Here is a 45,031-nt window from a genome sequence, read left to right as displayed (position 1 = left end):
GGGTAGCTATGTACGGAGGGGATAAGCGCTGAAAGCATCTAAGCGCGAAGCCCCCCTCAAGATGAGATTTCCCAGTATGTAAGACCCCTTGTAGACGACGAGGTTGATAGGTTCGAGGTGGAAGTGCGGCAACGTATGCAGCTGACGAATACTAATCGGTCGAGGGCTTAACCAAAATTCCTAAGAGTATTACTTTACGTTGAAGTTTCGTATCTAGTTTTCAAGGCGCAAACAAACGCTTTGACTGTTTGGTGATGATGGCGGAGGGGACCCACGCGTTCCCATCTCGAACACGACCGTTAAGCCCTCCAGCGTCGATGGTACTTGAACCGCAGGGTTCTGGGAGAGTAGAACGTTGCCAAGCAGTTACCTTATGTAGAGGTCTTTCGACGTAGTCAAAAGTCTCTCTTATACGGGTACTTAAATCTATGACGCGGGGTGGAGCAGCCCGGTAGCTCGTCGGGCTCATAACCCGAAGGCCGCAGGTTCAAATCCTGCCCCCGCAACCAATGATGCGAGTCATTAGCTCAGTTGGTAGAGCACCTGACTTTTAATCAGGGTGTCGTAGGTTCGAATCCTACATGACTCACCATTTGCCTTATTTAACAGCATGCGCGTATGGCGGAATTGGCAGACGCACTAGACTTAGGATCTAGCGGGTGACCGTGGGGGTTCAAGTCCCTCTACGCGCATCAAACATCCCCAAGTCGTAACTTACGGCTTGGGGATCCCTATGCGGAAGTGGCTCAGCGGTAGAGCATCGCCTTGCCAAGGCGAGGGTCGCGGGTTCGATCCCCGTCTTCCGCTCCATTTTAGTAAGCGCCCTTAGCTCAGCTGGATAGAGTATTTGACTACGAATCAAAAGGTCGGGAGTTCGAATCTCTCAGGGCGCGCCATTTTTTATCACAATTGTTTCGGGATGTAGCTCAGCTTGGTAGAGCACCTGCTTTGGGAGCAGGGGGTCGCATGTTCAAATCGTGTCATCCCGATCAAGTAAGAAAGCATAGATTGTCAGCTTCATGCTGATAGATTCTATGCTTTTTTCGTTTGTCTACATTTACGATGAACTGGGCTTCAAGTTTCCATTGGTGTATAGTAGACAGGGAGGAGGGTTACAACATGGAATTACGCTGGAGAAGGAATCTATTTATATTATGGATTGGGGCATTCTTTTGCGCGATGGCGTATACACTCTCGATCCCGTTTATCCCAATATTTTTACAAGAAGACTTGGGCATACATAGTGGTTTGGAGGCTTGGTCGGGGATCACGTTTTCTGTGAGCTTTCTGGCGAGCGCGTTAATCGCACCTTACTGGGGTTCTCTAGCTGACAAATATGGCAGAAAACCGATGCTGCTTCGCTCAGGGCTGAGCTTAAGTGCTGTTTATTTTCTTAACTATTTCGTGAATGATCCCTATACATTTATTGTTGTCCGTGTTCTGCAGGGACTTATGGCGGGCTATATCCCCGCATCGATGGCTTTAGTCAGTACGAATACACCAGAGAAGCACGTTGGTTATGCATTGAGTGTCATGTCAACGGCGACGGCAGCGGGAAGCATTTTAGGACCATTGTTTGGCGGTATGCTCAGTCATTGGGTAGGTACAAGAGAATGTTTCTTAGCCTCAGGTTTTGTTGTACTGATTTCTGCCGTAATTGCGGTAGTTGGTGTGAAGGAAGTTCATCAGAAGAAAGCTGGCAAGCGACCAAGTGTTTTGCAGGACATTAAGCAAGCAACAGCCAATAAGCGATTATTATCTATTTTTGGATTAACCGTATTGGTGGCGACCTCGGTGATGATTTTAGAGCCGCTGCTGACAATATATGTTGTTCAAATTGGCGGCAGCGCCAAGGGGGCATCACTGAGCTCAGGTATTATCTTCTCGGCTGTCGGTGTAGCGACCGTTATCATGGGCTCGAGATGGGGCATTATTGGGCAACGTATAGGATACGATAAAACGCTGTTAATTGGCTTAATTGGCGGCGGTATTGGGAATCTGCTGCAATTAACTACACACAATCTTATCGCTTTCGGTGTGCTTCGTTTCAGTTATGGGTTATTTTTTGCTGCGGTCTATCCGGCACTGAGTGCGCTTATTGTGAAAAGTTCAGATGCTGATTTTCGGGGCCGTGCCATGAGTTTAAATCAAACATCGAGTCAATTGGGGATGATGATCGGTCCTTTAATTGGCGGATTCCTAGGCGGCCTAGTTGGGATTCATTCTGTTTTTTTGCTAACGGGGTGCTCGCTGCTCCTTGCAGCTGTATGGTTGCAGGTCAATCTTAGGAAGCAAATGAAACAGATATCGGCAGACTGAGGTTTCAATGGGAATAGATTGGTCAATAAAGGAGAATACAATCTCGCATACAGAAGGAGCAAATCGAAGATGTTGAAGAGAACATTAGGCCGCTTGAATAAGGAAACCTCTGTTGTGATGTTTGGTGCAGCTAGCCTCGGTCAGGTAACACAGGAAGAGGCAGATGCTTCGATCGCCTTCGCGTTGGCACATGGGGTAGATCATTTCGATACAGCGGCGAGCTATGGAGACGCAGAGATACGGATGGGCCCAACGATTAGCCGGGTGCGGAATGATATCTTTTTAGCAACCAAAACAGGGCAAAGAACGAAAAAAGAAGCAAAGGAAGAGATATATCGCTCCTTGGAACGGATGAAGGTGGATTCAGTCGACCTACTCCAGCTGCATGCGGTGGGGTCGATGGCGGAATTAGATCGCTGCACAGCAAAGGGCGGTGCGTTGGAAGCGGCATTAGAAGCGCAAAGCGAAGGCATTGTGAAAGAGATCGGGATCACAGGTCATGGGCATGAGGCGCCTGCTGTACATTTGGAAGCCTTGCGCAGGTTCCCATTCGCTACGATCCTTTTTCCACTGAATTACTATATGTACGGATTGCCAGAATATCGAGAGGCCGTAGATGCCCTGATGGAGGAAGCGAACAAGCAGCAGACTGCGATTCGGGTGATCAAAGCCATTGCGAAGGCTCCTTGGATAGAAGGGGCAGAGCGTCCATATGCTACGTGGTATGAGCCTTTTGACCAGCAGGAGATTATCGATGCTTGTGTGCATTTCGTACTATCGTTCCCAAGTGTATGCGGATTCGCTAGCGCGGGCGATGTGCATTTATTCCCGAAAATCGTGGATGCCGTGGAGCGCTATGGCACGATGAACAAGGATGAAGTAGAGCGGATACTGAGCGGGATTAGCGGGTACACGAGTGTTTTTGGAGCTCCGACGTCGATCGCTTAATGTGAAAAGCCTTCACCCTATGAATTGTGGGTTGAAGGCTTTTTTGTGTCTTCTTGGACGTATACGACACTTATTGGAGGTGTCATACGAATAGCTATGAGGCATGGGTAGGAGGCATGGAACATGTTTAAGTTTAAGTTTAAGGCAATACCTCGGCGATTTTGGCAAGCTTGTGTTGGCGTAGTCCTAGTCGGAAGTGTAAGCATGGCATTTATGAGCTATTTTTACATAAAAGGACTTGATGTGTCGCTGTTGAATCAGCCGCTTCCAGAGGCATCCATCGTGCTCGATAAGAATGGCCAAGTAGCGTCCCAGCTGTCCGCGTCAAAGATCGATGCTGTGGCCTTTAAGGAAATTCCACAGGTGCTCGTAGATGCGATTGTCGCGGTGGAGGATAGACGGTTCTTTGAGCATAAGGGGGTAGACGTGAAGTCGATCTTCCGCGCTGTTGCCCGTGATGTGCTCAAAGGCAGCTATTCCGAGGGAGCCAGTACGATTACTCAGCAGTTAGCACGTAATCTCTTTCTTACTGCGGATAAAACGGTAGGTCGTAAATTACGCGAAGCTGCTTATGCCATCAAAATAGAGACCAATTACAGTAAGGATGACATTCTGGAAATGTATCTGAACAAGATTTATTTCGGAGAAGGCAGTTGGGGTGTGCAGGGGGCTGCGAAGACGTATTTTAATAAAAATGTGACAGACCTCACTCTGGCTGAAGCAGCGGTGTTAGCGGCCTTGCCTAAAGCACCAAGTCATTACTCTCCTTTTCAAAATGAAGATCAGGCGCTGGAGAGAAGGAATACGGTCCTAAAGCTGATGCAGAAGGAAGGTAAAATATCTGGGCAGGAATATGAGAAAGCAGCTGCTTCAGCACTTGGAGCCATGAAGTCGGTCAATATGAGTGAGGCAAAAGGGAGATATCGCGCGTATGTGGATGCCGTTATCGAGGAGGCGGTAACCCTCTACGGGTTTACAGAAGAACAATTGCTAACTGGCGGCTTGCGTATCACCACAGAGCTTGATCCTGCGGTTCAAAAAGCAGTCACAGATGTGTATAACACTGAAAGTCTGTTTCCAGCAAGTAAGCCAGATCAGCTTATTCAAAGCGGAGCTGCTGTTGTCGATCAGAAAACAGGCGGAGTTAGAGCGCTAGCCGGTGGACGCGGTGAAGGGGTATTTCGAGGCTTCAGCCGTGCGACCCAGTTAAAAAGACAGCCAGGATCAGCATTTAAACCTGTCGCTGTTTATGGACCTGCTCTGGAAATAGGCTACAAGCCTTCAACTATGCTGTTTGATGGACCGCTGAATATCGAAGGCTATCAGCCGCAGGATTGGGATCACCAGTCAAGGGGACAGGTATCGATGCAAGAGGCCATCACTTCATCCTGGAATATACCTGCGGTCTGGCTTTTACATGAGATTGGCATCGATAATGGCTTGAAGTTTGCGAAGTCACTGGGTATAGGCTTACCCGCACAAGATCGGCAGCTGGGTATCGCGCTTGGCGGGCTTTCAGAGGGGGTATCTCCGTTGCAGATGGCGCAAGCCTTTAGTGCTTTTGCAGCTAAGGGAGTCTTGAACCCAGCGCATCTGATCTCTAAGATCGAGACTAAAGACGGGCATCTTCTTGTTCAGACGAAAGGGAAGGGGCTGTCCGTAATGCGAGCTGATACGGCTAATGCCATGACAGCGATGCTTCAAACTGCAGTAGCACAAGGTACTGGGAAGAATGCGGCCATGAACCGCCCCGTAGCAGGGAAATCGGGCACAACGCAGCTGCCGGGGACGAAGGAATTTGAGGGAATTGGCAGCGGAAGTGCCAAGGATGCTTGGTTCGTCGGCTACACGCCGGAGTTGACGGCTGCGGTATGGGTCGGCTATGACCGAACGGATGCGAATCATTATTTAACAACCTCTGGCGGGGCAGTGCCCGCCGTATTATTCCGTGAAATACTGAGTCGTGCATTAGCTCAAACACCTGTTGTTCCTTTTGACATTCCGATGAGTGTATTAGAGAAGCCTCAAAAGGAAAGTACGACTGGTCAGTCTCATTCGGATGAATCATCTGAGAAGGCAGACAAGGAGCTTCGTAAGCAAGCGGAGCAAGGACATGGACATGGTAAAGGGAAGCAGAAATAAATAAGGAAGCCCTCGAAATCCGATAAGGATGACGAGGGCTTTGTTTTGCTTCTTGAATTAGTCGCGTCTGCTGTTTTCGTGCTTTTTCTCACTTTTATCATTGTCTTTATCATTATCTTTGTTTCTATTTTCGTTTTTATCCTTGCTTTTTTCTATATTTTTATCTCTGTCTTTATTGATCTCGCTGTTTTTATCTTTGTCTTGATCTTTGTCATTTTCTTTTTGAGGTTCTCTTCGATCATCTTTTTTATCTTCATCGTCGTCATGATCCTTTGAATGCATGTTTAGATGAACATTCAATTTAGCAGCATCGAGGTTGTACTGTTTTGCGAGCTGCTGACCAAGTAGTTTCTTAGCATCAGGGGAGCTTAAGTCAAGAGAACCGAGCAGGTTAGCGATCCAAGCCTGGGCTTGAGCTCCTGTTAGATGAATCGTGCCGGCATGAGGGGACTGGATTCTTAAATCAAACTCAGACCCTTGCGATCCCTTGGTCATCAGTTTGATATGCAGGTTAAAATGTTGCCCATCTACGCTTACATCCATATCCGCCAAGTCAGCTCGACCACCTGATAGGTTCGCTTCTGGCGCACTGTCCTTCATCTTCGTAGGAGAAGAGGTAGGCCCAACAGGTGAGCTAGGAGCTTCCTTGACAGGAACAGGTGAAGGCAACTCACTTGGAACGGGGGTCACAGACGGCTCTGCTCCTGAAGCGATTGGAGTTTCTGCGGAGCCTTTCACATAAGCTGCCTGTTTTTTGTTATTCAGAATGACTTCAATCTCATTCCCAATCCGTAAATCGCTCAACTGAGCCTTCTCGTCATTGAGGTAAACCCAGACGGATGAAGCTAAGGGAACGGTCTTATCACCAGCATCCGTATGTAAAGTAATCGTATCCGCCGTCATGGTTGTTAGTTTGCCATTGATGGTCGTTGACGTTGTTGCGCTGGATGACGTTGCAGCATAAGCTGTCCAACCACAGAGCATCAGTGTAGCTACTACAGTAGCAATAATTGTTATTTTCATGCGTTTTAACATGTTAAACACCTCCGCTAACAACTTTCGAGGGCAGGGGAGGTTTTGGGACGGTACACACAAAACTAGGAAGCAAATGGTGGGTCAGACTAGTCTGTATCGGATTGCAGGCGCTGCATGAATTCTTCAGCTGCACTATAGCCTTGCTGGCGCAGATACCAGCTGTTGGCGGCTGCTTCAATAAGACCAGCAACATCGCGTCCAGGCTGTAACTGGATTTCAATATGTGGAACAGGAATGTCCATATAGTCAGTGAATGTGGGTTCTAGCTCTAGATCGTTGTTAAGCGCATGCTCCTGCCACTTCGTCAGCTCGATATCGAGTACAATGCGTGTTTCGTCTTGAAAAGCCTTGCGGCCATAGAGCCGTGAGACATTAATCAGTCCGATGCTGCGCAGCGCGAGGAATTCCTTCGTTTTGCCATTGTGCGTGCCGAGCAGTGTTTCAGGGCTAATCTTCTTCAGCACGACAATATCATCGGCAACAAGGCGATGTCCTCTGCGAATCAGAGTGTGGGCTGTTTCGCTTTTGCCAACACCGGATTTCCCGCGGAGCAGGATGCCGATCCCCGAAACATTGACGCATACGCCATGGACGGCGATTTCTTGAGCAAGCGATTTACTTAAATATAAATCAACTAAATCCTGAAATTTACTCGTATGAGCACTGGTACGGAGAAGGGGGATTTTCTCTTCTTCGCAATATTTGGTTAAGTATTTCAAGCCTTCCTGGTTTCTCGTTACGACGAAACAAGGCGGGTGATATTTGACGATATTACCGATGTGCAAATTTCTTTCATTTTCGCTGAGCTTATGCAAATAGGTGATTTCTTTGCGACCTAACAGCTGCACGTGTGCTTGCGGGAAATATTCAAAATAGCCGACAAATTCTAGGCCGGGACGGTGTGCTTTGGTTTTGGTAATAGGGCGATGGAGCTCCGTATGGCCAGCGAGAATTTCGAGCGAAAAGCGTTCAACTAAGTCTTTCACAGTAACAGGCTTCAAACGGGAGATCCTCCTTCAAGTTGTATGTTAGTAAACCGAGTATCATAAGAATATGCGTTATGTTGTATTCAAATCTTTCTCTACTAGATTCTATTTCGCATAGGCACAATCCTTTAATGAAAGCGCTTGAGCACACTGTACATAGCATTTTATAGCATTTCATTGCTTTTGCACGTTAAGTTGGTATGATAATAGGAAAAGCAGTAAGGGGATTGAACATATATGGACGCTACGTACAAGAATTGTCAAAGTTGCGGGATGCCTCTCGCTCGGGATGAGCAAGGCGGCGGTACCGAGAAGTCGGGTATCAAGAGCAAGATGTATTGCAGTCATTGCTATCAGGACGGGAAATTTACATTACCGGATTTAACGGTTGAGCAGATGAAGGAGATAGTGAAATCGAAGATGGTGGAGTTTGGTTTTCCACGGTTTCTTACGGGTCTATTTACAAGAAATATTCCAAAACGGAAAAGGTGGTCTTCCCGTGAGTAGTAAGAATAATGTGCAATCATTCGCAGCGATGAAAGAATGGCTTGCGATTCCAGAAAATTTTCGCACGCGTCTGTTAACGAATGTTTATTGCGGGAAATGTGGGGATGTAACGACCGTCATCGACTATTCGGTGAATCTCGAGAAATCAGGTATTGTGTTGGAAGGGAAATGTAAGACGTGTCTTCATAAGGTTGCACGTGTTATAGAGAGAGAATAAATAAAAAAATAACGCTCTGCACCCCAAGGGTGTAGAGCGTTTTCTAATGTTTTCTTTACTGATCCACCTCTCTGTATGTAAAAGCAGCTATCTGTGAAAGCCGCATTTTTTGGCAAGTGTTGGCCATGTTGAGAGAAACATGCTTTCCCACCTGTCTTCAGGTAATACGAGGATCCATCTGGCGATTTGATCCAAGCCCATTTCGTAAAGCGTGTGAAGCACTTCTTCTTTTTCCGAACCGGTTTTTAATGCTAACATCTCAAAACCACCTCAATCGAATGTATTCAAACAATTATGTATATGCCAATTTTTGAAAACATGTGACGGTTATTTTCAAAATGCTTTCATAAGGGGTGAATGTAACACATTATATGTGATTTTTGGTGGAAATAGGGTGAAGTTTCATCTTAGGCTCGTCTCATTTTAGCTGGCTGCGTATGCTTGGATCGATGGTCTGGAGCACCTGAGCAAGCTGCTCGTCTGAAACCGTTTCTCGTCCGTAGCGCACCCGATTGTAGGCCGTAGTAAGCGCGTGAACGGAAGCTTCTGCAAGCTGTGTCTGATGCGTGAGCTCCCAGCCCGTTTCGTTGGGTGTTAATGATCTCTTGAAGGTGTAGCCGCTCTTGGCCGCTTGCCCAATCAATAATCGATAGAGGTAGCGGATACGCTCCTCATTGTTAAGTAGATGTGACCAAGAAGGATCGTGAGAGGAAGAAGGCCACAGTTTAGAACTTGCTTTTCGCCACCACAGGTTAGGAAGCTCTCTCCAGTCGAGCAGGGCTTCTTTCTCATCGGTATAACCCTCCGTTACATCTCCTTGATCACGACGCAGCGATCGCTTCCAAAAGCGCCGAATGAATGAGAGTAGAGCTGGCGCAAGCTTCTTCAGGAGCAGATAGAGGCAGCAGAGAACGAGTGCAATCATCAGCACATAGCCTGCAATTTGCACAATGACCTGCATGAGAATTCCAAACCATCCGGGTTCATGAGGTGCAGCTGGCGGGAGTTCCATTGGTGGCGGTGCTGAAGGGCTGGCCTCAGGTACAGCAGGCGGTGCTTCGGATGACATCAATCCCAATAGCCAAGCCAATATTCCACGTAGTAGGCGGAGGAGGCCTTGCTTCACTTGCTGAAAGTAAGCGATGGCTGCAATTACGGCAATAAAGCCGATTAACCAAATACGACTGGAGCGTTTCACGGTTTGAGACAGTGACGATGCGGCAGCACTATCATTACCTGCTAAGGTAGCGATCAGGAGCTGCGCGCGATTCGTAATAAAGAAGAAGAGGATCAGGGTAGCGAATCCGAGTCCGTTTAGGGCTATTTTGTAAGGATGCATAAGCTCCACTCGGGTCATGATTGGAACACCAATGAAGTACATCACCCCAGTGATCACGAAAACGCCAGGCGGATAAAGTGAGATCCACCCGTCTTTGGTGTAACGAATACCTCGATAGACAAGCGGTGCACCAATAGCAGCACATAAAGCAATGTGCAAAGGGTCTGTTTGAAATAAATAGGCTAAACCATAGCCTGCAGCTACACAGACAAGGAACTCGTAACCTTTGCGAGATAGCCATTTGAACTGTCCCAAATAGGCGCCGATCACGAAGCATAGCAGCAGCTGAATACAAGTCAGTCCAAGTATGCTATCGAACACATAGACCTGAGCCAAAGTGATTAGCGGGGCAAATATAACGAGTTCAACGCCACCGAACAAGAGTGCTAAGCGGCATATGCGAATGAAGTCGTATAGACGATTAGGCCGAGAATTTGTTTGATTAAGCAAGGGCCTGAGCATCAGATGGAGCCACCTCCTTATCACTGAGGTCAAGCAGATTATGATGCAAGGGAACGATGAATACGGAATGTCCAAGCGCTTCTAGACGTTCGATGCTGCGTGCCATTCCCACAGAAACGAAGGCCGTCAACAGGATGATATCCAGAGCTTCCCCTTCCACCTCGATGCCGTAATCGAGAAAATCCTCACAGGAGCGGGCACAAGAAATCGCGAGCTTCGCCATAGTTTGAAAAAGATGCTCTAACTGTCCCCAGCCACCTTCAGGTGCACAGTAAATGGGAACCCCCGGCTCATTCAGCAGCCAACCGTTATAGCCAAAACCAACGGGAACCCCTCGGCTCACGGCATGTTCGGCTAATGTCGCTGCGTAAGAAAGAGCTTTCTCGACGAGTTCAGGGTCGGTTACCGCATCCCACATCGTTTCTGTTACTTGGCTGTTTACAACGATAAGTAATCGGGGATCGGCAGTGAATTCCCGGTTGTAAACCTGAAGCCGCCCACTCCGAGCTGTAGCTTTCCAATGAATGCTGTTCATCGTATCCCCATAGCGGTACTCCCTTGCACCGGAAACGAGAAATGGATCCGGTATGATCCAGCGCTGGACCGTCACGTCGCCTTGCCATCGACTAGAAAGGAGCGGAATGTCATTGTGATTTACCAAACGCGGGTACACCAGCAGCTCGACTTGAATGCGATGCGTGTTAGAGGCTGCTTGTAAACCGACGAAATCCCCCAATGTTGCAGCAATAGTTTCCAGCTTGTACCAACCGCGTTTGGCTGCATGCACGCCATGGCGCCGCACGATACGGGTATAAGGCATGAGGCTAAACAGACTTCGGTGATTTTGAAAAAGGGAGCCGCTGCTCACTTCCAGATTATTCATCTGTGTAAAATGGAGCCCCGCATGAATCGTTGATTCCAAGCGCAGCCAAGGAATGGGCGCGAGCTTACGATTCACGATGGTCTCAATCATCAGAATATCATCGCCGACATGGCAATGAGCAGTATTGAAGGTTCGTTCAATGCGAAGTCCGCGAAACCCCCAGCGGGCAAAAAATTGAAACTGGAGGAAGAAAAGAGCGACAGCGATGATCACAATCCAGCTTATGCTCATCGTTACCCCAGCTTTACTTCCGTAGGAACGGGGGTAGCGGCAAGTACACTGGTCAGCAGCGCATGCACCTGCTGATCCTGCCCACGCGAGCGCGTGCGCAGCAGAACGCGGTGCGCCCAGACGGGCGCCACCAGCGTCTTGACGTCGTCCGGCAGCACGTAATCGCGGCCGCGCAGCGCCGCATAGACCTGCGCCGCCTTCATCAAGGCGCGAACGCCGCGCGGGCTGACGCCGAGCGCGGTATCCGCATGCGTGCGCGTCGCTTCCGCGAGCTGCACGATGTAGTGCAGCAGCTCGTCGCTGACGCGCACCTGCGTGAACAGCCGCTGCGCTTCGAGCAGCTCTGCGCGGCTCACGACCGGCAGCAGCGAGTCCAGCGGATCCTGCTGCTGGTAGCGCTGCAAGATCAAGACCTGCTCGGCTGCCGTCGGATAGCCGAGCGAGAGCTTCATCAGGAAGCGGTCGAGCTGCGCTTCCGGCAAGGGAAAGGTCCCCTGATTCTCGACAGGGTTCTGGGTGGCAATGACGAGGAACGGCGCGTCTAGCTTGCGTGTTTCCCCGTCGATGCTGACCTGGCGCTCCTCCATGCTCTCCAGCAAGCTGGACTGCGTGCGCGGCGTCGCGCGGTTAATCTCATCGGCGAGCACGATGTGCGCGAAGAGCGGACCTGGGCGGAACTCGAATTCGCCCAGCTTCTGGTTGAAGAAATTAATGCCGCTTACATCGGACGGCAGCAAGTCGGGCGTGAACTGGATGCGCTTCATCGAGCCGTCCAGGGAGCGGGCTAGTGCTTTGGCAAGCTGGGTTTTACCTGTGCCGGGTACATCTTCAAGCAGCACATGACCAGAGGCGATCAATGCGATGACCAGGAGCTCTACAGTGTCGTCTTTACCTATAATAACGTGACCGACGTTTTCTTTGATGAGGGAAGCGATGCGTCCAATAGGTGCGATATTCAAATGATTAACCTCCTAAATGATGAATGATGCGAATGAGTATATTGTAATTTTAACACCCTATAGGGGATTTTTACCAATGTTTCCTCGGACAACGATCGATTCCATTTGTATATTGGATGGGCAGTGAGTACAATGATGGTGATAATGAGAAATGCTGCGAGAGATGCTTCTAAATTGGGGAGTCCTGGGAGGTCAGGCATGTACAAGCTGCTGTTAGTGGATGACGAAGAGGATGTGCGCGAAGGTGTCGTCCGTGAAATAAATTGGGAAGCGATTGGTTTTGAAGTCGTCGACAAGGCGGAGAATGGGAAAGAGGCGCTTGAGATGGTCGAACGTCTGCAGCCCGATGTGGTTGTGACGGACATTCAGATGCCTTTTATGAATGGCTTGCAGCTAGCTGAAGCAATTAGAGAGCGCTTTCCAACGATTAAGCTCATCATCCTGACCGGGCATGATGAATTTGAGTATGCGCAGCGGGCGATTAAGCTTCATATTGATGAATACGTGCTGAAGCCTTTCTCAGCGCAGGAGCTAGTGAATGCCCTCTTGAAGGTAAAGGGGCATATCCAAGAAGAGGTCGCACATCGCGAGGATGTGCAACTGCTCAAGGAGCATTACCGCAAGAGTATGCCGGTACTTAAGGAGAATTTCTTAGCGACGTTAATGAATCGCAAGCTCCCGCGGGACGAGGTGTTTGAGAAGGCGGCGAACTATGGGATTGAGCTTAGCGGAAATAGCTATGTGGTGGCCGTTTTGAGCATCGATGGGGGCTTTATTTCGGAAGAGGATTCGGAGAACCGCGTAACGAAGTCGTTGTCCTTGAAATACTCCGAGGATCAGGCGTTGAAATATTTCGCGCTTTTAAATATAACCGAAGAAATTGCCAATAAGCGCGGGCTGGGCCTCGTTTTCATGCATAATGATCAGGTTGTGCTGTTAGCGGCGAGAGAGAATAGCGACAAGGAAGCGGCATTGCAGGAAACGATGAGAGTGCTGGAAGAAATTCGTCAGAGTGTGGAAAAATATTTGAAGTTCACCCTGACTGTTGGGGTCGGCAGTGTGATGAAGGATGTCACGAAAATCAGCTATTCGTATGAAGATGCCGTGCTTTCCCTCGACTACAGACTCATTCTGGGCAGTAATCGGATGATTTACATTGATGATGTGGAGAAGCGCAGCGTTGAAAAGATTCGATTTGACGATGTGAAGGAACACGCATTGACGCGTTGTATCAAGGTAGGCACGATGCAAGAGATTCGGGAGACGATTGATGAGTTATTCCAGGGGATCGAGGCCGGCGTATCGGTAAAGGATTATCAGATTTATCTGCTTGAAATTCTGACTTGTATTCTGAAAGCGGCGAAGGACTCCAACCTGAATGTCGACGAGGTGTTTGGCGAGAGTTTTATTCCTTTTACAGAGATTAATAAATTCACTTCCTTGGAGGAAGCGAAGCATTGGTTGGCCGAGCTGTGCGCGAGCATGATGAATCATATTGCAACGGACCGTCAATATACGTATAAAAATCTCGTTGATCTAGCCAAGGATTATACGAAAAGCCATTATCATGAGGGCGATATCAACATCAATAAGGTGTGCGGACATCTGCATATAAGCGCGGGATATTTCAGCTCTATTTTCAAAAAAGAAACAAAAATGACCTTCGTCAACTATTTGAACCACATTCGGATGGAAGCAGCGAAAGAGCTCTTACGTTCTACAGACATGAAAGCGCTGGAAATAGCCGAGAAGGTGGGCTATGCGGATGCGAATTATTTCAGTTTCTCATTTCGCAAAAATGTTGGCGTTTCCCCGAAAGAGTATCGTAATAACAGCGCCAAAGGGCTGTAGGAACTGGAAAGGTGGGAATCGCTTTGAAACGCAGAGTAAGTACGCTGCTGAAGGCTTTATATAACGTCATGCTCGATACGATGCGGGTGAAAAGTATTCAGTTTACGATTACGTTGTCATTCATTCTTATTACGGTCACGGTCATGCTGGTTGTGTCTCTAGTTCTCTATAATAAATTTGCCAAAACGGCAGAAGAAAGCGCCTTTCTGAATACGGCACAAGTCATTGAGCAGGTGCAATTCAACTTGGAGTCGTACATCAAGGGGATGTCGGATACATTTGAGGTCGTGGATGCCAAAATTGCGAGAAGCCGCGGCATCCCGTCGGACAAACTGCTCGAACAGTTAGACACGATCGCCAGCACACGCGAGGATATTGTGTCTATTCATCTTTTTACCGCAGATGGTCGGCTCGTCACGGGGGTACCCACGACAGAGATGCGCAAAAACACACGTCTGCTCGAGCAGTCGTGGTTTCGGTCTGCCCTCGATAACCCGAACCATCTTACTTTTTCCTTACCGCATATCCAGAACCTATTCAAAGATCCCTATAAGTGGGTGGTTTCCATGAGTAAAGGGGTTTCGATCGAGCAGAATGGGTACATGGTGGATGCGGTTATTTTGGTTGATATCAACTTCAAAACGCTAGACGATGTATTTCGTACAGTCTCGCTTGGGAAGAAGGGGTATGTCTATATCATTGACGATTCTGCCGGGAGCATTGTGTATCACCCGCAGCAGCAGCTTATTTATATTGGCCTGAAATATGAGAATGTGGAGCAAGCACTTAAATTTTCCTATGGCAAATATATGGATGTAAGCGATGGCGAGTCACGGTTAAATGTTGTGCGGACAGTCAATAACATCGGTTGGAAAATTATCGGGGTCTCCTACCTCGATGAAATGGTGACGACACGCAAGGAAGTCTTTACATTCATGATTTGGCTGCTAGTGATCGTGCTGCTCTTTATTTTGTTGATTTCTTCCTTCATGTCCGCGCGTATTTCTCAGCCCATTAAACGACTGAAGAAGTCAATGGAAATGGTGGAGAAAGGACATTTTGACACCTATATTCATGTACGTGGAGCGGATGAGGTCGAGCAGCTATCGCGGCGATTTAATCTGATGGTTTCCAGGGTACGAGAACTTATGGATCAGAGCATTGAAGAGCAGGAAATTAAGCGGAAGAACGAACTGGAGGTCCTCCAATCGCAGATTAATCCGCATTTTTTATACAATACACTCAATTCGGTCGTACGTATGGTTGGCAACGGGAGGAACGAAGAAGTTGTGACGACGATTACATCCCTGTCGAAGTTTTTCCGGATTTCGCTGAGCAAAGGTAAGAATATTATTACCATCGGGGAAGAGATTGAGCATATTCGCAACTATTTAATCATCCAGAAAATGCGTTACAAGGACAAGTTTGAATACGAGATCCGCGTCCCTGATGAGGTGCTTCCTTACAAAACGCTCAAGCTTATCCTTCAGCCCTTTGTGGAAAATGCGCTCTACCACGGCATTGAATATATGGTGGATGAAGGGCTCATTGAGCTCTCTGTCAGGATGGAAAAAGAGAAGATTCTCTTCGAGATTCGAGATAATGGTGTCGGCATGTCGGAAGACACGCTCAAAAGCATTTTGTCCGGACAGGTGAAGAGTGACAAAGGCTCTGGTGTCGGATTGCGAAATGTACATGAGCGGATACAGCTTTATTTTGGCATGGAGTATGGCGTAAGCATTGAGAGTGAGCTTGAAGAAGGGACCGTCGTCACGATTACGATTCCAGCCTTACTAGACGATGAAGGAGGAATTGAAGGATGAGAATCAAACCGGTACTGATCGCTGTTCTCGTCGCTGTTATTTCGACATCCTCCTGTACGGAACGGGAACCTGTTGAAACCATGCCTACCGAGCAGAAGAAGCACCTAGAGGTTGTTCTCCGCAGTCAAGAAGGTGACTATTGGAAAACGGTAAAAATGGGTGCAGAGGTCGCAGCGAAAGAGTTCGATGTTGCACTGGACTTTCGGGCACCTGGCGATGAGGCGGATGTGAAAGGACAAATTGCTCTCATGGAGCAGTCTATTTCGAGCAGTCCAGATGCAATTGTTTTGGCGGCGAATGATTATAAAGAGCTGTCAGCTGTCGTTGATGAAGCGAATAATGCGCATATTCCGGTCATAACGATCGACTCTGAGGTCGAGACGAAGAACGTGCAGAGCTTTATTGGCGCGAATCACTACGAAGCGGGTCAATTAGCAGGAAGACAACTGATTAAGCTGATCGGTAAAAGCGGGCAAATTGCGATCGTGAGCTTTAAACAAGGGGAGCGAAATACGGAACTGCGGGAAAAAGGCTTGCTGGACGAAATATCGAAGTATCCCGAGGTACAGGTGATCGATAAGGTATACAGCCTAACAGATCGGGAGCTCGCGGCCCAACTCACGCATACCGTTATCGACAAGCATCCAGAGTTGGATGGCATTGTCGCTTTGAATGAAATTTCCTCTAGCGGCGTTGCCAGCGCGGTTCAGAGTCGGAATTTGCAGGAGAAGGTGAAAATCATCACCTTTGATAGTACATCTGAAGAATTAGAACTGCTGCAAGAGGGGATTATTCAAGCGACAATTATTCAAAATCCCTTTAGTATCGGCTATTTGGGTGTGAAAAGTGCTGTGGATGCCGTCGAAGGGAAGGACGTACCGAAGCGCGTGGAAACAGGGATTAAGGCCATAGATCTAAGCAATATGTTCTGGTCGGATAATCAAAAGCTGCTATTTCCATTCATAAAGTGATGAGGATTTCGATAGAAGACATGAGGATATTGCATTTGTTTATGGGCTTTAAACCATTATAGTAGGGAATGTAAACAAACAATATACCTTTTAGGGAGGGTCTTATCTTGAAAAAATTACTTACACTTGCCGTAGCAGGCGCATTGGTTGCAACCGTAGCAGGTTGTGGAAATAAAGATGAAGCAACAACAACAACTTCCCCAGCAGCTTCCACTGGTGCAGCAGCAACAACAGCTCCAGCAGCTGGTAAAAAACCAACAATCGGTGTTGCGATCTATAAATTTGACGATACGTTCATGTCTGGTGTTCGTGCAGCGATCGCAGATGCAGCGAAAGATAAAGCGACTGTTGATATCGTAGACAGCCAAAACTCACAACCAACACAAAACGATAAAGTTGACCTTTTCATCACGAAAAAAGTAAATGCACTTGCGATCAACGCAGTTGACCGTACAGCGGCTGGCGTTATTATTGATAAAGCAAAAACAGCTAACATTCCAGTTGTCTTCTTGAACCGTGAGCCGCTTGCTGACGACATGAAGAAATGGGATAAAGTTTACTACGTAGGCGCTAAAGCTGAGCAATCCGGAACTATGGAAGGCCAACTATTGGTTGACTACTTCAAAGCTCACCCAGAAGCTGACAAAAACAAAGACGGAAAAATCCAATACGTTATGCTTAAAGGCGAGCCAGGACACCAAGATGCTGAGCTTCGTACTAAATTCTCCATCCAAGCGATCACTGATTCAGGAATGGGCGTAGAAAAAGTAGCAGAAGATACAGCAATGTGGGACCGTGTTAAAGGTCAAGAGAAAATGGCAGCATTCCTAGCTTCCAGCGAAAGCAAAATCGAAGCTGTTCTTGCGAACAACGATGATATGGCGCTTGGTGCAATCGAAGCTTTGAAAGCAAAAGGTTATTTCAAAGACAACAAATTCCTTCCAGTTGTTGGTGTAGATGCAACAGCTCCAGCACTACAGGCACTTAGCGATGGAACGCTTCTAGGAACAGTTCTAAACGATGCGAAAAACCAAGGTGCAGCAACAACTAGCGTAGCAGCAGCTCTTGCTAACGGTCTAGTACCAAGCAAAGAAACAACTGGCTATGATATTACTGACGGTAAATATGTTTGGATTTCCTACAAAAAAATCACAAAAGCTAACATGAACGAAGCGAAGTAATTGTGAGAACGGGCAATAGATGCGATATGTGAATAACAATCGCGCTGTTGCCCTCCTTTTTCGGAAACCCGTGCAAAGATAAAGAGAAATAAGCTTCGAATAAAGGCTTCACTTTGTGGGGATTATCGTGAGCTGTAGGGGGAGTTACCATGACTGTACATGACTATTTATTGGAAATGAATCAAATCTCCAAAGAGTTCCCCGGCGTTAAGGCGCTGGATAACGTCACCCTCAAAGTTCGCCCAGGAAGCGTACATGCGCTGATGGGAGAGAATGGTGCGGGTAAATCGACGCTGATGAAATGTCTATTTGGTATTTATAAGCCCGATGGTGGAGAAATCAAGCTTAATGGAGAAGTAGCTTCAATTACGAACTCCAAGGATGCATTAGCGAATGGCATTTCTATGATTCATCAAGAGCTTCACCCCGTTCCACATCGTAACGTGATGGAGAACATCTGGTTAGGCAGATTTCCACTAAAAGGTATCGGACCTTTGAAGTTAGTGGACCATAAAAAAATGCGTATAAATACAGAGAGTTTGTTCAAACAACTCCAAATGGACATTAAACCGGAAACTTTGGTAGGAACCTTATCGGTATCCAAAGTGCAATCCATTGAAATTGCCAAGGCTGTTTCTTTCAATTCGAAAGTTATTGTTATGGATGAGCCGACTTCATCGCTTACGGGTAATGAGGTTGAGCAGTTGTTTCGTATCATTCGCGATCTGAAGAGCCGCGGTGTTTCGATCATCTATATTTCACATAAAATGGAAGAAATTTTGGAGATTTCGGATGAAGTCACGATTATGCGTGATGGTACTAAGATTGGTACTTGGGCATCATCCGAGCTTACTACGGATATGATCATCTCGAAGATGGTTGGACGTGATCTGAAAGAGCGTTTCCCTGAGCGCAGCAACGTGCCTGAAGGTGTATTGATGAAGGTTGAGGACCTGACTTCGGTCGTTCCGAAATCGTTCAAGAATGTATCTTTTGAACTGAAAAAGGGTGAGATTCTCGGCGTTGGCGGTCTTGTAGGCGCGCAGCGGACAGAATTGATTGAATCCTTATTTGGGATGAGAGGTATTGCTTCAGGAAGCATATCCATTCACGGAAAGCTTGTGAAGCTGAAATCGCCAATGGATGCGATTAAGCAGAAGATTGCTTTGCTCACAGAAGAGCGCCGCGTAACGGGTATTTTCCCAGTATTATCGGTTCTGGAGAACACGGTCATTGCCAATTTGGGACGATATATGAATCCATTTGGCTTCATTCAGGAAGCGAAACGGAAAGAAGAAGTGAAACAAAGTATCGAAATGCTTCGCGTAAAAACGCCGAATATGCATGCGCTAATTAAGAACTTGTCCGGTGGTAATCAACAAAAGGTTTTGCTTGCCAGATGGCTGTTAACGGAACCTGATGTACTCCTTCTCGATGAGCCGACACGCGGAATTGACGTAGGAGCGAAGTTCGAGATTTACTCCATCATTGCTGACCTTGCGAAGCAGGGGAAAAGTATTATCATGATCTCTTCTGAAATGCCCGAGCTTCTTGGGATGTCAGACCGAATTATGGTTATGTGTGAGGGACGTCTTACGGGCATTGTAGAAGGAAATAAAGCAACAGAAGAAGAGATTATGCGCCTTGCTGCACAGCATATGGCATAATGGAGGGGGCCTAGAACCATGACTACAAAAACAGAAACATTGAAATCCAGAGACCTTAGTGGGTTCATTACCAAATACGCTATCTACATCGTACTAGTTGTTCTAGTTGTGGGGATCGCGATTTACGATCCACGCTTTTTATCCGTAAACATTCTACGTGATATCTTATTGCAGTCGTCCACACGTGTTATTATCGCGTTGGGTGCAGCGTTTATTCTTATCACGGGTGGAACGGATTTATCCGCAGGGCGAATTGTTGGTTTATCGGCGGTTATCTCCGCATCCATGCTGCAAACAGAGGAGTATGGCAGAAGATTTTTCCCTGACCTACCGCAATTGCCAATGGTTATTCCTATTGCGATTGCTGTTGTAGCAGGTTTATTAGTGGGGTTAATTAATGGGATTGTCGTTGCTAAGTTCCGAGTCCCGCCATTTATCGCAACACTAGGTACGATGGTTGCCGTTTATGGTGCCAATTCTTTGTACTTCGATATGAAACCGAACCAATCCCAACCTATCGGTGGTTTAAGACCGGACTTCAGTAATCTGGGAACTGGAGCAATTGGGTCAAGCTCAACTTATTCCATTCCATATATCGTCATCTTCGCGATTGTTGTTTCCATCATCGTTTGGATTGTCTTTAACAAAACGAAGCTAGGTAAGTATATGTACGCAATTGGCGGTAACATTCATGCCGCTGTCGTTTCCGGGATTAACGTAAACCGTTACTTGATCTATATCTATGCAATTGCGGGCGCGCTTTATGGACTTGCAGGTGTACTAGAAGCAGCAAGAACGGGTGGAGCTACGAACAACTACGGGAACATGTACGAGCTTGATGCAATCGCAGCTTGCGTAGTCGGTGGTGTATCCACTTCCGGTGGTATCGGAACAGTGCCGGGAGTTCTTGCAGGGGTATTGATTTTCAGCGTTATCAACTACGGTTTGACGTTTATCGGAATCAGCCCGTACTGGCAGTTGATTATCAAAGGTGTGATCATCGTTGCTGCGGTAGCGTTTGATATGCGGAAATATATGAATTCGAAGTAAGCATAGGAGGCTGTCGAAATTATCGGCAGCCTTTTATATTAGAGAGCGTTGAAAGCGTTTACGAGAGAGCGGGGGGGATAGGACTTTGAATACAAAAACTGCGCTCAAATTGGCGATAAAACCTACATCTAAACGCGGTCGCTCATCCTTGAATGGCCGCGATAAAGGTTTTCTCATTTCTTTGCAAAGTAAACTGGTGGGGGCTTTTGTTCTCGTCTCTTTGCTAGTTGGGATCACGAGCGGATTGTCTTACATGTATATTAAAAAAGTGGACAACTCTTATACGGAGCTTCTCGATACGAATGTGAGGCTCCTTCAGGATGTTGCTAATATCAAAGAAAAAACACAGATGCAAACGAGCTTATTGTTCGGCTATGTGCTGGATCCGACGAAGGATAGGGAAAAGCGTCTTGTCGAAATGAATACAACACTTTCCACGATAATTTCAAAGATACAAGCTAAAGGCGGCGGGAATGAGGATGAGCAATCCGCGGTAGGGGCTATGCTAGAGGCGAATCAAACCTTTGCTAGGTTGGTTCAAAAGGTTGTTGCTTACGGCGAAAAAGGAGACACCTCCTTAGCGAAAGCGGAAGCCATGCAATGGGCGATTCCAACAACGGAAACATTGACGCAAGCGGCTGCGAAAATCGAAGAGCTCGAGGCGGTCATTCAGGCGGATGCTTCTGCTGAGAATCATCAGACCGTTTTATCTACAATAAAAACATTGATTTGGGTGAGCAGCGGCGCATTGGTTTTAGCGTTAGTGATGGGAATCTTCGTGTCGCGCTCGATTGTTAAGCCTGTACGAACCATGGTGAGAGCGGCAGAGCGAATCGCGAATTGCGATTTATCCGTTGGCGATATTGGAGTGAAAAGTCGCGACGAGTTACAGGATTTGGCGACAGCCTTCAATCAGATGAAGGGCAATCTGCAGGGCTTGATTCGTCAAGTGGGCAGCAGCGCGGAGCAGGTTGCTTCGGCTTCGGAAGAGCTTAGCGCAAATTCCAATCAGGTTAGTGAGCTATCGGAACGGATCACCGGGACGATTCAGGTTATCTCGCAGGGCACAGATGCGCAGGTTGGCAGTGTGCAACAGGGTGTTGCCATTATGGAAGAAATGTCAGCAGCCGTTACGCAAATTGCCAGTGTGACGCAAACGGCGAATAAGCAGTCTTTGTTTGCGCAGCAGGAGGCGGGGGAAGGTACCGCGGCGATTGAGACTGCAATGGGTCAAATGAAAGCTATATATGGAAAAATGAAGGAGCTTGTTACATCGGTTGAAAAGTTGAGCCAACGTTCGGAGAAAATCGTCGACGCGAATGCGATGATTGCCGGTATTGCGCGGCAGACGAATATGCTGGCGCTCAATGCTTCAATTGAAGCGGCGCGTGCTGGCGTCGCTGGCAAGGGGTTTGCGGTGGTTGCGGAGGAAGTCCGCAAGCTATCCATGCAGACCGGCGCAGCGGCGGAAGAAGTGGCTTCTCTTGTGACGAGTATCCAAGAGGAAACGAGGGACGTTATACGATCCACCGAGGCGGGCAGCCGTGAGGTGGAGACGGGGCTTGAAGTCGTCGGCGAAGCGGGAGCGACGTTCAGCCGCATTCGTTCTGCGATGGACGAGGTCGCTCGTCAGATCGAGGAAGTGGCGGGCTGCTCGGGGGAAATCTCCGAGAAGACGCTCGTCGCTGTTGGCGTGATTCGCGCCATTGACGAAGTCGCGGGGCAGACTGCTGCGGGTGCGAAGAACGTCTCCGCCAACATCGAGGGCCAGTACGCGAGCATGGAGGAGATCGTCTCCTCCGCGACGGTGCTGAGCAGCATGGCTGCGGATCTGCAGGGGTTGATTGGGCGGTTTCGGGTGTGATCGGGGGCGTTCTTACAAACCTGTTCACAAAAAAAGTATCCATATTTTTACATGTATGTTATAGTGGTGATAATTTAGTGGCGGTGAAGAACACCCCTGACTGGATGCGTAGTTTTTACGCATTGGTTGGGGGTTTTTGCATTTACTGCGATCATAAGGAGGAAGTTGAGAGATGAGGCAAGCACTGCTATATGAAACACCCGAGGAGTTCGCCTGTATGATGATTAGTCATTTGGAAGAAAGGTTAGGAATGCCCCAAGTACCACAGAAGGATAGAGAGGGGGATCCACTTTTGCTGCGAATTGCCATAGGAGCGGGAGAGGGAGAGGAGATAGAAGTAAGTCTACACAGGGCTTTTCAAACGTACCAGAATTCAGGAGACTTTAATACGGCCATTGATTTCTTAAATGGGGTCATAAGCTGTTCGGATCTTTGCCTTAATCAAGATGAAGTTCTGCGGATAGATCCTTCGTATGTTTACCCAGCACTTCGGGATAACGCTTATGTAGAGCAAGCAGGTAATGGAGTAGGAATGATTACGGATGAAATTGTTCCGGGGATGAGTGTTATTTTTCTCGAAATCAAGACGGGGAATAATAAGATTGTATCTAAAAGTATGTTAGACTCGAATCCACTATTAACAGTGGAGAAAGTGAAGCGAATCGGATATCGAAATTTGAGAAGTGAGGGTTGGACAAAGCCAAGGTTGGTGCTGAGAAGTCCGACTAAGACAACATGCACAGTTGATGTGTATACGGACAATCCCTTCCCCGTAGAATGCCAGTTCCTGAATTCTGAGTGGGTACAGGAACATATGCCGGAAAGCTTTCTCATTGCCTTTACAAATCGTAAACAGTTGCTTGTCATGCGTTCAACAGAGGCGATCAATTCGGAGGTTACTGCCATTAGGTTGGCGAAGAAAGCAAAGTTTACGGATGTTGTTCGCAGAAGCTATTTGGTGATGCCTCAGCCAGTATCTGGTCAGATTTATTGGGTAAATCAAGGGAGATTTCATTTGTTGAATATAGGGTAGCTGGTATTTTGTGATTTATGCTGAATATGATATAATTCATATCATAATTGGCATAATTTTTGTAAGAGTGTATATTGCAAAAAGGGGCCTAACTAACTAGTGTACGAGGTAGATATTTATACAGATGAATATGGGGATTCTGAGTTGAAAGATTGGCTTCGGGAACTAAAACGTCGTAAAGATCATGGGATAAAAGAAGCCAGAATCGTGCTTAACCAGATACACTACTGCATTGAACGTATAAAATGGGAGGGAACATATGCCCCAAGGGAAATTGCCAAACACATTGTTGATGACATATGGGAACTGCGTTCAGATAAACATAGGGTCATGTTTTTTCAAGCAAAGGAAGGTAGGTTTATTCTGTTGAATCACTTCCGCAAAGAAACACAGAAAACCCCGCCAAAACAAATAAGAAAAGCTAAAGAGTTAAGGGATGACTGGAATAAGCGTAATCATTATATTCTCGAGTGTGAATGAAGGATGGAGGGAATAGGATGAAATTCGAAGATTTTATGCATGAAATTGGCGAAAATACAATTGAAACGGAAACTATTCGACAGATTGCACGTATGGTTTCTGACATAGTAAAACGCCGAAAAATACTTGGGTTAACTCAAGATGAAGTTGCGAAAAAGGCAGGTCTTTCTCAAGCACAGATAGCGCGCTTAGAAAACAGTTCGCAAATTCCGAGAGTAGATACTTTGATAAAAGTAGCCATAGCTCTTGGAATGCAAATTCAATTGAATGAGACCGATGAACATGCAGTTACTGGCAACCAATTGGCACATGCCTAAGGGTAAATAGTTTTGTAATGAAACAAATGTAGAAAAATGCGGGCTGCCCTCAAGTAGATTTATTCTACTTCGAGGGACAGCCCTTTCTCATTTCTGAACGAGCATAAAGATGGTTAAGTGCATCTTTCCTTTCACAATGACCAAGAAGAAGCAGATATGTACTGTGTGTCCTGCATATAATCCTATATGGATGGATAAGAGAGGAGTTAGTCCCTTTGATTGTAACCGCAAATAAAATAATGAAATTGTTTGTGATTACGGGTGGGGTCGTTGTCTTTGATATTTTCATGCTTTCACCAGGATTTCTTGGCATAGGAATCGGCCACAGTGCACTGCAAACGGCATTAGCCGTATCCATTCTGCTTGCAAGTACGCTAGGATTACTATTTGGCGTTTATAGTGTTCTAAACAAGCCAACCATTCGGCTACCCGTAAAGCAGATGAAGGACCCTGAAGATTTGGAGGGTGCTTTGAAACAATTCAAAGCTGTGAAATCTCTAGCGCAGGAAATCGCGCTTGGCTTGCACCAATTGGAGCGAATGCGCAAAAAACAAGAGACGTTGCGAAGTGTACTCATCCAGAGATTTGAACCGAGCGGGCTTAGCTTTCAGAAATTTGCTTCGACGACGCAAGAGGTGGAGAAGTTATTTTTTCACAATATACGGAGTATGATAAACCGACTCCACGTATTCGACGAAGACGAGTTTCAAAGTATCGCTAAGCAGAGCACGAGCCAGTTGTCCCCCGAGTTTCTTCAAGAAAAAAGAACCGTTTATAAATCACATATTACGTTTGTTAGAAGCTCTTTACATATGAATGAAGAAATTTTGCTCAAATTAGATAGGTTGCTGTTAGAAATTACGCGATTAGATAGCTTAGAGATTGGTGATATAGGGCAAATGCCAGGTATGCAAGAAATTGACTCATTGATAAAGCAAACACAATTCTACAAACAGTAGAGGTGGTGCTCAAAACATGAACAAAACGAAGTTCTTCTTTGTATCGCTTCTTATTGTGATTATTGTATTTATAGGTGTCTATGCTGGCGTTTCCTTCACAGCCAATTTTGGCAAATCCCAAAATCAAGTGACAGCGGAGAATGCCGCAAAGCAATTGAACAAGATTTACGATAAGATCTCGGTGGTAAACGGAACGCCAGTCAAAGGTCAGATTGATATTAATCCGACAGATGTCGCTTCATCTCTGCCTGATATTTCGAAATTTCCAGTTACAGTGAATAACACGACGAATTATTTCGTGGAAATTTTCTCATCGACGGAGAAATCCGGCATTGGCGTAGATGGTTGGTTAACGGATGTCGCGAATGAATTTAATAAAGCAAACATTCTGGTGAACGGAATACCTGCTTCTGTGAAGATTCGAAATATTGCTTCTGGGACAGCTACGGACTATATCAAGTCGGGTAAATATGTACCGGATGCTTTTACACCTTCGAACGAACTGTGGGGTGAGATGATCAAAGCGGGCGGTCCGAAAATACAGCTGGTCACGAAACGCCTTGTTGGCAATGTTCCTGGCATCGTTATTTCGAAGCAAAAGTATGATGCACTCGTTACGAAATACGGATCCATCAACGTAAATACGGTAACCCAAGCTATTTCAAATAATGAATTTGCCATGGGCTATACAGACCCTTTCGCGAGCTCGACAGGTCTCAATTTTCTTGTAACGGCATTAAGTACATTTGATAATAAAAATCCAATCAGTGATAGGGCTGTTCAGGAATTTGAGAAATTCCAAACGAACGTACCCTTTATCGCGTCTACAACGATTCAAATGCGAGATGCTGCGAAGTCAGGGATGCTGGACGGATTCGTGTTGGAATACCAGACCTTCCAGAATGCGGTGGAGCTTAGCAAGGATTATGTCTTTACACCTTTTGGATATAGACATGATAGCCCGCTCTATGCCATTGGTGATCTGCCGATCGTGAAACTTGATCTGATTAAACGATTTGCTGAATTTGTTACACAGGCTAAATATCAACAAACAGCCAAGGATAAGGGTTTCAATGGGCTAGAAGATTACAAGAGTGAACTCGCTCCCATAGAGGGTAATACACTTTCTTCTGCGCAAAAGGTTTGGAAAGAAAAAAAGAATGGAAGTAAACCTCTTGCCGCTGTTTTTGTCACAGATGTATCTGGCAGCATGGATGGTAAACCCATTAGTCGATTGAAAGAATCCCTGCTCAAAGGTCAGAAATACCTTGGCAAAGAAAATAGAATTGGTCTTGTGTCCTATGCCAATGATGTGACCATCAATCTGCCGATAGCCAAGTATGATACCAATCAGCAATCACTGTTTGTCGGTACAGTAGGTAGTCTCCAGGCAGGCGGAGGGACAGCAACTTTTGATGCGGTTGTCGTTGCTATGAAAATGCTGGAAGACTATATGGCTGCAGATCCCAATGTTAAGCCGCTTATTTTCGTATTAAGTGATGGCGAAACCAATGCAGGTCATTCCTTGAAAGACATCAGAGGGCTAATTGAGACGTACCAAATACCCATCTACACGATTGGTTACAACGCAGATATTCAAGCGCTTCAAAGCATTTCGAGTATTAACGAAGCAGCGAGTATTAATGCGGACACGGATGATGTTGTTTATAAAATAAGTAACCTGCTTAATGTTCAGATGTAATGTTTAACTTATCATTCTGAGGGGGAGCCGCTATGTCATTTTCGATGGAAATTGTAGGTGAAGATGAGCTTAAGGCAGTTGTAGAGGAACAAGTGAAGCCAGTTCCGGAGGAAGTTGTCAAACTGAGAGCGCAAGCGGAACAGAATGTACAAACGATCTTGGAGATAGATCTTGATTCGCTCGAGAAACGAAAAAATATTTTGGCGGCGGTAGAAAACTTCGGCATCGAGACGATGCGAGCATCCTCACAGAAAAATGCTTTACTCCAAGTAACGATAGGGAAGCTTTCGAAGTCCGGTGATGAGGGAGGGATCGTTGCCAAGGGACTAGGGGAGCTTCAGCTGCAAATGAAGGATCTCGATCCCAGTGGGATCGACTTCGCCAAACGCGGGTTTCTAGGGAAGTTTTTTAATCCGCTAAGATCCTACTTCCATCAGTTCGATATAGCGGATATGGTCATTGCTGAAATTATGGAAACGCTGAATAAAGGGAAATTAGGTTTGAAGGATGACAATACGACACTTCTTCTCGAACAACACGCACTTCGTGATCTTACCAAAAAGCTTCGTAAAGAGATCCAATTAGCTTCTTATATGGATGAAACCATTGAAACGCAAATCGCGCTCGCCAAAGCCCGAAATGATGACCCTGAGAAGATCAAATTCATTACAGAAGAGGTTCTATTTCCACTTCGTCAGAGGACACTGGATATGCAAGCCATGATGGCGGTCAATCAACAAGGGTTCATTACTTTCGAGGTCGTTATCCGAAATAATAAGGAACTTATCCGCGGGGTTGATCGTGCAAGCACAGTAACGGTAGCGGCGTTACGCGTCGCAGTCACGGCTGCAAGTGCCTTGGCCAACCAACGCGTGGTGCTTAAACAGCTCAATGCCTTATATACCACCACGAACACGTTCATCGAGCATACGGGGCAGATGCTTAAACAACAGGGGGTAGAGATTCACAAAGGTGCTATAGAGGCCAGTATTTCAGTAGACTCGCTCAAAAAAGCATTCGCTGACAGCTTTGAAGCCTTGCATGCGATCAGTACTTATAAGCAAGAAGCGCTTCCGAAAATGCGCGAAACGATTACACAATTCCGTGAATTAGCGGAAACCGGAGAGAAGCAGATTCTGCGGCTTGAGAGAGGCGCGGCTGTGGGATTATAAGGAAAGACCTCGGACTTCAGTAAAAAGTCCGAGGTTTCTTTTTGTTGGTAAGGAGCATACTGCTTAGTCGCGGATTTCAACGATCAATTCAAATAAATCACCTAAGTGCGTTAGTCAGATATCTCCAAATTAAAACGAGAATTTCTTTCAAAAGAGGTCCAATAGTCAGATTCTGCCGAATTAATTTACCTATTTTGCTTGCCAGGTGGTTGTTTGGGTGGATTTAGTTTGGCTATTACGGACTAACTAAGATTTGATGACGCAGCTAGTGAGGTTAATTCGGTAATTTCGGACTAATGGGCAGCTACGATTTCCCCTTGCGGGTCATCTCCGCAAGTGAAACCCACTGCTCATCGGTCACCTCGAGCAGGTCGTTGAACTGCCCGGCGCCTTGCAGCCACTCGCCGCCGTCAATCGTGATCACTTCGCCGTTAATATAGGCGGCGAAGTCCGAAATCAGATAAGCGGCGAGGTTCGCCAGCTCATCTTTCTCCCCAACCCGCCCCATCGGGACGCGGTTCAGGAGCTTCTGCGACAGCTCGGGCGTGGGAGCCAATCGGCTCCACGCACCATCGGTCGGGAACAATCCCGGCGCGATCGCGACTTGCCGGATCCCGTACCGCGCCCACTCGACGGCGAGTGAGCGGGTGAGGGCAAGCACGCCGGCCTTCGCCGCGGCGGAAGGCACAACAAAGGCGGATCCGGTGGAGGCGTAGGAGGTGACGATGTTCAACATCGTACCTCCTACGCCTTGCTCGATCCACCTTTTTCCCAGCTCCAGCGTGGTGTAAAACGTCCCGTGGAGCACAATGTTCAGCACCGCATCGACCGCTCGCGGTGACAAGTGCTCGGTCGGGCTAGCGAAATTGCCCGCCGCATTATTAATCAGCACGTCGATGCGACCGAAGTGCTGCTCCACCGCAGTGATCATGGCAGCAACCTGCTGCGGATCACGTACATCGCAGGGATGGTAGAACACATCCCCGCCGTCAGTGCTCATTTCCGTCGCCGCTTTCGCGAGCACTTCTTCCCGCCGGCTGGTGATGGCAAGCTTAGCCCCAAGCGATAGGAATTTCTCACCCATTGCGCGACCGAGACCCGTGCCACCGCCTGTAATCAGTACAACCTTATCTTGGAGTAATGCACCACTGAACATTATGACTCACGCTCCTTTGTACCATGGATATAGATATTGGACAGCGCTTACATTGATGCGGATAACTCATGTTCTCATACCAGTAACCCAGCTGTCTAGTGCCAATAGGACCCTTGGAGCCTTGCACAAACAAGGGACTTCATGTTGTGCAGGATCCTAAATACAGTTGAAATTGACCGTTGTAATGTTGTATTCTAGTGATTAAAAATTAGAGACAGAGGAGTGGCAATCTTGGAGATTAAAGTGGATGATTTATCTGGTCCTGAAGTGGTAGCGTTAATCATGGAACATCTTCTACATATGCAATCGTTATCCCCGCCTGAAAGTACACATGCCCTAAATCTGGATGGATTGAAAAAGCCGGATGTGACATTTTGGAGTGGATGGGAACAAGGTGAATTAGTTGGTTGCGGGGCTCTCAAAGAGCTGGATAGTCAGCATGGGGAATTAAAATCAATGCGAACTTCCACCACGCATCACAGAAAAGGCGTAGCTAAGCGAATTCTTGAACACATCATTGAAGAAGCGAAGAGACGAGGCTATACACGGATAAGCTTGGAAACGGGTTCAATGGAAGCTTTCGAACCTGCTAGAAAGCTGTATGAAAATTCTGGGTTTACCTATTGTAAGCCGTTTGCCGATTACACCGATGACCCGCTAAGTTCATTCATGACCTTGGAATTATAAAGTTCATTTTAAAATGGAGATCTTCAGCACGTTGCTGGGGGTCTTTTTTCATTCCCTTTTCCGCACATGAAAAAAAGGAGGTCCAACTCGACCTCCTCCTCAGAAAATTCCCTCACTTACCCCGCTAAAACAAACTTCTCCAACACATGCCTCACGCCATCCTCGTTGTTGCTCTTCGTAACGAAGTTTGCCAACGCTTTAAGCTCAGGCAGCGCATTCTCCATCGCAACGCCGAGGCCCGCGACTTCCAACATTTCCCGATCGTTCCAAGCATCGCCTAATGCAATTACTTCATCTAAAGAGCAGCCGATGTGCTCAGCTAGGAACGTGATCGCATGTCCCTTGGTGCCTTCCTTATGCATGAATTCCAAATAGTGCGGTTTGGACTTCGTGATGTGCATTTGGTCGCCGAGAATGGGGAGAAGTTCTTCGCGAATTTGGTCACAAACCTCGGGTGTGTCAACGATCAGCAGCTTCGGCTGCGGAATATCAATCCATTGGCGCAAATCGCCAATGATATAAGGCGTCTTGGACAAGCTCACATATTTTTTAATCTTTTCGTTATCCTCACCTGCATAAAGCTCATCCCCGTGGTAAAGCTGAAGATGATAGTTGTTTTTCTCGCAGTAATCGAGCAAGTAGCGGGCACTCTCTACAGGTACAGTACGCTCATAGAGGACCTCTCCGTCTAATAAATTTTTGATCAAGGCCCCTTGATACGTAATAATAGGGACGTTGAGCCCGATGCGATTGGCAATTTTGGATGCAGAAGCGAAGCTTCGACCTGTTGCAATTGTCACGGTTACGCCTTTGGCAACGGCTTGATGCATGGCATCTACCGTCTCTTGTGATATCGTCAAATCATCACGCAGCAGCGTATCATCTAAGTCAGCAGCAACTAATTTATACGTCATATTTCTCACCGATCCTATTCGTCATCTCTATTAAAATTCTGCTAATAGCATACCCGAATTGCTAGAGAATTGCTACAATAAGCGCATACAAAATAGCGAAAAGGAGGCACTTTAACGATGACATCAACTTACACGAATGACTTGGAAAAATGGCTTAGAGCCCATGCGAACGCGGGGAATGCCCCAAGTATGGAAGCTTATATGAAGAATCATTTTCCTTTTCTGGGTATTCGAAATCCGGAACGCGTTGCGCTGACCAAGCAATTCACGAAGGAGCATGGCTTTCCGAAAGGGGAGGAGGCGGTTCGCGTCGCCCAGGAGCTATGGCAATTGCCCGAGCGCGAGTTTGCCTACACGGCGATTCTAATGCTTTTGCAAGTGAGAAAAACAGTGACTGCTGAGCATATAGATACGCTGGAACATTTCATCGTAACCCAATCCTGGTGGGACACCGTCGACACGATTGCTGATCACTTGATTGGCTTTCATCTTCAACGATTCCCAGAGCTTATTCCGGTATATGTGGAGAAATGGTTAGGTTCTACTAACATGTGGCTGCAGCGAACCGCAATCTTATTTCAGTTGAAGTATAAAAAGAAGACCGACGTCCCGTTGCTATTTCATTGCATCACGACAATGGCTCATTCGAAGGAATTCTTCATCCGCAAAGCGATTGGATGGGCGCTGCGCGAGTATTCCAAGACGGATGCCGCAGTCGTACAGTCTTTCGTTGCTAGCACCGAGTTATCTCCGCTTAGCGTTCGTGAGGCACTTAAAGTAATTGAGCGAAAACAACCAAATACTGAAACGTAGCTGAAAGTTTCCTGAAGACGGTTGACATTGATAATCATTTTCATTATTATGTATTGAGAATCAATATCAATCATACATAATTGTCATTCAGGAGGGTCCACCATGCTTCGTTTCAACAAACAAAAAACAACTAAAGTCACTTTCACTGTTCTTTCAGTGTGTATGGCAGCACTACTCGTAACAGCTTGCGGAAGTGATAAAGATGCAGCAAGCACAACAACACCGGCAACTTCAACTGCCCCAGCAGCTACGGCACCAGCTACAGCAACACCAGCTCCAGCTGTTGATAAAGTTGTTAAAGATAGCATGGGTCATGACGTTAAGGTTCCTGCAAGCCCGAAAGCAGTTATCGCTTCTTACTTGGAAGATCCACTTCTTGCACTTGGCGTTAAACCAGCTGTTCAATGGTCTGTGAAGGATACAACGGTTCAGGACTACCTACAAACACAACTTGCTGGCGTACCTACGATTGGTTACGATCTTCCAGTTGAGTCCGTTCTGAAAGCAAATCCAGATTTCATGATCGTCGGCAATGAGTCAGCGGTTGAAAAAGGTCTTTATGATCAGTACTCCAAAGTCGTACCAACATTCGTTCTTGGCAGCGAGGTAACAGCTGACTATCGTAAGACGCTTTTGAAAATGGGCGAACTTCTTAACAAGACAGATGCAGCGAACGCAGCGCTGAAAAAATATGATCAAAAAGTAACTGAAACAAAAGCGAAGCTTGCTTCAACAGTTGGTGATAAGAAGGTTGCCATCCTTTGGTTAACGAACAAAGCTTTCTATGTTGTTAACGGTAAAGTAGCTAGCGGAGCAGTTGCTTATGGCGATCTTGGTTTGAAAATGCCGAACATTCTAGCTGTATTACCAGATGCTAAAGCGAACTGGACAGCGATTTCCCTAGAGAAACTTGCGCAATTGGATGCAGACTACCTCTTCTTGGTGAACAGTGATAAAGGTCAAGCTGGCAACCTAGAAGATCCGCTTTGGAAGAACATTCCTGCGGTTAAATCAGGTAAAGTATTTGAAATGGACACGAAGAGCAGCTGGTTGTACAACGGTGTTATCGCAGGCGAGCGCGTGATGGACGATATCGTTAAAGTCATTAAGTAAATTGGAGGCTATTGTATGATGGGGTCAGATAAGCAAGTATCCTCAGCCAATCCCCCATTGAAATCGCGTCCGCTAGCTGCATCAGTCATTATTTTAGGTGGATTGGCTTTGTTGCTGATTAGCTTGATTGCCTCTATTTCGGTAGGGGCTGCAGATATCTCTTTCGGTGAGGTATGGCAAGCCATCTTTCATTTTAATTCTGATTTGACAGAGCATTTGATTATTCAACAATTAAGGCTTCCGCGAGCAATCGCAGGAGCGTTGGTTGGGGCAGCTTTTGCTGTAGCAGGAGCGATTATGCAAGGTGTAACGCGCAATCCGTTATCGGACCCGGGTATTCTCGGAATCAACGCAGGTGCAGGCTTTATGCTTGCCCTGTGTTTTGCCTTTTTACCGCAGCTGCCGTTTCATTATGTCATTCTATTTTGTTTTCTCGGTGCTGCGATAGGAACGGGGCTCGTATATGGCATTAGCGCGATGGCTAGGGGAGGCGTAACCCCTGTTCGAATCGTCTTGGCTGGGTCAGCTGTCAGTGCTTTGCTGCTGGCGCTCAGTGAAGGGATTGCGATATCCTATCATATTGGTCAGGATCTCGCTTTTTGGTTAGCAGGAGGAGTCGCGGGTACGAAATGGTTGCAAGTTGACATCATGGCACCATGGATTATTGGTGCTTTACTGTGCGCGTTTTTCATCTCACCTTGGATTACGCTGTTAAGCATGGGGGAAGATGTTGCAACAGGCCTCGGATTACGGACAGGGCTTGTTAAGCTAGCAGCATTCGTGCTAGTTCTGGTCCTAGCGGGTGCGTCTGTGGCAACGGTAGGAGCTATTGGATTCATTGGTCTTATTATTCCGCACGTTGTTCGCTACCTGGTTGGCGTTGACTATCGTTGGATTATCCCAACCTCAGCCGTATTAGGCGGGTTGCTGGTTGTGGTGGCTGATATTGGAGCCCGCATGGTGAACCCTCCGTTTGAGACGCCGATAGGTGCCATTATCGCTCTGATTGGTGTGCCCTTCTTCCTCTACCTTGCACGTACAAAGGGGAGGGATTAGGTGTGACAATGATGGAGCAGAGAAGCGTAAAGAAACCGAGATTGTCTAAAACGATCACGGTTATGTCGATATTAGCGGTTCTTATTATCATCGTTTTTATTATTAGTATGAATACAGGTGTCATCCGTTTGAGCCCTCTTGAGGTGCTGCGAACATTCTTCGGAGGCGGTACAGCGAAGCAGGGGATTATTCTCTTTGATTTTCGGCTTCCGCGGATTGTAATCTCGATCTTAGTTGGAGCGGGACTAGCGGTTTCTGGAGCCATCCTGCAAGGGATTTCGCGAAATATGCTGGCCGACCCAGGGATTCTGGGTATTAATGCAGGAGCGGGACTTGCGATCATTCTGGTCGTTTCCTTTTATCCTAATAATGCTGCGGGTCCATTATTCTTCATGCCGATGATCGCTATGGTGGGGGCGGGCTTGGCCGCTCTGCTGATTTATACCCTTTCATATATAAAAGGCAAAGGCATTTCGTCGTCTCGTCTTCTCCTTGTGGGGATAGCGGTATCCGCGGGGATAGCTTCTTTGATGATTGTGCTCAGCATTCGCTTGGATCCAACTGACTTTCAATTCGTACAGATCTGGTTAGCTGGCAGTATTTGGGGGACGAATTGGAAGTTTGTTCTTGCCTTATTACCGTGGATCGTCATCCTCATTCCTTACGTCATGTTCAAAGCGAATGTGTTGAATGTGCTGAACCTAGGGGAGCAGACGTCCATTGGATTAGGGATAAGAATGGAGCGGGAACGACTTGGCTTGCTGGCTGCGGCTGTTGCGCTTGCAGGCGCATGTGTTGCTGTCGGTGGTGGGATTGGCTTTGTAGGGCTGATAGGCCCTCATCTGGCCAGGAGATTAGTTGGACCGAAGCATCAGTATTTGATTCCAGCCTCGGCACTCACCGGAGGATTGCTGCTTATCGTCGCGGATACGATAGCGCGAGGCATGTTTCAGCCGACAGAGATTCCGACAGGTATCGTGGCCGCTGTTATCGGGGCGCCATATTTTCTGTACTTATTAGTTCGAACGAGGACTTCGTAAGAGGCAAAAGATAGAAATCCACATGGGCTTGATAGCCTGTTGTGGATTTTTCTCATTTTAGCAACAAGGTAGTAAATGTTAGATAACTTAACGCATATACTAATAAAATAAATAAATTGTCATATATATTGACATAATACTCACATTCGATTAAAGTGATTAAAATTCTTCTCTAGCGCGCTGCGCCGAAGAGAGGCAAAGGGAGAGATGGGAGATGGCTCACATGCGAACCAATGATTTGTTAGCGAGATTACCCAAGGTGGATCTTCATTTACATTTGGATGGAAGTGTGAAGCCCGAGACGATTCTGGAGCTCGCTCTCCAACAAGGTATTTCACTTCCTGTGTACGATAAAGATGGGCTGATCCCGCATATGCGAGTGACTGACAATTGCGGCAGCCTTATTGAATATTTAGGCAAATTCGATTTTACAACGCGCTTCCTACAAACAGGCGCAGCCTTAGAGCGTGTTGCCTATGAAGTCGTTGAACAATCCGTGGAGCACAACTGCCGTTATGTTGAGGTTCGGTTTGCGCCCCAATTGCATCGCAATATGGGGTTAACGCTGGAAGAGACGTTCCACTACGTCATTGAGGGGCTGAAGCGTGCGCAATGCGATTTTGGAACGAGATTCGGCGTTATTGCAATTTGTATGCGAAATCACGCTTGTGCAGATAATTTGGAAGTCATTGAAGCGGCAGCGAAGTTTGTGGGGAAGGGTGTCGTAGCTGTTGATTTGGCTGGTGATGAGGCGACCTATCCGCCTGAATTTTTCCGTGAAGTATTCGCTAGATCACGTAAACTAGGCATTCCTGTTACCATTCATGCTGGTGAAGCCGCAGGTGCGGTTAACGTCTATGAGGCGGTCACACATCTAGGTGCTACGCGAATAGGGCATGGCGTGAGGCTGCGTGAGAATGCCGATATTTTGGAACTGGTCAAAGCCAGGCGGATCCCACTGGAGATGTGTCCAATCTCTAATATCCAAACGAAGGCTGTAGCTTCGTGGGAGGCGTACCCAATCCGAGAATACATGGATCAAGGACTGATTGTGACGATCAACACCGATAATCCAAGCGTATCGGGCACCAACATCACGAATGAGTACCGCGCGCTCGCGGAGCGATTTGCCTTTACAACACCGGAGTTGGTGAAACTGATCATGAATGGTGTAGAGGCGGCTTTTATGGAAGAATGCGATAAAGTGATGTTCAGACAAGAGATGGAAGCTGAGCTTAGCAGCTTGGGTGTGTATAGTTGAGCGGAGGATAAGAAGAATCTGTTGCGATGCGCAGCGGATTCTTTTTTTTGTTCAGGGAGGTTTAAGATACAGTTAGGCACAATTTCTATGAAGAGGCAGGTCTTACACGTTCGGTAATGCGTAATACCATAATTTGTAGTATAATAGAGTAATAATTTAATAGACTTATGCGTACCTTCTAACGTATGATTGCCCGTCTTTTTGGCAATAAAGCTACGACAGGAGGTGAGCGATTTGTCTGAGAAAAAAGGTGATGATGAAATGCTAAACAAACAAATAACGCCACAGACTCAACCTATTATTCGCAGAGTGGCTACCAATGAGGAAGCTATGGCGGCAGCGGCTCAGGAAATGAAAAAATTCAGTGAGACGTTGAAAAAGTTGGCGAAGAACTAGATGACAGAATACGTTTCGTTATCTATCGAACAAATTATAGCGATCCACGATTACCAACGCGAGTTGTACGGTGGATTGGAAGGAATCAAAGAGCCAGGATATCTTGATCTTATCGTAGACAAGCCTTTTACGGAATTCTACGGAGAGCAACAATATCCTGGCTTATTTTTGAAAGCGGCTGTGTATATGCATGGACTTGCTACGGCTCATGCTTTTAATGACGCGAATAAGAGAACAGCGGTTGTTGTATGTGCAGTGTTCTTAAACATAAATGGTTTCCCTTTGAATGCAGATGCAAACGATGAATTGTTTAGTGTTGCGCTGCGAGTAGCAACGAAGAAAATGGACTTATACGATCTAGCGGACTGGTTGCAAGAGAATTCATGATAGTTCATGATAGCACCGCGTTTTATCATCTGCCTCAGTTAGGAATGAAAATGAATTGAAAGGATGCACGGCATGCACACATATATCATTACTGGCGGTTCCAAAGGCCTGGGCGCTGCCATCATCCGGCAGCTGCTAGAGCAAGGAGCCGCGGTCCACTGCATTTCCCGCAGCGAGAACGAGACCTTGCGCCAAGATGCGCTGCGCATGGAAGGTCAGCTGACCTTCCACGCTTACGACTTGGCGCAAACCCAAGGCCTCGATTCGCTCATGGAGCGAATCCTAACAGAGCATGATGGCGTGACCTCCATCACGCTCATCAACAACGCGGGCATGATCGAGCCGATGGTCTCGATCGGCCGAGCAGACCCGGACGACCTGCAGCGCAGCCTGCAGGTCAATCTCGTCGCACCCGCGGTGCTGACGAACAGCTTCATTCGGCTCACGCAGGCGTGGCCGATCCTGAAGCGTGTCGTCGGTATCTCCTCCGGTGCGGGGGGCAAACCCTACCCTGGCTGGGGTGCCTACTGCACCGCCAAAGCCGGGCTCGATATGCTGACGCGCTGCGTCGGCGTCGAGCAGTTGAAACAGCCACACCCGGTGCTGATCTGCAGCGTGGCCCCGGGTGTGGTGGACACCGATATGCAGCGGGAGATTCGCGCTGCCTCGGAAGAGGACTTCCCGCAGGTGGGCCGGTTCGTCCAGCTCAAAGAGCAGGGCGAGCTGCGCTCACCCGAAGATACTGCCAAGCAGCTGCTTCACCTGCTACAAGCGAATGCATTCGAGCAAGGCGAGGTCGCCGACTTGCGAACGAAAGAGCCCGTGTCGTAATCCGACACGGGCTTTTTTCTATATCAACCTACTGAATGCTTCCGCTAACCTTGCCCCCAGCCGAAAGCTCCGAAGTACAGAACTTGCAACGTGAAGCCTGCGCAGGTATTTCAGACAAGCAATGCGGACAATCTTTGGTTGTTGCCGCTTTTTCCTTCGGTGCTTCTTTCTTACGGAATTTACCGATTTGACGGACAACCATGAAAATAACGAACGCTACGATCAAGAAATCCAAGAAGGTGGATAGGAATTGACCATATTTAAAAACGGGCGCTTCAGCCTTAATAGCATCTGCTAATGTATCATAATGTGTCCCATTTAATGCAACAAACAAATTATTGAAATTCACTTTACCAATGAGCAAGCCAACGAGCGGCATCACCAAATCATTTACAATAGACGTTATGACTTTACCGAAAGCCCCTCCGATAATAACCCCGACTGCAAGGTCGAGCATGTTCCCTTTAAATGCAAAATCCTTGAATTCTTTTAGCATGATGTACCCCCATGAGACTATGATTGATAGCATTGTACCATAGTTAATAGAGCCCAAACAAATGGGCTTCCAGCAGCTATAGAGATGTTTTTTTATTTATAGGAAAGGAGGCTATATCTATGTCTTCATCTATTTCTTCATCAATACTTCTATTCACGCCTTCACGGCGATAATTTCCTTCAAAGCTTGAACAAGCACCGCATTCTCATCGGAAGTCCCAATCGAAATCCGAACGTGATTCGGAAGATTCCAACCTCCGCCATACCGAACGATAACCCCGCGACTCATCAAATTGTCGTACATGTTTTTGGCTTCTATTCCCAGATCGACGAGTACGAAGTTACTCATACTTGGCGTGAACGGGAGTGCTAATGCGCGCAATTCGGTGTAAAGCTCTTCCCGCACTTTGGCATTATTAGAACGTGTTGCCTCAAGATGCTCATCGTCCTTGATCGCAGCAGCAGCGCCGACTTGTGCGAGCATGTTCACATTAAACGGCTCTTTGACTTGTCGAATCCGCTCCAAAATACCTGCATCTGCGATGCCGTACCCCACGCGAATACCTGCTAATCCATATATTTTAGAGAAGGTTTGCAGGACCACGACGGGAAAACCTTCGTGGACAAGCGCAAGACCATCGCAGTAATCATCTGCCGTGACGAAATGGCTATACGCACCATCAAAGATCACAAGCACATGCGAAGGGAGACTCTTCACGAGTCGGTGTAAATCCGTTTTCTTCATATATGTGCCTGTCGGATTGTTAGGTGAACAAATATAGAGCATTTTCGTACGTCCTGTTACAGCTGCGAGAATATCTTCTACCTCATAGCGAAAGTTCTCACCGAGTGGTACTTGTATAATGCTAGCACCAAGTAAGTTGGCTCCAAATTCGTACTCACTAAATGTCGGTGAGGGTACAATGACCTCATCACCAGGTTCTAGGTAAGTTTCGGAGAGGAGCGTAATGAGTTCATCTCCGCCATTCGTAACAAGGACTTGAGCAGGCGTGAATCCACGTTTTTCCGCAATAACCTCTCTTAGATTAACGGTCTCCGCATCTGGATAGCGATGAATATCAGTTAAATATGCTTGGATAGCCTCCAGAGCAAGGGGGGAAGGGCCTAACGGATTTTCATTAGATGCTATTTTCGTAACCTGTGTGACCCCGTATTCGCGTTGAACCTCCCAAATGGGTTTTCCGGGAGTGTAGGGCTTCATTTGTGATAAGATGCTGCGGGGCTTGATATTTTCGATACCTGGACCTTTCATAACCATCACTCCTTATTCCAAAAAAACACTTTAATTAAATACTACATTAACTCGGTAAAGTAGTAAAGTAAAAAGTTTACATACCCAGTTAATGTCAATATGGTATATGATACAAATTATAGGTGTTTAGCTAATAGAAGGGATGTCACCAAGATGGGGAAGATGAGATTCGGTATTCGTGCCAAAATTATGATTGGATATATATTCATCATTTTCTGTTTAACCCTTTCATTTGTAATCGTCAATTATCAGTTGGCCGCCATGCAAAGGGATCGTAACTATGTGATTGAGCACGACTTTGCCGTCAATAGGGAATCGAATCTTCTTGAGAAGTATGTAATGGATATGGAAAATGGACAAAGAGGCTACCTACTCACTGGGGATTTTAAATATTTAGAGTCTTTTACGACTGGAGAGACGAAGTGGAGAGATTCCTTTAATCAACTAAAAGAATTAACGAGTGATAATTCTGTTCAGGAGAAGAATCTGGGCACCCTTAAACAATCGATAGAAAATTGGCTTGTTCAAACAGGTGGGGCCATCCCCACGATGAGAAGTGGTCTTGAAAACGAGAGCAATTTTAATTTTACATTCTTTATTACTCACCAAAATATACTCGATATTCGCTCACAATTAAGTCGATTTCGCAGCTTAGAAATGGGGTATGTCAAGGATCGAGCGGCACACTTGGATGCGCAGAATGAGATGCTTACCAACTCGTTATTTGTCATGCTTGGGCTTGTAATCGTCTTCTCATTGATTGCCGCGTTAGTCATTTCGAGATCGATCGTTGGAACGATTAAACAGGTCAACAAGAGCATCATCAAGCTGAGCTCCATGAAGCGGGATCGTTCGAAGCGTATTCATGTCACAATGAATGATGAGGTGAAGGATCTGGCTGATGCCACGAATGTCTTGCTGGAAAGTCAAGAAGAAATCGAGTGGCAGCAGCGGAAGCTGACAGAGGTCGTCCATATGTTGCAAGGTATTTCCGACTTGGAAACGCTGGGTACATCATTTATTCGTAAAGCGGCTGAATTGTTTGGAGCTTCCTTCGGTGTATTCTACATTCGAAGCGCACACGAAGCTAAGAAAAGTATGATGAGGTTGGCGGCTTATGCGGCGATGGGTGAGAGTGCAGAAGCAGGTAAATCGTATTTTCTACTGGGGGAAGGCTTGATTGGTCAGTGTGCGATGGAGAAGCGAATGGTACACCTTACCCACGTTCCTGAAAACTATATCAAATTGAAATCGGGACTGGGGTCAGCAAGTCCACAGAGTGTACTCATTGTTCCAATTATCCATAATCAAGAAGTCATTGCTATTATGGAGCTGGCTTCTTTTGATAAATTTACGTCGCTTCAGCTAAGTTTGTTGGATGATATTCTAGAAGTGTTAGGAACTATCGTACATAGCGTGCAAACGCGTGTCGAGGTTGAGCGGCTTCTGAAAGAGTATCGGGCTATGACCGAGGAGCTTCAAAGTCAGCAAGAAGAACTGCATAAGACCAACGAACAACTGGAAGAAAGAAATCGCTACGCGGATGAAAGGTCGAGAGAGTTGGAGCACATGAAAGCCTCCTTTGAAGAACACGCTATTCAATTGGAGGTGAGCTCGCGATACAAATCGGAGTTTTTGGCTAACATGTCCCATGAGCTGCGTACGCCACTTAACAGCATCCTGATCCTTTCCCAGATGCTCCAGGAGAATAATAATCGAACCTTGACACATGATGAACAAGAATATGCGCGTGTTATTCATACTTCAGGGAATGATTTACTGCTACTAATCAATGATATTTTGGATTTGTCCAAAGTTGAAGCTGGTAAGTTGGATATTCATATTAGCGAGCTGCATACTAGTTGGCTTCCGGAGCTATTGCAAAGTCAATTTGAAAAAGTGGCCGAACAGCGAAAGCTTGCTTTTCATATTGAAACGGATGCTCAACTGCCGGAAATCTTCTATACAGATGAACAAAGGCTCAGCCAAATTATTAAAAATTTGCTCTCTAACGCGTTCAAGTTCACGCATGAAGGTTCTGTTCAGGTGGATATTCGCATGTGCAGTGTTGATCAAATTGTGGAACTATTGCCTTCTTCTAAACATTCACAGGTTATGGCTGTTTCCGTCAGAGATACGGGGATAGGAATACCGCCTGATAAGCAAGAAGCCATTTTTGAACCATTCCGTCAAGCAGATGGCACAACGAACCGCAAGTACGGAGGAACAGGCTTGGGTTTGTCAATTAGCCGAGAGTTAGCCAGACTTCTTGGAGGTTGCATCCATATGCAAAGTGAGGAAGGTAAAGGGAGTACTTTTACGCTATTCGTGCCGTCTGTACCTCATCTGTTAGGTGAAACCACCGCCATGCATATGGAAGCTGCAGCGGCATCGACTACAGCAACTAATGAATTTCTGTTACGCGATACCAGTAAGAAAACCTCAGATTTGGAGGAAAGCTATCATTTTAAAGATAGAAAAGTGCTTGTTGTTGATGACGATGTGCGAAACGTATTTGCGCTATGTAATGCATTTGAACAAGAAGGTATCATCGTGAGCGTTGCTCAGAACGGGCAAGAGTGCCTAGAGTTGTTGGCGAAAGATAATGGCATTGAACTCATCCTCATGGATATCATGATGCCGGTTATGGATGGCTATGAAGCGATGCGTTTGATTAGAAAAAGTAGTCGATATGCGGAGGTCCCGATCATAGCCCTTACCGCCAAAGCAATGAAACAGGACAGGGACATCTGCTTACAGGCTGGTGCATCCGATTATATTAGCAAGCCGCTGCATTTAAGTCAGCTACTTTCACTTATGCATGTTTGGTTAAATAAATAAAACGAAAAGACCTTTGCATACCTTCCAATAAGGAAGTAGTCAAAGGTCTTTTATGTCACAGCACATTTCGGTCTGTATGAACTTCAAAATGGTAGATGGTGTTGCGCGTCAATACACGGAAATCCAATCCGTCTTGATCAATCGCTTGCACGCGTGTTGTATTGAATGGTGTATGTTGCCGAACCCCTGATAACGTCATTGGACATCCTACTTCGGTCGGGTTCACTTCACGAAATGTTTGCCCTTGAATCTCATCGAAATCGAATCGATCTGACCGATGCTTGGGGGTAATCCCATCCACCTCATAGATTTGCAGTAGCTTTAACAACCTCATCCTGGAGCCCTCCCGTCTGTTGCTTTCGTTTTCATTATACACGGACACCTCATTTTTGGCGAAGTCTACAAACCTAACATAAACCTAAAGAAGTCTTCATACTTTCCTAGCTTCCCAAATATACAATAGTTTTATCTGAACCGGGGGTGTTGCGAGATGCTACACATGAAAGTGCTAATCGAGGAAAAAGAAGTTCTCATTTTTTTGAATCCATGTACCAGGAGTTTTCACAGCGAGCCATTGAAACGATAACGAAGCATTTAAATAATGCTCAGGTACGGGATGTGTTTGATAACCTGGGATTAGTTCATACAACGAATACAGAGGTAACGCTCTTCTCATTAAATGGTGAGATGGAGGCCATTCTCATGTCTTAATCGCGGTCTAGCCCTTTTCATTACTTTTAGCTAAAATGAAGGGTGTTAGAACAAGGAGGCAGATACATATGGCTGTTATGAAATTGGATCATGTAGGCGTCATGGTAGCAAACTTAGAAGCATCCATTGCATTTTATGTGAATGTGATCGGACTTAAGCACAAAGGTACGTTACTTCATACGAATGGCATAATTCGGCTTGGTTTTCTTGGCTTTGAAGCCAAAGATGAAACGGAAGTTGAATTAATTGAAGGTTATAACGCGAGCTTACCGCAGGAAGGTAAAGTGCATCACTTGGCTTTTACAGTAGATGATGTGGAAGCAGAATTCGATAGAATTCAAGGTCTACAGGTCGATCAGCTGGATACGGAAATTACAACACTTCCGAACGGTTCTAGGTATTTCTTCTTTAATGGGCTAGATCGCGAGCGAATTGAATTTTTTCAATCGACACGTGGATAGGTTTAACATTTGCTAGATACGGGCATCCTTTTACTAGAGTGATAGATTCTAGCAAAGAGGTGCTTTTTTTATGCGCAAGATGTGGACGCAAACAATGATAGGTATAACTATTATTTGTTTATTCTTCGGGTGGATTCGCCACGTGGATGCACAGGCCAAACAAGATGCGCAGCTACTTTTGAATGTGGCCGTGCCCTTTATGCAAACAAATCAACAAATTACCTTCAAATATACAGGCTATTTTGGAACGTGTGATGGTTTGGATACCAAGGTCATGGCTGCTGGCGCTAGCTTATCGCAGGAACTGGGCTTTCGATCAATGAATAATGAACAACTTCCCACGAAACACGGTATCTATATTGTAAAATCAGAGGTTGAAGCCGGCGCCGTCATGACACTAACGGTTGCTAGCCCTGTCGGACAATCAGCATGTTATGCCGTATTACGATTAGATGCTTCGGGTAATGCGGAGCATGACCGCCTTCTACAATGGCAGGAACAAATGAGTACACAGTTAAAGGAAGTGGGCATTCAAGGCAAGTGGAATGTGATGATACAAGGAAACGCCGCTGAGGACATCTCATTGCAAAATAACCCCAAGGAATTCCTAGCGGAGCTAGTTCATGCCTATAAAGGAAATGTTGTTGAGAGTTATGAGGATACCACAACCTATAGTACATCGCTGGCATCGCCTGAATTCGAAGCTTCTATACGAAGCGGCAATCAGAAGGTGAATGTTCAAATCGCACTTCATCTAGATACGACTTCAGGCCTCTGGCGCTTGACCGTAGGAACACCGATTATCACAATGGAATATTAAATGGGGAAGGGGTGCTGATCGTGCATCCTTTTTTTTGCTTTTTACTTGTAGGAACAATTCGAAACAATTGCAATAATGGAACTTTTTCGAAGGGGTTGTAATTGGTTTCTGGGCATGGTACATTAGTCCTCGTTGTTCTGAAGCAAGTAATCATAAACGATATAAAGTGGACTTGCTTTCCGGCAATGAGGTATGGTAAGATGACTTTCCGACCGACAGACACCGACATAAATTGACAAGAAAAAAAGTGCTTGCAATTGAGAAACGTTCTGTGGTATATTACTTCTCGCTGCTTCGGTAACACGGCAGTGAGCGAAAGAAATTGATCTTTGAAAACTGAACAACGAGTGAGTAAGCACGAACGAGAAATCGTTCAAAAAAAGAGATTGTAAAATCTCGCTAGCAACGCAAATGAGCAATTAAGCTTTCAGATATGCGGACGAGCAATCGTCCAAACTATTATGGAGAGTTTGATCCTGGCTCAGGACGAACGCTGGCGGCGTGCCTAATACATGCAAGTCGAGCGGGTTTATCCTTCGGGGTAAGCTAGCGGCGGACGGGTGAGTAACACGTAGGTAACCTGCCTTTAAGACTGGGATAACTATCGGAAACGATAGCTAAGACCGGATAACTGGTTTTCTCGCATGAGAGAATCATAAAACACTAAAACACGGAGCA

Annotated in this window: 41 protein-coding genes, 6 tRNA genes, 3 rRNA genes and 1 pseudogene; 40 read left to right on the top strand and 11 right to left on the bottom strand. The window is 46.5% G+C overall.

What is annotated here, in order from left to right:
- The 11 genes from AC1DVJ_RS22740 to AC1DVJ_RS22690 all read left to right on the top strand — a co-directional run.
- A 23S ribosomal RNA gene (locus AC1DVJ_RS22740) occupies window positions 1-175 on the top strand; the annotation flags it as partial.
- 72 nt (window positions 176-247) lie between these two features.
- Window positions 248-364, top strand: a 5S ribosomal RNA gene (gene rrf, locus AC1DVJ_RS22735).
- A gap of 68 nt (window positions 365-432) precedes the next feature.
- A tRNA-Met gene (locus AC1DVJ_RS22730) sits at window positions 433-509 on the top strand.
- Window positions 510-516: 7 nt separating this feature from the next.
- A tRNA-Lys gene (locus AC1DVJ_RS22725) sits at window positions 517-592 on the top strand.
- 20 nt (window positions 593-612) lie between these two features.
- Window positions 613-692, top strand: a tRNA-Leu gene (locus tag AC1DVJ_RS22720).
- A gap of 43 nt (window positions 693-735) precedes the next feature.
- Window positions 736-810: transfer RNA gene (locus AC1DVJ_RS22715), tRNA-Gly, on the top strand.
- A gap of 9 nt (window positions 811-819) precedes the next feature.
- Window positions 820-896: transfer RNA gene (locus AC1DVJ_RS22710), tRNA-Arg, on the top strand.
- Between the two features lie 19 nt (window positions 897-915).
- A tRNA-Pro gene (locus tag AC1DVJ_RS22705) sits at window positions 916-989 on the top strand.
- A gap of 130 nt (window positions 990-1,119) precedes the next feature.
- Complete coding sequence (locus tag AC1DVJ_RS22700; RefSeq protein ID WP_477593571.1) at window positions 1,120-2,319, top strand: MFS transporter; 1,200 nt, start codon at window positions 1,120-1,122, stop codon at window positions 2,317-2,319.
- Window positions 2,320-2,388: 69 nt separating this feature from the next.
- A complete protein-coding gene (locus tag AC1DVJ_RS22695; RefSeq protein WP_477593569.1) occupies window positions 2,389-3,267 on the top strand; it encodes an aldo/keto reductase in 879 nt (292 codons plus the stop codon).
- 123 nt (window positions 3,268-3,390) lie between these two features.
- Complete coding sequence (locus AC1DVJ_RS22690; protein ID WP_477593567.1) at window positions 3,391-5,409, top strand: transglycosylase domain-containing protein; 2,019 nt, start codon at window positions 3,391-3,393, stop codon at window positions 5,407-5,409.
- A gap of 57 nt (window positions 5,410-5,466) precedes the next feature.
- Here the strand turns inward: AC1DVJ_RS22690 and AC1DVJ_RS22685 are convergent, their stop codons facing one another.
- Complete coding sequence (locus AC1DVJ_RS22685) at window positions 5,467-6,444, bottom strand: hypothetical protein (RefSeq protein WP_477593565.1); 978 nt, start codon at window positions 6,442-6,444, stop codon at window positions 5,467-5,469.
- An 86-nt stretch (window positions 6,445-6,530) separates the two neighbouring features.
- A complete protein-coding gene (gene hprK, locus AC1DVJ_RS22680) occupies window positions 6,531-7,445 on the bottom strand; it encodes an HPr(Ser) kinase/phosphatase (protein WP_477593563.1) in 915 nt (304 codons plus the stop codon).
- Between the two features lie 222 nt (window positions 7,446-7,667).
- Between hprK and AC1DVJ_RS22675 the strand changes: the two genes are divergently transcribed.
- Together AC1DVJ_RS22675 and AC1DVJ_RS22670 are read left to right on the top strand one after the other, a co-directional pair.
- A complete protein-coding gene (locus AC1DVJ_RS22675) occupies window positions 7,668-7,937 on the top strand; it encodes a zinc ribbon domain-containing protein (protein WP_477593561.1) in 270 nt (89 codons plus the stop codon).
- On the top strand, window positions 7,930-8,154 hold the full coding sequence (locus AC1DVJ_RS22670) for a hypothetical protein (protein WP_477593559.1): 225 nt from the start codon (window positions 7,930-7,932) through the stop codon (window positions 8,152-8,154). Before AC1DVJ_RS22675 ends, AC1DVJ_RS22670 begins: the two co-directional genes overlap by 8 nt.
- 87 nt (window positions 8,155-8,241) lie before the next feature.
- Here the strand turns inward: AC1DVJ_RS22670 and AC1DVJ_RS22665 are convergent, their stop codons facing one another.
- The 4 genes from AC1DVJ_RS22665 to AC1DVJ_RS22650 form a co-directional block, all read right to left on the bottom strand.
- Window positions 8,242-8,412, bottom strand: coding sequence for a hypothetical protein (locus AC1DVJ_RS22665; protein WP_155993910.1), 171 nt, complete (start codon window positions 8,410-8,412; stop codon window positions 8,242-8,244).
- 160 nt (window positions 8,413-8,572) lie between these two features.
- Entirely contained in the window at window positions 8,573-9,955 is a 1,383-nt protein-coding gene (locus AC1DVJ_RS22660) for a DUF4129 domain-containing protein (protein WP_477593557.1), read from the bottom strand.
- Window positions 9,936-11,069, bottom strand: coding sequence for a DUF58 domain-containing protein (locus AC1DVJ_RS22655; protein ID WP_477593555.1), 1,134 nt, complete (start codon window positions 11,067-11,069; stop codon window positions 9,936-9,938). Before AC1DVJ_RS22655 ends, AC1DVJ_RS22660 begins: the two co-directional genes overlap by 20 nt.
- 2 nt (window positions 11,070-11,071) lie before the next feature.
- Window positions 11,072-12,028, bottom strand: coding sequence for an AAA family ATPase (locus AC1DVJ_RS22650; protein WP_477593553.1), 957 nt, complete (start codon window positions 12,026-12,028; stop codon window positions 11,072-11,074).
- A gap of 198 nt (window positions 12,029-12,226) precedes the next feature.
- On the opposite strand from AC1DVJ_RS22650, the gene AC1DVJ_RS22645 reads away from it, so the two are divergent.
- The 13 genes from AC1DVJ_RS22645 (at window position 12,227) to AC1DVJ_RS22585 (ending at window position 28,098) form a co-directional block, all read left to right on the top strand.
- Window positions 12,227-13,879 carry a response regulator gene (locus AC1DVJ_RS22645; RefSeq protein WP_477593551.1) on the top strand — a complete coding sequence of 551 codons (1,653 nt, stop codon included), beginning with the start codon at window positions 12,227-12,229 and terminating at the stop codon, window positions 13,877-13,879.
- 68 nt (window positions 13,880-13,947) lie between these two features.
- The gene (locus AC1DVJ_RS22640; RefSeq protein WP_477593575.1) at window positions 13,948-15,702 is read left to right on the top strand and encodes a histidine kinase; all 1,755 of its coding nucleotides are present in this window, start codon (window positions 13,948-13,950) and stop codon (window positions 15,700-15,702) included.
- Entirely contained in the window at window positions 15,699-16,673 is a 975-nt protein-coding gene (locus AC1DVJ_RS22635; RefSeq protein ID WP_477593549.1) for a substrate-binding domain-containing protein, read from the top strand. Before AC1DVJ_RS22640 ends, AC1DVJ_RS22635 begins: the two co-directional genes overlap by 4 nt.
- Before the next feature lie 107 nt (window positions 16,674-16,780).
- The gene (locus tag AC1DVJ_RS22630) at window positions 16,781-17,854 is read left to right on the top strand and encodes a galactose ABC transporter substrate-binding protein (protein ID WP_477593547.1); all 1,074 of its coding nucleotides are present in this window, start codon (window positions 16,781-16,783) and stop codon (window positions 17,852-17,854) included.
- A gap of 149 nt (window positions 17,855-18,003) precedes the next feature.
- Window positions 18,004-19,521, top strand: coding sequence for a sugar ABC transporter ATP-binding protein (locus AC1DVJ_RS22625; protein ID WP_477593545.1), 1,518 nt, complete (start codon window positions 18,004-18,006; stop codon window positions 19,519-19,521).
- 18 nt (window positions 19,522-19,539) lie between these two features.
- Window positions 19,540-20,571: a galactose/methyl galactoside ABC transporter permease MglC gene (gene mglC / locus AC1DVJ_RS22620; protein WP_477593543.1), complete on the top strand. Its 1,032-nt coding sequence runs from the start codon at window positions 19,540-19,542 to the stop codon at window positions 20,569-20,571.
- A gap of 85 nt (window positions 20,572-20,656) precedes the next feature.
- Window positions 20,657-22,435, top strand: a complete 1,779-nt coding sequence (locus AC1DVJ_RS22615) for a methyl-accepting chemotaxis protein (RefSeq protein ID WP_477593541.1) — start codon at window positions 20,657-20,659, stop codon at window positions 22,433-22,435.
- A gap of 172 nt (window positions 22,436-22,607) precedes the next feature.
- Window positions 22,608-23,468 (top strand): hypothetical protein, encoded by an 861-nt coding sequence (locus tag AC1DVJ_RS22610; RefSeq protein ID WP_477593539.1) that lies wholly within the window; start codon window positions 22,608-22,610, stop codon window positions 23,466-23,468.
- Window positions 23,469-23,567: 99 nt separating this feature from the next.
- Complete coding sequence (locus tag AC1DVJ_RS22605; protein WP_477593537.1) at window positions 23,568-23,948, top strand: type II toxin-antitoxin system RelE/ParE family toxin; 381 nt, start codon at window positions 23,568-23,570, stop codon at window positions 23,946-23,948.
- 17 nt (window positions 23,949-23,965) lie between these two features.
- The gene (locus tag AC1DVJ_RS22600) at window positions 23,966-24,265 is read left to right on the top strand and encodes a helix-turn-helix domain-containing protein (protein WP_477593535.1); all 300 of its coding nucleotides are present in this window, start codon (window positions 23,966-23,968) and stop codon (window positions 24,263-24,265) included.
- Between the two features lie 215 nt (window positions 24,266-24,480).
- Window positions 24,481-25,224, top strand: coding sequence for a hypothetical protein (locus AC1DVJ_RS22595; protein ID WP_477593533.1), 744 nt, complete (start codon window positions 24,481-24,483; stop codon window positions 25,222-25,224).
- A 16-nt stretch (window positions 25,225-25,240) separates the two neighbouring features.
- Window positions 25,241-26,926 carry a vWA domain-containing protein gene (locus AC1DVJ_RS22590; protein ID WP_477593531.1) on the top strand — a complete coding sequence of 562 codons (1,686 nt, stop codon included), beginning with the start codon at window positions 25,241-25,243 and terminating at the stop codon, window positions 26,924-26,926.
- Window positions 26,927-26,958: 32 nt separating this feature from the next.
- Entirely contained in the window at window positions 26,959-28,098 is a 1,140-nt protein-coding gene (locus tag AC1DVJ_RS22585; RefSeq protein WP_477593529.1) for a toxic anion resistance protein, read from the top strand.
- A 304-nt stretch (window positions 28,099-28,402) separates the two neighbouring features.
- On the opposite strand, the gene AC1DVJ_RS22580 is transcribed toward AC1DVJ_RS22585, so the two are convergent.
- Entirely contained in the window at window positions 28,403-29,254 is an 852-nt protein-coding gene (locus AC1DVJ_RS22580; RefSeq protein ID WP_477593527.1) for an SDR family oxidoreductase, read from the bottom strand.
- A gap of 231 nt (window positions 29,255-29,485) precedes the next feature.
- On the opposite strand from AC1DVJ_RS22580, the gene AC1DVJ_RS22575 reads away from it, so the two are divergent.
- Window positions 29,486-29,941 (top strand): GNAT family N-acetyltransferase, encoded by a 456-nt coding sequence (locus tag AC1DVJ_RS22575; protein WP_477593525.1) that lies wholly within the window; start codon window positions 29,486-29,488, stop codon window positions 29,939-29,941.
- Between the two features lie 116 nt (window positions 29,942-30,057).
- Here the strand turns inward: AC1DVJ_RS22575 and AC1DVJ_RS22570 are convergent, their stop codons facing one another.
- Window positions 30,058-30,855 carry an HAD family hydrolase gene (locus tag AC1DVJ_RS22570; protein ID WP_477593523.1) on the bottom strand — a complete coding sequence of 266 codons (798 nt, stop codon included), beginning with the start codon at window positions 30,853-30,855 and terminating at the stop codon, window positions 30,058-30,060.
- 117 nt (window positions 30,856-30,972) lie between these two features.
- Here AC1DVJ_RS22570 and AC1DVJ_RS22565 point away from each other — a divergent pair, with 117 nt between their 5' ends.
- The 8 genes from AC1DVJ_RS22565 to AC1DVJ_RS22530 all read left to right on the top strand — a co-directional run bounded on the left by AC1DVJ_RS22565 (window position 30,973) and on the right by AC1DVJ_RS22530 (window position 37,752).
- Window positions 30,973-31,668, top strand: a complete 696-nt coding sequence (locus AC1DVJ_RS22565; RefSeq protein WP_477593521.1) for a DNA alkylation repair protein — start codon at window positions 30,973-30,975, stop codon at window positions 31,666-31,668.
- Between the two features lie 102 nt (window positions 31,669-31,770).
- Complete coding sequence (locus tag AC1DVJ_RS22560) at window positions 31,771-32,781, top strand: ABC transporter substrate-binding protein (protein WP_477593519.1); 1,011 nt, start codon at window positions 31,771-31,773, stop codon at window positions 32,779-32,781.
- Between the two features lie 15 nt (window positions 32,782-32,796).
- Entirely contained in the window at window positions 32,797-33,837 is a 1,041-nt protein-coding gene (locus AC1DVJ_RS22555) for a FecCD family ABC transporter permease (protein WP_477593517.1), read from the top strand.
- 11 nt (window positions 33,838-33,848) lie between these two features.
- Entirely contained in the window at window positions 33,849-34,877 is a 1,029-nt protein-coding gene (locus tag AC1DVJ_RS22550; RefSeq protein WP_477593573.1) for a FecCD family ABC transporter permease, read from the top strand.
- Between the two features lie 223 nt (window positions 34,878-35,100).
- The gene (add, locus tag AC1DVJ_RS22545; RefSeq protein ID WP_477593515.1) at window positions 35,101-36,138 is read left to right on the top strand and encodes an adenosine deaminase; all 1,038 of its coding nucleotides are present in this window, start codon (window positions 35,101-35,103) and stop codon (window positions 36,136-36,138) included.
- A 234-nt stretch (window positions 36,139-36,372) separates the two neighbouring features.
- Window positions 36,373-36,534: a hypothetical protein gene (locus AC1DVJ_RS22540; protein WP_477593513.1), complete on the top strand. Its 162-nt coding sequence runs from the start codon at window positions 36,373-36,375 to the stop codon at window positions 36,532-36,534.
- Complete coding sequence (locus tag AC1DVJ_RS22535) at window positions 36,535-36,921, top strand: type II toxin-antitoxin system death-on-curing family toxin (protein WP_477593511.1); 387 nt, start codon at window positions 36,535-36,537, stop codon at window positions 36,919-36,921.
- Between the two features lie 72 nt (window positions 36,922-36,993).
- Window positions 36,994-37,752: a (S)-benzoin forming benzil reductase gene (locus AC1DVJ_RS22530; RefSeq protein ID WP_477593509.1), complete on the top strand. Its 759-nt coding sequence runs from the start codon at window positions 36,994-36,996 to the stop codon at window positions 37,750-37,752.
- Between the two features lie 28 nt (window positions 37,753-37,780).
- On the opposite strand, the gene mscL is transcribed toward AC1DVJ_RS22530, so the two are convergent.
- Together mscL and hisC are read right to left on the bottom strand one after the other, a co-directional pair.
- On the bottom strand, window positions 37,781-38,248 hold the full coding sequence (mscL, locus tag AC1DVJ_RS22525) for a large conductance mechanosensitive channel protein MscL (RefSeq protein WP_477593507.1): 468 nt from the start codon (window positions 38,246-38,248) through the stop codon (window positions 37,781-37,783).
- A gap of 153 nt (window positions 38,249-38,401) precedes the next feature.
- The gene (hisC, locus tag AC1DVJ_RS22520; RefSeq protein ID WP_477593505.1) at window positions 38,402-39,526 is read right to left on the bottom strand and encodes a histidinol-phosphate transaminase; all 1,125 of its coding nucleotides are present in this window, start codon (window positions 39,524-39,526) and stop codon (window positions 38,402-38,404) included.
- A 147-nt stretch (window positions 39,527-39,673) separates the two neighbouring features.
- Here hisC and AC1DVJ_RS22515 point away from each other — a divergent pair.
- A pseudogene (locus tag AC1DVJ_RS22515) lies at window positions 39,674-42,322 on the top strand (ATP-binding protein); the annotation flags it as partial.
- 94 nt (window positions 42,323-42,416) lie between these two features.
- Here the strand turns inward: AC1DVJ_RS22515 and AC1DVJ_RS22510 are convergent.
- The gene (locus AC1DVJ_RS22510; protein WP_477593503.1) at window positions 42,417-42,695 is read right to left on the bottom strand and encodes a hypothetical protein; all 279 of its coding nucleotides are present in this window, start codon (window positions 42,693-42,695) and stop codon (window positions 42,417-42,419) included.
- A 212-nt stretch (window positions 42,696-42,907) separates the two neighbouring features.
- Between AC1DVJ_RS22510 and AC1DVJ_RS22505 the strand changes: the two genes are divergently transcribed.
- The 4 genes from AC1DVJ_RS22505 to AC1DVJ_RS22490 form a co-directional block, all read left to right on the top strand.
- On the top strand, window positions 42,908-43,072 hold the full coding sequence (locus tag AC1DVJ_RS22505) for a hypothetical protein (RefSeq protein ID WP_477593501.1): 165 nt from the start codon (window positions 42,908-42,910) through the stop codon (window positions 43,070-43,072).
- Window positions 43,073-43,140: 68 nt separating this feature from the next.
- Window positions 43,141-43,533, top strand: coding sequence for a VOC family protein (locus tag AC1DVJ_RS22500; protein WP_477593499.1), 393 nt, complete (start codon window positions 43,141-43,143; stop codon window positions 43,531-43,533).
- A 70-nt stretch (window positions 43,534-43,603) separates the two neighbouring features.
- Window positions 43,604-44,353, top strand: a complete 750-nt coding sequence (locus AC1DVJ_RS22495) for a YwmB family TATA-box binding protein (protein ID WP_477593497.1) — start codon at window positions 43,604-43,606, stop codon at window positions 44,351-44,353.
- 458 nt (window positions 44,354-44,811) lie between these two features.
- Window positions 44,812-45,031 (top strand): 16S ribosomal RNA (locus AC1DVJ_RS22490); the annotation flags it as partial.

The organism is Paenibacillus sp. P4_A9 (assembly GCF_056402415.1).
The sequence above is the reverse complement of the archived record's forward strand: the minus strand, read 5'-3'. Positions and strand labels throughout refer to the sequence as shown.

Coding starts and splice junctions, on each gene's coding strand:
- mscL (WP_477593507.1), bottom strand. CDS start 38,248: ATGCTAAAAGAATTCAAGGATTTTGCATTTAAAGGGAACATGCTCGAC.
- AC1DVJ_RS22500 (WP_477593499.1), top strand. CDS start 43,141: ATGGCTGTTATGAAATTGGATCATGTAGGCGTCATGGTAGCAAACTTA.
- AC1DVJ_RS22610 (WP_477593539.1), top strand. CDS start 22,608: ATGAGGCAAGCACTGCTATATGAAACACCCGAGGAGTTCGCCTGTATG.
- AC1DVJ_RS22600 (WP_477593535.1), top strand. CDS start 23,966: ATGAAATTCGAAGATTTTATGCATGAAATTGGCGAAAATACAATTGAA.
- AC1DVJ_RS22505 (WP_477593501.1), top strand. CDS start 42,908: ATGTACCAGGAGTTTTCACAGCGAGCCATTGAAACGATAACGAAGCAT.
- AC1DVJ_RS22660 (WP_477593557.1), bottom strand. CDS start 9,955: ATGCTCAGGCCCTTGCTTAATCAAACAAATTCTCGGCCTAATCGTCTA.
- AC1DVJ_RS22510 (WP_477593503.1), bottom strand. CDS start 42,695: ATGAGGTTGTTAAAGCTACTGCAAATCTATGAGGTGGATGGGATTACC.
- AC1DVJ_RS22695 (WP_477593569.1), top strand. CDS start 2,389: ATGTTGAAGAGAACATTAGGCCGCTTGAATAAGGAAACCTCTGTTGTG.
- AC1DVJ_RS22565 (WP_477593521.1), top strand. CDS start 30,973: ATGACATCAACTTACACGAATGACTTGGAAAAATGGCTTAGAGCCCAT.
- AC1DVJ_RS22530 (WP_477593509.1), top strand. CDS start 36,994: ATGCACACATATATCATTACTGGCGGTTCCAAAGGCCTGGGCGCTGCC.
- AC1DVJ_RS22675 (WP_477593561.1), top strand. CDS start 7,668: ATGGACGCTACGTACAAGAATTGTCAAAGTTGCGGGATGCCTCTCGCT.
- AC1DVJ_RS22645 (WP_477593551.1), top strand. CDS start 12,227: ATGTACAAGCTGCTGTTAGTGGATGACGAAGAGGATGTGCGCGAAGGT.
- AC1DVJ_RS22685 (WP_477593565.1), bottom strand. CDS start 6,444: ATGTTAAAACGCATGAAAATAACAATTATTGCTACTGTAGTAGCTACA.
- AC1DVJ_RS22665 (WP_155993910.1), bottom strand. CDS start 8,412: ATGTTAGCATTAAAAACCGGTTCGGAAAAAGAAGAAGTGCTTCACACG.
- AC1DVJ_RS22625 (WP_477593545.1), top strand. CDS start 18,004: ATGACTGTACATGACTATTTATTGGAAATGAATCAAATCTCCAAAGAG.
- AC1DVJ_RS22640 (WP_477593575.1), top strand. CDS start 13,948: ATGCTCGATACGATGCGGGTGAAAAGTATTCAGTTTACGATTACGTTG.
- AC1DVJ_RS22585 (WP_477593529.1), top strand. CDS start 26,959: ATGTCATTTTCGATGGAAATTGTAGGTGAAGATGAGCTTAAGGCAGTT.
- AC1DVJ_RS22580 (WP_477593527.1), bottom strand. CDS start 29,254: ATGTTCAGTGGTGCATTACTCCAAGATAAGGTTGTACTGATTACAGGC.
- AC1DVJ_RS22590 (WP_477593531.1), top strand. CDS start 25,241: ATGAACAAAACGAAGTTCTTCTTTGTATCGCTTCTTATTGTGATTATT.
- hisC (WP_477593505.1), bottom strand. CDS start 39,526: ATGGTTATGAAAGGTCCAGGTATCGAAAATATCAAGCCCCGCAGCATC.
- AC1DVJ_RS22570 (WP_477593523.1), bottom strand. CDS start 30,855: ATGACGTATAAATTAGTTGCTGCTGACTTAGATGATACGCTGCTGCGT.
- AC1DVJ_RS22655 (WP_477593555.1), bottom strand. CDS start 11,069: ATGAGCATAAGCTGGATTGTGATCATCGCTGTCGCTCTTTTCTTCCTC.
- mglC (WP_477593543.1), top strand. CDS start 19,540: ATGACTACAAAAACAGAAACATTGAAATCCAGAGACCTTAGTGGGTTC.
- AC1DVJ_RS22635 (WP_477593549.1), top strand. CDS start 15,699: ATGAGAATCAAACCGGTACTGATCGCTGTTCTCGTCGCTGTTATTTCG.
- AC1DVJ_RS22690 (WP_477593567.1), top strand. CDS start 3,391: ATGTTTAAGTTTAAGTTTAAGGCAATACCTCGGCGATTTTGGCAAGCT.
- AC1DVJ_RS22535 (WP_477593511.1), top strand. CDS start 36,535: ATGACAGAATACGTTTCGTTATCTATCGAACAAATTATAGCGATCCAC.
- AC1DVJ_RS22560 (WP_477593519.1), top strand. CDS start 31,771: ATGCTTCGTTTCAACAAACAAAAAACAACTAAAGTCACTTTCACTGTT.
- add (WP_477593515.1), top strand. CDS start 35,101: ATGCGAACCAATGATTTGTTAGCGAGATTACCCAAGGTGGATCTTCAT.
- AC1DVJ_RS22550 (WP_477593573.1), top strand. CDS start 33,849: ATGGAGCAGAGAAGCGTAAAGAAACCGAGATTGTCTAAAACGATCACG.
- AC1DVJ_RS22700 (WP_477593571.1), top strand. CDS start 1,120: ATGGAATTACGCTGGAGAAGGAATCTATTTATATTATGGATTGGGGCA.
- AC1DVJ_RS22555 (WP_477593517.1), top strand. CDS start 32,797: ATGATGGGGTCAGATAAGCAAGTATCCTCAGCCAATCCCCCATTGAAA.
- AC1DVJ_RS22495 (WP_477593497.1), top strand. CDS start 43,604: ATGCGCAAGATGTGGACGCAAACAATGATAGGTATAACTATTATTTGT.